Here is a 54,718-nt window from a genome sequence, read left to right as displayed (position 1 = left end):
CGAGGGAGAGTCCGATCCGGACTCTCGGTGTGGCCTTCGCCCGTGGGTGACGGAAGGACGCCACGGATGGCCTCCACGGAAGACCTGTTCAACCCCGACTCCGCGTCGCAGGACGCTCCCGCCGAGAGCGCCGCTGGCGCCGACACCGCCGGGGATGCCACGAGCGCTCCGCCGCCGGCCCGCAAGCGCGCCCGTCGGGCCACCACGAAGGCCTCCGCGCCGGTGGCACCCGCCGAGGGCGAGGCCGACCAGCCGGCCACCACCGAGTCCACTACCGCTGAGTCCGCTACCGCTGACTCCGCGGCACCGGCCGAGGGCGACGCACCGGCTCCGAAGACGGCCAAGAAGGCCGCTGCCAAGAAGACCGCCGCCAAGAAGGCGACGGCGAAGAAGACCACCGCGAAGAAGGCCACCGCCAAGAAGGCGGGCAAGGCCGCCCCCGCGGACGAGCCCGCGGCCGAGCCGACCGCCGAGGACGCTGCCGCAGCCCTGCTCGCGGCCCCGACCGCCGCCGCCGCCGGCGATGCCGCCGCCATCGAGCCCATCCCGAGCGAGGACGAGGACGAGGACGAGCTGGACGCCGACGGGCAGCCCACTGCGGCCACCGTCCCCAGCTTCGGCGTGCTGTTCCAGGCGCCCGACCCGGCCGCCGCCCGGCCGACCCGCCGTCGCGCCGCGACCAAGGCCGCCGGCCCGCCGCAGGTCGCCGCGCCCGCCTCCGACACCGCGGACTCCGCCGAGACCGCTGAGGCGTCCGGCGCGGACGCCGCCACCGACCTGCCGGCCGCCGAGGACAAGGCCCCGGCGCCCCGGCGTCGTCGTGGCCGAGGCCGCGGCGCCCAGGCTGACGCGCAGGCCGCCGAGGCCGACGACACCGCCGCCGAGCAGGCCGACCAGGACGACCAGGACGACGCGAGCCAGCACCGCGACGACGAGACCGACGGTGGCGGCGAGGGCGGTCGCCGTCGTCGTCGCCGCGGTGGCAAGGGTCGCGGCCGTGGTCGCGGTCAGGGCGAGTCCGACGCCGCCGCGTTCTCTGACGAGGACGAGGAGGCCGGCTCCGACGTCCAGGACGCCGAGGCACCGGACGACCAGGGCCTCGAGGGTGACGGCTCGTCGAGCCGTCGTCGCCGTCGTCGTCGCCGCAGCGGTTCCTCTGCCGAGGGCGACGACCCGCCCGGCACCGTGACCCGGGTGCGTGAGTCGCGGCGCGACGAGCCGCAGAGCGTCAAGGGCTCGACCCGCCTGGAGGCCAAGAAGCAGCGGCGCCGTGAGGGCCGCGAGGCCGGTCGTCGCCGCACGATCATCACCGAGGCCGAGTTCCTGGCCCGTCGCGAGAGCGTCGAGCGGGTGATGGTCGTCCGTGAGCGCGAGGGCCGCACCCAGATCGGCGTCCTCGAGGACAACGTCCTGGTCGAGCACTACGTCTCGCGCGAGACCAACGCGTCGATGGCCGGCAACGTCTACCTCGGTCGGGTCCAGAACGTGCTCCCGTCGATGGAGGCCGCCTTCGTCGACATCGGCAAGGGCCGCAACGCCGTGCTCTACGCCGGTGAGGTCAACTGGGACGCCGCGGGCCTGGAGAACAACCAGCCGAAGCGGATCGAGAACGCCCTGAAGTCGGGTGACACCGTCCTCGTGCAGGTCACCAAGGACCCGATCGGCCACAAGGGCGCCCGCCTGACCAGCCAGATCTCGCTCCCGGGCCGTTACCTGGTCTACGTGCCCGAGGGCTCGATGACCGGCATCTCCCGCAAGCTCCCCGACACCGAGCGCAGCCGCCTCAAGGGCATCCTCAAGGAGGTCGTCCCGGACAGCGCCGGCGTGATCGTGCGCACTGCCGCCGAAGGGGCCAGCGAGGAGGAGCTGCGCGCCGACGTCGAGCGGCTCACCAAGACCTGGGACAAGATCAAGGCCAAGGCCGACTCCAAGAGCAAGGGCAAGGGCGGCGCGCCGTCCCTGGTCCACGGTGAGCCCGACCTGACCGTGCGGGTCATCCGCGACGTGTTCAACGAGGACTTCACCTCGCTCGTGGTGGCCGGCGACCAGGCCTGGGGAGAGGTCAGCGAGTACCTCGGCGACGTCGCCCCCGACCTCGCCGAGCGGCTGAAGAAATGGACCTCCGAGGAGGACCTGTTCACCCACTACCGCGTGGACGAGCAGATCGCCAAGGCCATGGACCGCAAGGTCTGGCTGCCCTCCGGTGGCTCCCTGGTCATCGACCGCACCGAGGCCATGACCGTGGTCGACGTCAACACCGGCAAGTTCGTCGGGTCGGGTGGCAACCTCGAGGAGACGGTCACCAAGAACAACATCGAGGCCGCCGAGGAGATCGTCCGCCAGCTCCGGCTGCGTGACATCGGCGGGATCATCGTCATCGACTTCATCGACATGGTGCTCGAGAGCAACCGTGACCTCGTCGTGCGACGCCTCCTCGAGTGCCTCGGCCGCGACCGCACCAAGCACCAGGTCGCCGAGGTCACCTCGCTCGGCCTGGTCCAGATGACCCGCAAGCGGGTCGGGTCCGGCCTCATCGAGGTCTTCTCCGAGAACTGCGAGCACTGCGGCGGACGCGGGATCATCGTGCACGCCGACCCGGTCGAGAAGCCGTCCGGCGGTGGCGACGGTGGCCGCGACAGCGGTCGCGACAACGGTGCCAACGGCGGCGGTGCCGGCGCCGGTGGCCAGGCCGCCCGTAGCGGTCGCGGCCGTCGTGGTCGCGCCGGTGCGGCCGGCACGACGCCCGAGCCGGCCCCCCAGCCGGTGCACTCCGGGCCGACGCCGGCGCAGATCGCCGCAGCCGCGCACGCCGCGGCCCTGAAGTCCGCCGACCACCACCACGACGACGACCTGCACGGCGACCACGACCTCGACGACGCCCAGGACGCTCCGGTCCTCGAGGTGCACGAAGACGTGGACCTGCAGCCCGAGCCGGTCCTCGAGATCGACTCCGAGCCCGAGCCCGAGCCCGAGCCCGAGCCGGAGCCCGAGCCGGAGCCCGAGCCCGAGCCCGAGCCGACCCGCGAGCCGGAGCCCACGCCCGAGCCCGTCGCGGCCGCCCCCAAGCGGCGTCGGCGCGGCCGGGTCGTGGCACCCGCCGGACCGCCTCGTGCGGTCGCGGGCGACGACGCCGGCTCAGGCGGCGCGGAGGCGCCCGCCGAGCACTTCTGAGCCGTGCGGCATACCGGTGGGTTGACTGCTGGTGTGCCGCACGACCGCCGGTTTGGTCGGCACGCCCTCCACCCGGTAATCTTGTGCCTCGGTGCGCCCACCGTCCGGCGTCCGCGTCTGTGTCCACTCACTTCGGTGTTCGTTCGCAGCGTGGGTAGCTGCCGGCCGGTCCAGACAGAGAGCGCGTGCCACCCGAAGTAGGAAAGAGAGTTCCACGTGTACGCGATTGTTCGCGCTGGTGGTCGCCAGGAGAAGGTTTCCGTCGGCGATGTCCTCATCATCGACAAGGTCAGCGGCAAGGCTGGCGACAGCATCGACCTGACCCCCCTTCTCGTGGTCGACGGCTCGACCGTGACCAGCGATGCCGACAAGCTCGCCAAGGTCACCGTCAAGGCTGAGGTGGTCAAGGCCGCCAAGGGCCCCAAGATCACGATCATGAAGTACAAGAACAAGACCGGCTACCGCAAGCGTCAGGGCCACCGTCAGCACCTGACCCAGGTCAAGATCACCTCGATCGACGCCTGAGTTTCGGACCAGAGACCCAGAGAAGGCAGGTACTGACATGGCACACAAGAAGGGTGCGTCCTCGACCCGCAACGGTCGCGACTCGAACGCACAGTTCCTCGGCGTAAAGCGCTTCGGCGGCCAGCTCGTCAACGCGGGCGAGATCCTCGTCCGTCAGCGCGGCACGCACTTCCACCCCGGTGACGGCGTCGGCCGTGGCGGCGACGACACGCTGTTCGCGCTCGTCAAGGGCAACGTCCAGTTCGGCACGAAGCGTCGGCGCAAGGTCGTCAACATCGTCCCGCTGGAGACCTCGGACGCCAGCTGAACTTCCGGGCGAAGCAGGAGATCAAGAACTTTCGGTATGCCGCGTGGCCTGACCACGTGACGCACCGCACCGGAGGGGGCGGGCCCGACACGGGCCCGCCCCCTCCGCACGTCTTTCCCATGATCGTCTTTACTTGAGTACGTCCTCACCGACCAGAAATGAGAGCCCCATGACCACGTTCGTCGACCGCGTCGTGCTGCACGTCGCCGCCGGCGATGGCGGACACGGCGTGGCCTCGGTCAAGCGCGAGAAGTTCAAGCCGCTCGGCGGTCCCGACGGGGGCAACGGCGGGCGGGGTGGCAACGTCATCCTGCGGGTCGACCCGAACGTCACCACGCTCCTCGACTACCACCACCACCCCCACCGCAAGGCGACCAACGGCAAGCCCGGCGCCGGTGACGAGCGCAACGGCGCCGACGGCGGCGACCTCGTGCTGACCGTGCCCGAGGGCACCGTGGTCAAGGACGGCTCCGGGGACGTGCTGATGGACCTCGTCGGGCTCGACGGGGAGTTCGTCGTCGCCAAGGGTGGTCGCGGTGGCCTGGGCAACAAGGCCCTCTCGTCGGCCCGTCGCAAGGCGCCCGGCTTCGCCCTGCTCGGGGAGCCCGGCGACGCCCTCGACATCGTGCTCGAGCTCAAGTCCCTGGCCGACGTCGCCCTGATCGGCTTCCCGTCCGCGGGCAAGTCCTCGCTCGTGTCGGTGCTGTCGGCCGCCCGGCCGAAGATCGCCGACTACCCGTTCACCACCCTGGTCCCGAACCTCGGTGTGGTGCAGGCCGGCGAGAGCCGGTTCACCATCGCCGACGTGCCGGGCCTGATCCCCGGCGCCAGCGAGGGCAAGGGCCTGGGCCTGGAGTTCCTGCGCCACGTCGAGCGGTGCTCGGTGCTGGTGCACGTCATCGACTGCGCGACGCTCGAGCCCGGTCGCGACCCGATGACCGACCTCGACGTCATCGAGCGCGAGCTCGCCCAGTACGTCCCGGACGCGACGCTGGGTGGTCGCCCGCTGGCCGAGCGCACCCGCATCGTCGTGCTCAACAAGTCCGACGTCCCCGACGCGCTCGAGCTGGCCGAGATGGTCAAGCCCGACCTCGAGGCGCGCGGCATCGAGGTCTTCGTCGTGTCCGCCGTGGCCCACACCGGGCTGCGTGAGCTGACCTTCGCGATGGCCCGGCACGTCGCCGAGGCCCGCGCCGAGATCGAGGCGGTCGCCGCGGCCACGCCGCAGCGCATCGTCATCCGGCCCAAGGCCGTCGACGACTCGGGCTTCAAGGTGATCCGCGAGAACACCGCCGACGGCGAGGTCTTCCGCATCGAGGGGGAGCGCCCCACCCGCTGGGTCCGCCAGACCGACTTCTCCAACGACGAGGCCGTCGGCTACCTCGCCGACCGGCTCGGCCGGGCCGGCATCGAGGAGGCCCTGTTCAAGGCCGGTGCGGTGGCCGGGGCGACCGTGCTCATCGGGCCGAAGGACAACGCGGTGGTCTTCGACTGGGAGCCCACCCTCGTGGCCGGGGCCGAGCTGCTCGGCGCCCGTGGCACCGACCTGCGGCTCGACGAGGCCACCCGCCCCACCCGAGACGACAAGCGGGCCGACTACGCCGAGCGCCGGGTCGCCCGGACCGTCGCCCGCGACGAGCTGGCCGCCGAGCGGCGGGCCGGCCACTGGGCCACTGCGAAGGACGAGGACACCGAGGAATGAGCGCGGTCGACCGCCGGGGCGACGTGGCGCGCGCCCGGCGCCTGGTGGTCAAGATCGGCTCCTCCAGCCTGACCGACGTCGGCGGAGGGGCGCTCGACGAGCAGCGGCTGATCGCCCTCGTGGACGTGCTCGCGAAGCGCCGCAACGCCGGCCACCAGGTCGTGCTGGTGTCCTCGGGTGCCATCGCCGCGGGCATCGCACCCCTGGGGCTGACCAAGCGGCCGTGGGACCTCGCCACGCAGCAGGCGGCAGCCAGCGTGGGTCAGGGAGCCCTCGTCGCGGCATACCAACGTGCCTTCGGCGCCCACGGGCTGACGGTGGGGCAGGTGCTGCTCACCGCCGACGACGTGACCCGGCGCTCGCACTACACGAACGCCCGCCGCACCCTCGACCGGCTGCTCGAGCTCGGGATCGTGCCGATCGTCAACGAGAACGACACGGTGGCCACCCACGAGATCCGGTTCGGCGACAACGACCGGCTGGCGTCGCTGGTGGCCCACCTCGTGCACGCCGACGGCCTCGTGCTGCTCACCGACGTCGACGCCCTGTACGACGGGCCCCCGACCAGGGCGGGCAGCAAGCGCGTCCCCACGGTCATCGGGGGCGCGGGGCTCGACGACGTCGTCATCGGCGGCACCGGGTCGAGCGTCGGCAGCGGCGGCATGGTGACCAAGGTCGAGGCGGCGTCGATCGCCAACGCCGCCGGCATCACGACGGTGCTGACCAGCGCCGAGCAGGTCGAGCGGGCGCTGGCAGGGGAGGACGTCGGCACGGTCTTCGTCCCGACCGGCTCGAAGCGCACCTCCCGCAAGCTCTGGCTGGCCCACGCCACCACCCCGATGGGGCGCCTGCTGCTCGACCCCGGAGCCGTGCGCGCGGTGACCGAGCGTCGGACCTCCCTGCTGCCAGCCGGGATCACCGGCGTCGAGGGCACCTTCTCCGACGGCGACCCGGTCGACCTCTGTGCGCCCGAGGGCCGCGTGATCGGCCGTGGCCTCGTCAACTACACCTCGGCCGAGCTGCCGGGGATGCTGGGTCGCTCGACCCGCGAGCTGGCCAAGGAGCTGGGTCCGGAGTACGAGCGTGAGGTCGTGCACCGCGACGACCTCGTCATCCTCTAGCCCGCACCCTGAGGTATGCCGCGTGGCCGGGTCAGCGCAGGGGCGGCCCGATCGTGCGGGCCGAGCCCTGCACGACCTGCTGTCCGTCGGCGAGGCTGAGCACGGTGCGGTCGCCGAGCTCGCGGTGGAGGGTCACGTCGACCATCCGCACGGCGCCGATCGCCGCGCAGGCGATGTCCTGACCGCTGGGCTCGCGCGGGACCTGGACCACCGCGACGACGACGGCCTGGTCCGACTCGAAGGCCTCGCCGCGGTAGTCGGCGCCGCACGCCCCCGGCTCGTCGGGCGCGCCGGTGAAGACCAGGGTCATCGTCCGGCCGCCCGGGGCGAGGTCGAAGGACTCCGGGCGCAGGCCGTCGCCGGGCGCGGGCGTCCAGTCCACGGGGGTGCGGACGAGAGCCGACGCGGGGACCGCCACCCGGAGCAGGGTCACGGCGGTGCCGTCCAACGAGAACCGCCAGCCGGGCACGGTGACCACCCCTGCCGAGGTCCGCACGTCCATCGTGGTCAGCACCGCTCCGGTGACCCGCAGGTCGGTGCACCCGTCGCAGTTGCTGCGCCGCGAGGTCATCGCCGCGAGGGCGTCGTCGGCGGAGACGACGGTCGTCGTGACGCCGCCCACCGTCCCGTCGAGCACCCGACCCGGCCCGGGGGCGTCGGGCAGCGGGGCGACTGCCACGAGGTGACCGGTGAGCCAGGCCAGCTTGTTGTTCTCGCCGACCGCGGGCTCCCAGTCGCCCTCCTGCTGCTCGAGCTGGTCGCCGAGGTCGAGGGCGGGGGAGTCGCTGGTCTTGCGGGCGTCGGCATACCGGTCGAGCAGCTGGGCCGCTCGCTGCGCCCGGTCCCGGTCGTCCATGGTCGGCGAGGCGGAGCCGCCACCTCCCGCGCCACCGCCCACCGATCCGCAGGCAGCCAGCAGCGTGGCGGCCAGGACAGCGGCGAGGGCGGGGGAGAGCCTGCTCATACCGGTGGGACGTCCACGCCCGGAGAAAGGTTGCGTGCGCGACCCGGTGGCCTCACGGCAGCCGGGTGACCTCGAACTGCATCTGCGGTTCGGCGATGGTGGCCTGCGACTGAACCAGCTGGAGCTCGCGCTCGCCCGACTCCAGGGTGTTGGCCAACAGGTCGAAGACGCTGCTGGCCGTGCGGGCCAGGGCGACCGCGGGGTCGCCGGTCGCGAGCAGGTGGGCCGTGAACAAGGCCGCGGTGACGTCACCGGAGCCGTTGGCCTTCATCGGCAGCCGTGGGGTCTGCACGATCCATGCGCCGTCGTCGGTGACGGCCATCATCTCGATGGTGTCCGCCGGTGCGTCCGGACGTTCGACGCTGGTCACCAGGACGATGGAGGGCCCCATCGCCCGGGCCAGCTCGACGGACGCGAGGGTCTCCTCGACGGTGTGCGGCTCGGTGCCGGTGAGGAAGCCGAGCTCGAACTGGTTCGGCGTGATGAGGTCGGCGGCCGGCACGACCCGCTCCCGCAGCAGGACCGGGATCGCCGGGTGCACGAAGCAGCCGCTCTTCGCGTTGCCCATCACCGGGTCACAGGCGTAGATGGCGGCGGGGTTGGCAGCCTTCACCTTCGCGACGGCGTCGAGGATGACGTCGCCGATGTCCTCGCCGCCCTGGTAGCCCGACAGCACCGCGTCCACGCCGGGGAACGCCCCGCGCTCCTCGACCCCCCGGATCACGGCGCGCACGTCATCGGCGGGCAGCAGCGGGCCGCGCCACTCGCCGTAGCCGGTGTGGTTCGAGAAGTGCACCGTGTGCACTGGCCACACCTCGACCCCGAGGCGCTGGAGGGGGAAGACGGCGGCGCTGTTGCCGACGTGGCCGTACGCGACCGAGGACTGGATCGACAGGATGCTCACCCCAGCATTCAACCAGCGAGCCGTCCGGGGCAGGGTGGGCAGGCCATGCACTGCCCCAGACGGGGGGGCAGCGCATGGCCTGGCGAAAGGGCACCCACCCGGCTGCTGGACCGGCGGGTGGCGGGGTGGCCACGCGGCATACCCTTGGAGTATGGCTGAGATCGACCCCGCCGCCGTCGAGCAGGTGGCCACCGCGGCGCGCGCCGCACGGGTGGCCTCGCGCCGCCTGGCGCTGCTGTCCCGCGCCGACAAGGACGCCGCGCTGCTCGCGCTCGCCGACGCCCTCGACGCCGCCACCGACCGCATCGTCTCCGCCAACGGCGACGACCTCGAGCGCGGACGCGCATCGGGTATGCCGCAGGGTCTGCTCGACCGGTTGGCGCTCGACCCGCAGCGGGTCGCCGACGTGGCCCAGGCGCTGCGCGCCGTCGCGGCGCTGCCTGACCCGGTGGGGGAGGTGGTCCGCGGCTCGACGCTCGCGAACGGCCTCCAGATCCGTCAGGTCAGGGTGCCGATGGGTGTGGTGGGCATGGTCTACGAGGCCCGCCCGAACGTCACCGTCGACGCGGCCGGCCTCGGCCTGAAGTCCGGCAACGCCGTCATCCTGCGCGGCGGCTCGGCCGCCGAGTCGACCAACCGGGCGCTGGTCGAGGTGCTGCGCACCGGTCTGGAGGCGCAGGGTCTGCCCGCCGACTCCGTCACGCTGCTCGAGGGTGGCCGCGACGCGGTGCGCGCTCTCCTCACCGCCCGCGGGCTGGTCGACCTGATCATCCCCAGGGGCGGGGCCGGGCTGATCCAGACCGTCGTCACCGAGTCGACCGTGCCGGTGATCGAGACCGGCATCGGCATCGTGCACGTCTACGTCGACGCCGCCGCCGACCTCGACAAGGCGCTCGCGATCACGGTCAACGCCAAGACCCATCGTCCGAGCGTCTGCAACGCCGCCGAGTCCCTGCTCGTCCACGAGGCCGTGGCGGCGGACTTCCTCCCCAAGGTGCTCGCCGAGCTGTCCGGGGCGGGGGTGGCGCTCCACACCGACGACGCCTCCGGTGCCGCCGCCGAATCGGCCGGTGTGCCGCACCAGGCCGCCACCGAGCAGGACTACGGCACCGAGTACCTCGCGCTCGAGATGAGCGTCCGGGTGGTCCCCGACCTCGACACCGCGCTCGAGCACATCCGCACCTACAGCTCGGGGCACACCGAGGCGATCGTGACCGAGGACCGGGCGGCCGCCCGGCGGTTCACGAACGAGGTCGACTCCGCGGCCGTGATGGTCAACGCGTCCACCCGGTTCACCGACGGTGGCGAGTTCGGGTTCGGCGCGGAGATCGGCATCTCCACCCAGAAGCTGCACGCCCGCGGCCCGATGGCGCTGCCTGAGCTGACCACGACCAAGTGGATCGTCGAGGGCGACGGACAGGTGCGCGCCTGACCGGCCGCGCGGCATACCGGGGGCCGGTCACGCGGGTCCACGCGAACTGGCAGGATGAGCGCCCGTGGAAGGCACTGACTAGTTTGGAAGACACCGAGTCCTTTGGAAGGCACTGAGTAGCTTGGAAGGCACGGAGGTCCGCAAGCTGGCCGCGCTCGAGGACGCGCACTGGTGGTACCGCGAGCGGCGCCACCTGTTGGGCCGGATGATCGGCGGGCTGCGTCCCGGCACCGCGCTCGACATCGGCGCGGCCGGTGGCGGCAACACGCGCGTGCTGCGCCGGGCCGGCTGGTCGGTCAGCGCCCTCGAGTACGGCGCCGACGGGGCCGAGGTGGCCGCCGAGCGCGGTCTCTCCGTGGTGCGCGGTGACGCCACCGCGCTGCCGGTGAGCGACGACAGCCTCGACCTGGTCGTGGCCTTCGACGTGCTCGAGCACATCGTCGACCACGACACCGCCGTGTCCGAGGTGCGCCGGGCCCTGCGCCCGGGTGGGATGTTCCTCATCGCCGTGCCCGCCGACCCCAGGCTGTGGTCGGACCACGACGTGGCGGTCGACCACGTGCGCCGCTACACCCGCGACACGCTGCGTGCGGTCCTGGAGCGGAACGGTTTCGAGATCGCCTCGATGACGTCCTGGAACGTGCTGCTGCGTCCGGTCGTCGCCCTGCGGCGGCGCAAGGCGAGCGGCTCCGACCTCGAGACGGTGCGCCCCGTCGTGAACTTGGTCCTGCGCGCGGTCGTGACGGCCGAGCGCTACCTGCCGGTGAAGGCTATGCCCGGGGTGACGCTGATGGTGCGGGCTCGTCCGCGGCGGTGACCGGCCCCGTGAGCGAGTCGTAGGCGACGAAGTAGGTCGGTCGGGCCTGCAGGTGCGCGTACATCCGTCCGACGTACTCGCCGAGGATCCCGACGCACAGCAGCTGGACCGCCCCCACGCCGGCAACCGCCACGACCGTGGACGTCCAGCCCGGGAGGGTGTGGCCCAGGGACGCGGCGACCAGCGCGTAGGCCAGCAGGCCCAGCGCCGCGAGGCCGCCGAGCAGGCCCAGCCAGGTGGCGGCGCGCAGGGGAGCGGTGGAGAAGCCCGTCACGCTGTCGAGTGACAGCCGGATCATCTTGGACAGCGGGTACTTCGAGCTGCCCGCCGCCCGCTCGTCCCGCCGGTAGGTGACCGACGTCGACGGGAAGCCCAGGGCCGGGACCACGAAGCGCAGCACCCGGTGGTGCTCGGGCAGCGAGTTGATGGCGTTGACGGTCGCCCGCGACATGAGCCGGTAGTCGCCGGCGTCGACCTGGGCGTGGGTGCCCGACAGCACGCGGATCACCCGGTAGAAGGCCTTGGCGCTGAGCCGCTTGAAGGCCGAGTCGCTGGAGCGGTCGGACCGCACGCCGTAGACGACGTCGACCCGCTGGGCGCGCGCCTGGGCGAGCATCTCGGGGATCACCTCGGGCGGGTCCTGCAGGTCGGCGTCGAGCGTGACGACGTAGTCGCCCCGGGCGCTCGCGAGCCCGGCCGAGATGGCGGCCTGGTGACCGGCGTTGGCCCGCAGCCGGACGATCCGCAGCTGCGGCCAGTCACGCATCAGCCGCTGGAGGACCGCGGGGGACAGGTCGTCGCTGCCGTCGTCGACGGTGATCACCTCGTAGGTGGCGCCGAGCCCGTCCGCCACGGGTCGCAGCCGCGCGGCGAGCAGGGGCAGCACGTCTTCCTCGTTGTACACGGGGATGACGATGCTGAGCTCGGGGGCCATGTACCAAGGTTACGGGGACAGGCTGCCTCGACACGCAAAGGCCTCTAGAAGCAAAGGTCTCCAGACGCAAAGGTGAGGGCCCCTCGAAGTATGAGTTCGAGGGGCCCTCGGGTGGAGATCCTCCCGGCCGCTGGCAGAACCAGCTGCTGGGTGGATCGCCGGGTGCGGAGTCCGGCGCCACCGAGGTGGTGCCCTGTCCGCAGCGGGACACCCGACCGCCGAAGCGGCCTGGTCTCCCACGTGTGGTGTCGGTGTCACCCCGCCGAAGCGGGTGCGGTGTCAGCCACGGGTGCGGGTCCTGTCGTCACCGAGGTGACGGCACTTCCCACGGTGCGGGTCCTGTCGTCACCGAAGTGACGGCACTTCCCACGTGCGGGTCCTGTCGTCACCGAGGTGACGGCACTTCCCACGGTGCGGGGTCGCTCGCCACCGAAGTGGTTCACGGCTCCCACGTGTGGTGTCGGTTTCCCCACCGGAGTGGGTCTGTTGTCGGCCACGGGGTGCGGGCTGCCCGGTCACCGAAGCGACCCGACGTCCCACCAGCAGGCTTCGTCCTCACCGAGGTGACGGCGAAACCCACTGTTGGTGCAGCTCCCTGGGCCGGCGAACCGCCCCACGATGCTGCCCCGTTCGACCGCCCACGCCCCCCGGCGAACCGGGTGTTGTGGCCACTGCGACGGTGGCGCCTGGTCGCTCCGGCGAACCGGTGCAGCCAAGGCGATGCGATCTGGCCAACGGGCCCGGCGTTCCTCCGCGGCGTCGCCCGCGAACCTGTCTGCCCGAAGGCTTCGAGGACCTCGTCCGAGCGAACCCGGTCGAGGCGGTCGTCCGTTATCCGGTTGACCTGTGCTCCTGCCTCGTGGCCGTCCGAGTCTCCTCGTCTCGACCCTCCGACTGGAGCGCGTGAGAGATTTCTAGTGGCCCGATCCGTTGTGCCGCAATAGGTTTCGCGCACCTTTTTCTGTCCACGGGTTTCCCACACGGTTGTCCACACCCGGGTGTGCGCAACGCACAGGTTGTGCACACCCCTGTGCACAACATCCGTGGACAGCGGGGGCTTGCGCAGCCCGACGGTGATGGTCGCGGGGAGGGGGTCGGCGGCAGGTACGCTGTGGGGCATGTCGTCGTCTGCCTTCACCCTGGTCGCTGCCGCCGAGGAGCACACCCGCGAGCTGCCGATGTCCCCCTACGCGTTCGGGGCCATCGCCATGGTCGCGTTCCTGGCCCTCCTGGGCGTGCTGTGGTTCTTCCGCGGCGTGGCGACCAAGGTCGCGACCGGCGGAGCCCACGGCACCCATGCGCCGGCCGGCCACCACGACGCCCATGCCGACCACCAGGGCAGTCACCACTGACCATGCGCCTCGGAGTGATGGGCGGGACGTTCGACCCGATCCACCACGGCCACCTCGTGGCCGCCTCCGAAGTCCAGACCCGGTTCGGGCTCGATGAGGTCGTCTTCGTGCCCACAGGCCAGCCGTGGCAGAAGGACGCGCGCGAGGTCAGCCCGGCCGAGCACCGTTACCTGATGACCGTGGTCGCGACGGCCTCCAACCCCCGCTTCACGGTGAGCCGGGTCGACATCGACCGCCCCGGCCCCACCTACACGATCGACACCCTGCGCGACCTGCACACCGAACGGCCCGATGCCGAGCTGTTCTTCATCACCGGCGCCGACGCGCTGGCCCAGATCCTGTCGTGGAAGGACGCCGACGAGCTGTTCCGGCTGGCGCACTTCATCGGGGTGACCCGTCCGGGCTACGTCCTGTCGGAGTCGGGCCTCCCGGCCGACCGGGTCACCTTGCAGGAGGTGCCCGCGATGGCGATCAGCTCCACCGACTGCCGGGCGCGCGTCGAGCGCGCCGAACCCGTCTGGTACCTCGTGCCCGACGGCGTCGTCCAGTACGTCAACAAATACCGCCTGTATGCCGCCGGCTCACCCGCCGGCGCACCGGCACGAACGTAGGAGAGCAGTGCCCGCCACCGAACGATCCCTTGACCTGGCCATGACGGCCGCCAAAGCAGCAGACGACAAGCTCGCCACCACCGTGGCCGGCATCGACGTGAGCGAGCAGCTCGCCCTGACCGATGTCTTCGTGATCGTGTCGGCGAGCACCGACCGACAGGTCGGCGCCATCGTCGACGAGGTCGAGGACCAGCTCCGCGAGAAGGGCGCCAAGCCGATCCGCCGTGAGGGCGAGCGGGACGGCCGCTGGGTGCTGCTCGACTTCGGCGACATCGTGGTCCACGTCCAGCACGACGAGGAGCGCGAGTTCTACGAGCTCGAGCGGCTCTGGAAGGACTGTCCCGAGATCGACCTCGGCGTGCCCAAGCGCCGGGACGCATGACCGCTGCGCGACGCGTCCTGCTGGTCCGGCACGGCGAGACCGACCACAACGCCGGTGGCGTCTGGCAGGGGCAGCTCGACACCCCCTTGTCCGACCTCGGCGTGCAGCAGGCCCGTGCCGCGGGCCGGGCCATCGCGGCATACCGGCCCTCGAGGGTGATCTCCTCCGACCTGGCACGGGCGGCCGTCACGGCCCAGCACGTGGCCGAGGCGGCCGGGGTGCCGGTGACCCTCGACCCCCGCTGGCGCGAGATCCACGTGGGGCAGTGGCAGGGGCTGCACACCAGCGAGGTGCGGGCCCGGTATGCCGAGCTGCTCGTGGAGATGGACCGCGCCGACATCCGCCGCGGCGTCGACGGCGAGACGCTGGCCGAGGTCGGGAGTCGTGCGGGGGAGTCCCTGCGCGAGATCCTGGACGACCTCGGCGACGACGAGTGCGTCGTCATCGTGGCGCACGGGGTCTCGAGCCGGGCCGCCATCGCCCACCTGCTCGGGATCGACCAGCACCTGGCCACCCATGCGCTGGCGACCATGGGCAACTGCCACTGGGCGGAGCTCAGGCAGAGCCGGATCGGGTGGCAGCTGAGCGCGTGGAACGCGCACGCCTGACGCGGTGGACCCCGGCCCGCCCGCCGATTTGGAGATTGGGTGGGGGTACTGGGTAAACTTCCGCAGTCCCCTCCGGGGGGCATCCCCCTCGGAGGATCCGGGGCTGTGGCGCAGTTGGTAGCGCACTTCCATGGCATGGAAGGGGTCAGGGGTTCGAATCCCCTCAGCTCCACCGGACACGAGATGGCCCCTGGCCAGCGGAAACGCTGGTGAGGGGCCATCTCGCTTGGCGCCGCTCATGAGATCGGACAAGAGCACGCGCAAGGCGAGCGATTCGGTGCTGACTGCCGACGCATCACGCGCGTAGCAGGACGCGGACCTGGTCTCGTATCTCGTGCACGAGGTCGTCGGCGGGGTTGGCGATGTTGATGGTGGCGGCCATGCTGACGAACATGATCGCGGAGACGATGTGCGCGAGAGTGGCGGCCTCGTCGGAGTGGATGCGATCGTCCCGTTGCAGCACGTCGGCGATCGCCATTTCGGTCTGCACGGTCAGGTTGAGCGCGTCGCGGTGGTGGGGTTCCTCGGGGTCGCCGAAGACGATCTCCCGGAGGTAGGTCCGTCCGTTGTCGACCTGTTTGCGGTTGCACTCCACGACCGGGCGGACGATCGCCATCACCGCGTCGAGCAGGTCGGGGATGGTCTCGGCCGCCGTCCTGCCCTGCGTCAGCGCATCGGCGTAGGCCGAGTTCTGCACGAGGAGCAGGAGCTCGCCCTTGTTCTTGGCGTAGAGGAACAACGTGCCCGCACCGATGTCGGCCTTGTCGGCGATCTCCTGGGCGGTGACCTCGTCGACTCCGCGCTCGGCGAAGAGTTCCCGTGCGGCGGCGGTGATGCGTTCGAGCTTCTGCTGTTTGTTCCGCTCACGCCGTCCGACGGGTTGGGAGGTGAGTGGCATGGCTGCCGCCCTTCTCTGCGGTGTGGGCTCCTGGGGGTGGGCTCGAAGGTGCCGGCGCTCATTCTTCCACGGCGGTCGAGGAGCCCTCATGTCGCGGAGCTCCGGGAAGAGCGCGCCGACCGGTCCGGCAAGCTTGGTCGCCCGGATGGTCAGCGGGCGAGGAACTCGAGGGCGACCGGGACGAATCTGTCGTGGAACTGGAAGATGCCGCCGTGGCCGGAGTCGGGGTAGATGACCAGGTCGGAGCCCTTGATGCGCCGGTGCAGGTCTTCGGAGAGCACCGAGGGCACCATCCGGTCGTGGTCCCCGTTGGCGATCAGGGTGGGCTGGCTGATCTTCGACAGGTCGGCGGCGGGCGAGCGTCCCCACTTCTTGATCGCCTTGAGCTGGGTTTGGAACGCCTTGACCGCGACCGGCTTGTCACGGTCAGTGGTGCGCTCCTTGAGGCGCTGCACGAACGCGCGGGCGGCGGGCTTGCCCGTGGCGTTGCGGTTGAAGAAGAGGAACTCCTTCGGGTCCGACCGGGTCACGGCGGCCCGGAGGATGTCGTAGTAGGTGACGCTGGCGACCTTGTCCATGTCCTTGCCGCCAGCGGGACCGGTGCCGGTGAGGATGAGCTTGCGGACGAGGCCGGGGTGCTTCACCACCAGGGCCTGGGCGACCATGCCGCCGAGGGAGAAGGAGAAGATGTCGACCTGGTCGAAGCCGAGCGCCTTGATGAACGTCACGGCGTCGTCGGCCATCGCCTCGATGCTGTCGGGAACGGTGCCGGTCGAGGCTCCGACGCCGCGGTTGTCGAAGGTGATGACGTGGTGCTGGGCGGCGATCGGGTCGATGATCCGGGGGTCCCAGTTGTCGAGGTTCGCGGCGAGGTGGACGAAGAAGACGACCGGGATCCCGCCCTTCGGCCCCAGCTCGCGGTAGGCGTAGGTCACGCCGCCGGCGTGGATGGTCTGGGCGGGCGCGTCCTTGTAGGCGGTGATGACGTCGTCCTGTGCGTGGTTGTTCGTGCTCATGATGTTCTCCGGTGTCGTGGTGGGTGATGAGATGGCTTTGTCAGGCCCTGCTGATGACGGCCTTGCCGCGGATGCCGCCCTTGTCGAGCGACTGAACTGCCTGCACGGTCTGGTCGAAGTCGAAGACCCGTCCGACGACGGGCCGCAGCGCGCCGGCATCGACGAGGTCGGTGATGTGGCGAAGCTGGTCGCCGCTGGCGCGCATGAAGAGGAACTCGTACGTGACGCCCAGGCGCCTCGCCTGGCGGCGGATGCGGCTGCTGAGGGCCGCCGTCACCAGCCGGAGGATCGGGTTCGCGCCGAGCTCGCGGGCGAAGGCCGTGTCGGGTGGGCCAGCGATCCCGATCGCCTTGCCGCCGGGACGCAGCACGCGGAGCGACTTCTCGAGGTTCTTCCCGCCGAGGCTGTCCAGCACGAGGTCGTACCCGTCGAGAAGCTGTTCGAAGTCCTGGCTGCGGTAGTCGACGACCACGTCCGCCCCGAGCGCGCGCACGAAGTCGACGTTGCCGGTGCTGACCGTGGTGGCGACCGTGGCACCGAGGTGCTTGGCGAGCTGGATCGCGATCGTCCCCACTCCGCCGGCGCCGCCGTGGATGAGGACCCGTTGCCCCGGTTGCAGGTTGCCTCGCTCGACGAGGGACTGCCAAGCAGTCAAGGCGACCAGCGGTAGCGAGGCCGCTTCCTCGAAGCTGAGGGACGCCGGCTTGAGCGCCAGATCGGCCTGGGCCACCGCGATGCGTTCCGCGAAGGCTCCGATGCGGTCCTTGTCGGGGCGGGCGTACACCTCGTCGCCGAGCCTGAAGCCCTGCACCTTCGCGCCGACGCCGATCACCGTTCCCGCGACGTCGTTGCCGAGGATCTGCGGCAGCTGGTACGGGAGGATCTGCTTGAACTCGCCCGTCCGGATCTTCTCGTCGAGCATGTTGAGCCCGGCAGCCCGGACCTGGACGAGCACGTCGTGCTCTCCGACCACGGGCTCGGGGACATCCGCCTCCTGCAACGGACCCTGGTACTGCGTGATGACGAACGCTCGCATGCTGACTCCTGGACAACGATAATATGAGTAGCCTCAATAATGAACGCACTCAGGTTTGTTGTCAAGCGCAGGTCGTCCAGGTTGCTCTGACCGGGGGATGAGCTCGGAATTCGCCCATCGCCTCACTGGCCACTCGAAGGTATCCTCCGAAACGGAGGCTCATCCCAGACCCCGATGAGCAGGTTTGGCAACCCACCTCCGCTCGGTGTCCACCGAGGCAGCGCCTGCTCGTCACGGCAGTTCAATGACGGTTGGAGGCGACATGGACAGCTGGCCCCCCGAGAACCTGGTCAACCACCGTTCGTGGTCATCCGTGTGGCGTGCCGAGCATGCGATACCCGTGTTGGACTCGATCATCGACGTGGCGAGAGAACTGGTGCCGGGGACCCACGTCGGCATCTGCATCGCCGAGAGCACCGGTGCCCTCAGCACCCTGGCCGGCACGGATCAGCTCGTGTTCGAGCTCGATGACCTGCAGTACGCCATGGACGAAGGTCCGTCCCTCACCACGGTCAGGGACGGCCACACGGTCATCATCGACGACGCCGAGAGCGAGCATCGGTGGCCCAGGTTCATCCCGCACGCTGTCAACCTGGGCCTCCGGTCGCAGCTGAGTGTGCCCATCGAGGTCGAGGAGCAGACCGTCGGCGGGCTGACCTTCTACTCGACGACGCACACCCACCTCGACACCGACCGCTTGGCGCACGCGAGACTGTTTGCTGCGCAGGCCTCCCTGGCCGTGACCCAGACCCGACGCGAGAGCCACCTTGCAGCGGCCCTCCAGTCGAGCCGGACGATCGGCAAGGCCACCGGGCTGATCATGGAGCGGTTCGATCTCGACGACGAGGACGCCTTTGAGCGCCTGTCCCGTCTCTCGCAGATGTCCAACGTCAAGCTCCGTGACCTCGCGGCTCATCTCGTCAAGCAGTCCAACGACCTGCGACACGTGGCCGACGCGAGCACGGGCCACGTTCACCAACCCTCGGCCGGCCACGCAACTCGGGACCAGGATGAAGCCACCGACCTCGTGGTCCGTCTGTAGGTTCCGGCTTTTCCTGGCCTGTCGCCCGTGACGCCTTGAGGGTGCGTTCATGACGCGAGCCGGTGGCCAGCGGCTACCCGCCTCCCGCACACCGTGGGGTCCTCCTGAGCGTGATGCAGGCCCCGCATGTCCCTTTTCTCCTGTCACGTCGGCCGTGGATGGGTGTCTTCAGTAGTGCCACGGACCGGCGACAGCACCTGCACGTGAAGTGAGCTGGCGAGCCGGACCGAGGTCGACATCGCAGGTCCATCAGCGGGCACCCCACAGGGCGCCCCGGAAGGAGAACTCGACATGTTGCACGCGAAGTCAGCAGGACACGGTGACGGCACGCCAGGCACGCTGCGCAAGACACTCAAGGCACGGGTCGTGGCCGTCGTCGCGGTAGCCACCGTCGCCACCACCGGTCCACTCCTCGTCGGCTCCGCGCAGGCCGCGTCGCCGCACAGTGGTGCGGCGAAGGCAGTCCACTCGTCCTCGAGCGCAGGCAAGGCCTGGAGCTACCAGGGGACGTGGACCGACAAGAAGGGCCGCACCGGCGCCGCCACGGTGGACATCGTGCCGCAGAAGTTCTGGAGCTCCGGCGACAAGCTGATGATGCGCAGCGCGGTCACCACCACCATGCAGGGCGCACGCGGCTCCGTGCCGCACACGAAGATGATGGACCTGCAGGTGAAGCAGGCGACCACCGGCGCCGTGGGCGCTGGGGTGACGGCCGCCAGCTGCGACATCCTCAACCTCGTGCTCGGGCCGCTGGACCTGAACCTGCTGGGACTCGAGGTCCACCTGAACCAGGTCGTGCTCGACATCATCGCCACGACCGGGGCGGGCAACCTCCTGGGCAACCTCCTCTGCGCGGTCGCCGGCCTGCTCGACGGCGGCGGTCCGCTCGGCCAGATCGCCGGCCTGCTGAACCAGATCCTCGCCATCCTCAACGGACTGGGGGTCTGAGCTCCCCAGCCTCGGACCACCGCTGACAGTGGCGCCGACGCGCGCGCCGCACGGCGCCACTGTCAGGCGGGGCGAGACCCGGAGGACCGGCGGGGGCCACACTTCCTCCGGGTTTCGCCCGGCCTGAGAGCGGGCAAGTACCTCACGGCGGTAGACCCCGTCCCAGGACCGGCCCGGAGCACTGGTGCACACAGCACCCATCCGGAGCCAAGCGGTCCTGACCAAGCCCTCACCAAGGAGGCACACATGAGCACCACACACGAACCGGGACGCCCCGAGCACGACGAACGACGCGTCACCGACCGGGACCTGGACGCCAGCGATCGGCGTGGGGACAGGCCCGGCGAGCCGCTGGGTGACCACACTCGCGCTGACCGAACAGCTGGCGATCGGAGCGACTACCGGGACCGGGCTGACGATGGCGAGCGAGTCGACTACCGGGACCGGGCTGACGATGGCGAGCGCGCGGCATACCGGGACCGGGCTGACGATGGCGAGCGCGCGGCATACCGGGACCGCACGGAGGTGGTGGAGCGCGACCGTGTCGTCGACGGCGACCGGTTGGCCGCCGTCCAGGCGGACCGGTTCGGTGGGATGAAGCTCGGCTCGGCCTTCTTCGGGTGGCTCAGCGCCATGGGGATGGCCGTCGTCCTCATCGCGGTGCTGGCAGCCGCCGGGACGGCCGTGGGGCTGGGCACCGGGACGGACGCGGACGAGGCAGTGGATGCCGCGTCCGACAAGGCCGCCACCGTGGGTGTCGTGGGCGGCGTCGCCCTGGCGGTCATCCTCTTCGTCAGCTACTTCTGCGGCGGCTACGTCGCGGGTCGGATGGCCCGGTTCAACGGCCCCAAGCAGGGTTTCGCCGTGTGGCTGTGGGCCCTGGTCGTCGCGGTGGTGGTGGCGGTCGTCGGAGCCGTGGCGGGTAGCAAGTACGACGTCCTCGGCCAGCTGAACAGCTTCCCGCGCCTGCCGGTCAAGACGTCCGACTTGGACACCGCTGGTGTGGTGGCCCTGGTCCTGGCCGCCGTGACCAGCCTGCTCGGCGCGATCGCCGGCGGCGCCGCCGGCATGCGGTTCCACCGCCGGGTCGACCGGGTCGACCCCGTCGACGTCGCGGACTAGGCGAGCGACACTGCCACGTCGAGGTCTCTGACGACCAAGGAGATCTCGGCGTGGCAGTGCGCCGTCACTCGGATGAGGTCCGAAGCCGTCGGTGGGCCATGTCGAAGGTCGCGAGCACCTCGAGGAGGAAGTCGCCGGCGGCCGCGGTGATCCGACCCACGTCCTCGCGGGGAGTGTCCGCCAGCACCTCGCCCAGGACGACGTGGTGCACGTGCACCAGGTCGAGCATGCTGACCCCTCGGACGATGGCACGGCGGCCGAGGTCGTAGCCGTCGGTGAGGGCGGCTTCGCTGCGCCGCGGGAGGTAGCGCTGGAACGCGACGCGGTAGTCGAGGGTGACGTCCTCCAGGTCACCCACGGCGTCCGCCTGCCGCGCGGCCGTTGACCCGCGCCAGGTAGGCCAGCCCCTCTTCGAGGTCCAACGACGTCGGCACGTCGCCCATATCCATACCCAGGCGCACCATCGAGAAGGCGACCTCCGGTTGGATCCCCACGATGACCGTCACGGCTCCCCGCAGGCGCGCGATGTCGGCGATCGACCGGAGGGTGCGCGACGCGAAGCTGTCGATCACGTCGAGGGCAGCCACGTCGATGATCACCCCACGGGCACGGTGCTCACCGATCCGGCTGACGAGGTCGTTCTGGAACCGGACCATCTCGGAGTCGTCCAGGGCAGTGTGGACCGACGCGACGAGGGTGTCACCCTGACGCAGGATGGAGACGAGAGCCGGTCCTGAGTTCACGAGCCGTCCGTCACCGCCTTGCGGGTGACGGTGAAGCCGAGCAGTCGTTCGGCCTCCTCGAGGCCGCCCTGCAGGTCGCCGATGGTGTTCATCTTGCTGAGGTCGACGCCGATGGTGACCAGGGTCTGGGCGATCGTGGGGGACAGGCCGGTGATGATCACGCTGGCGCCCATCAGCCGGGACGCGTCCACGGTCTGGACCAGGTGGTTGGCGACCGTCTCGTCGACCTCCGGCGCGCCCGTGATGTCGATGACGACGACCTTGGCCCGGTGGGTGCGGATGCCGCTCAGGAGCTGTTCGGTGAGCTGTCGGGCCCGCTCGCCGTCCAGGACCCCGATGATCGGCAGGATGAGGAGCCGTTCGCGCACCGGGAGCACGGGCGTGGACAGCTCGCGGATGGCGTCCTGCTGCTGCCTGATGACGCGTTCGCGCTCGTCCACGAAGCTGACCGCGACGGTGTTGGCGATCCGGTTGGCAGCCGGCTCGTAGGCGTCGAGGATGCGGTTGAGGAGACCGAAGTCGCGCTGGTACTTCTCGAACAGCGAACGGGCCAGGACGTCGCGCAGGAGCAGCACGATGCCGACGACCTCGTGCGTCTCGACACCCCGCGGGATGATGCGTTCAGACAGGTCCCGTGCATAGTGCTGCAACGCCTCGACGCTGCCTGTCTCGAGCACCTCGACGTAGTTGTCGTAGACCGACGTGGTCTCAGCGGACATCTCCTGCGGGGTCATCGCCTCCAACAGGTGGGCATCGCGGATGCGGGAAGCCCACTCGTCGCGCAGCTTCGCGCGGTGTTCCCGCAGGTGTGCCACCAGCTGGGGCAGCAGCTGGTCGCCGCTCGACGACGCCTCGACCTGCCCCGAGCTGTCCTGCGTCTCGTCGTCCTGGCTCATGCTGTTCCCTTCTTGTCGAACCACTTGGTCATCGTCACGGTGGTGCCGTGTCCCGGCTCGGACACGATGTTGAACTCGTCCATGAGGCGTCGGGCTCCGGGCAGCCCGAGACCCAGCCCGTCGTACGTGCTGAAACCGTCCTTCAGGGCGACCTCGACGTCATCGATGCCGGGGCCGGTATCGCGTGCCACCACGTGGATCCCGGCCCGCGGCCCGTCCAGGAGCTCGATGGTCACCTCGCCGCTCCTCGCGAACCGGACGATGTTCCGCGCCACCTCCGAGACTGCCGTCGCGAGCATGGTCAGGTCTGCACCTGAGAAGCCCGCGCGGATCGCCAGCTCCCGTGCCGCCTGGCGGGCGGCGACGATGTCTGGGTCTGCGCTGATCGCCACGTGGATCTCGTTGTCGCGCAGCGGTCCTCGGCCGAGAAGGGGCTGGCTGAGCTTGGCGCAGAGGCCGCACTCGAGCAGGTGCCTCCCCGCATCCACCTCGCGCTGGCGGCGCCGGTCGGCGCTCGACAGCGCCAGCAGCACCGGGCGGCACTCTTCGGTCGGTGGCTCGGTGTGCTCGAGGGCCAGGAGGTACTCCACCCGCAGGCGGGCCCGGGTCCGTTTCAGCTGGGCGGCGACTGCGCCGGCGGTGCTGCCCGAGTCGTCGGCCAGGCTCTGGGTCGCCTGCCCACTGATCTCGTGGGCCAGCAGGACCTCCCGCTCCCGGTCGGTCAGCCGGCGCAGGGCCTCGTTGATGGCCGACTGCTCCTCGGACGCGACGACCACGTCCTCGGCCTCGTCCGGCACGCTGGGATCGAGGGCGCGGTGGCGGTTGCGTGACTCACTGTCCTTGCGGCGCCACATGGTCGCCATGACGTTGCGGGCGGTGGCGATCGCGTACGGCTCGATCATCCCCGGCTCGATGCGGTCCTCGGCCTCGAGCACGCGCACGAGGGTCTCCTGCACCAGGTCCTCGGCGGCAGGGTGCTCGCCGACCCGCGCGGCCACGATCCGCCGCAGCATGGGGATCAGGGCTGCGACGTCGACCGCCCCACCCGGCTGCGCCGACTCGTCGGGTACCCGCGCCGTGCTCACGAGTGCGACACTACGCCCAGAACGCCGCTGGCACGTCCCTGACCTGCACTGATGTATGCCGCCGCGGCGCCTTGGCCGCGTCCGAGCGCCACGGCCGGAGCCCGCGGCACCGCGCGGCGCCGAGAGAGGTACCTCGTATCCCAGCGCCGCGCGGCCGCCCCACACACCCCCGTCAGGTCGACGTGTGAGGCCGCTCTCCAGCCGGTCCAGCGGGCTCGGCTCGCGCGGGTGCGCCGGGATCGCGGGCGCTGCCCTGGTCGACCCGGACCTCCTCGAGGACCCCTTCCAGCACTGGGCTCTCGTCGAGGGGGTCGACATAGCCGGGCGGTGGCGGCGGATCGCGGGGGATGGGTCCCGGGATCGCGTCCCCACCGGTGGGGACTGTGGGTTCACCCATGGTGCGATGCTTCCCCCTCCACGCGGCGCCTTGGCACCTCTGTTTGACGTATCGGCGCGACTGCCCCGGCCTCGCGGGGGCCGACCGCCTGGCGCCGCCTCACGGTGCGCTGGCTGGTGTCCGTGGCCCAGACCTCCATGCGCTGGAGGACATGCATCAGGGCGAGCACGACCACCGGCACCGCCAGGGCAACGCCCCTCATCGGAGGTCCCCGCCGCGTGCGCGCCCGGCCTCGGGACGAACACTCCGCCGCGCAGCACGGTGGGGTGAGGGAAAGACCTTCCCGGGCTCGATCGCGAAGGAGTGGACGTGCACCACCAGCCCCATGAGGTCCAGCTCGAGTGGCCGGACCACGGGATGCAGGCCCAGCTCATCTCGGACCAGGTCCGCCGGGGCCGTCGTCCGCCTCGACTCCCGGCCGACGACCGTCCCATCGGGCTCCCGGAGCTCACCGGTGAACACACCCGTGACAAAGGCTCCCCGGGGGGCCAGGACCAGTCGTTGCAGCCGGAGGTGGCCGGTCATCACCCCTTCGTCCCCTCGAGGGGAGCGAAACGTGCCGGTGAGCGGTATGCCGTCGCCCTCCGAGGATGGCGCCTCAGGGTTGCGACGGGGTCGGAAGGCGATCACGGTCATCGGGGGCTCCAGTCGTGGGATTCGGCCGATCCAGGTGGGCCGGCAGTGGCGCTCCACGGGTGAGGGGAACGGGAGGGCGCCACTGCCGGGGTCTGAGGGTGATCGGCCCTTCACCAGTGAAGACCCCTTCGAGCGTTCACGTGACGCGGCGCCCACGGCGCAACGGGGCTCCAGAGCGGCGTGGCGCGCCTCTGGGACCCCAACCGTCACACGCTCCTCGCGTCATGTCCTGGACCTCAAGGCGTCAGAAGCGCCGGGCCCGCCCGCAGGGCTCTCCGCAGGGGCCCCGCAATGGCGCGCCGCTGGTCACTGCCACGGACCAGCTGAAGAGTCAGTCCTGCTGCGCCGCGGCGCTCGCACCGGGCTCGGCAGCCCTCAGCCCGAGCGCCGCATCGATCTCCGCCTGGCTCAGCGCAGGTCCGGCCGCGGTGGCCGCGGCGATCACCTCGCCGAGCAGCGCGATCTCGTCGGCGAGGGCCGTGTCGACCAGCGGTTCGTCGGGATCGGTGGGGACCATCAGCATGGTCCTCTCCCAAGGCTTGGCAACCGGGACCGAAGTCCCGGTGACGCGTCCCCGCTCCACGTCCGTGGTTCGGTGCCACCGCCACCTGCGGGCCACAGGTGGCCGGTCGGCTTCGGGTGGGTGGCTTCCCGCCCTCACCTTCGATGGTGAGGTACCCCGTCGCCACACGCCATAGCCCATCCGTGTCATCTGTCGTCGACGAGCGCGTCGACTAGAGCCAGGCGTGGATGCGCACCGTGGTGCCGACCTTGCCGGACCGGACCTGCACCAGGTCGCAGAGCTGGTTGGCCATCCACAGTCCGTGGCCGAGCTCGTCCGCCGACGCGGGTGGGAGCCTTCCCTCCATCGGGTTGACGATGCGGCCGACTCCGCGCACCTCGCAAACCAGCGCGTGGTGCTCCTCCCAGATCCGGAGTTCGCTGGCCCCGCGACCGTGCCGCACGCTGTTGACGGCCACCTCGTGGACGCCGAGGACGAGGTCGTCGGTCCGCTCGGTGTCCAAACCCACGGACGACGCGTGGGCCCGGACGTCGGCGCGGACGTCCGCGTAGTCGTCAGCGCCGAACGAGCGGTGCGAGACCACCACCTGCACCTGGGTTCGCGGCAGCTCGGCCTTGAACATCTTCCGCAGGTGGTGCACCCCGCCGTAGGTGGTGCTGCCCCGGTGGGTCTCGACGTCGACCACCACGGGGTGGGACCGGTGGGCCTCCTCCAGCACGTCCTCCGGCAGGGTGGCGGTGTCGTAGGGGCACAGCAGCCACAACGGGGTGTCCGTGTCCACAGCCATGTTGAGCAGTGCCTCGTGCATCTGGCACTCGGCGAGCTCAGCCATCCGCCGGCCGTGCCAGATCGGCTCGCCGATGCCGCGCACGGGGCGACCGGGGTGCTGGTCGGTGAAGGCGCGCCACGCCGGGATGATCCGCGCCGGGTTCGCGCCCAGGCGCTCCATGTCGACGAACCTGACCGCGTCCGCTTCGCCGTCCAGCGCGTCGCGCAGCACGTCGATCCGGCCCGGGGTGACCGCCACCATCACTGCCTGACCGGCCTCGAGACCTTCCCGGATGAACGGCACGGTCCCGGCGACGAACTGGTCGTCCCCCTCCCAGAAGAACGCCTCGTGGCGATAGCCGTCGTGAGTGCGGTACCTGCCCGCGCCGGCCCCACCCGGCCCAGCAGTAGAGTCCCGCGCCCAAGCTGGAGCGGTGCCACCATTGGCTCTCTGGTGTGACGTGGGCGCCCCCCTTCGGAGAAGGTCACCGCGGCAGTGCGGTGAACCGGCGTGCCAGACGTCCTCACCCGAGGCTACGCCTGAAATGCGAGGTTGAACCCACCTGATCTCACGGAAAACTGCAGGTCACAGCCGAGAACTGCGATGAGCGCCCGCATCGGTCCCCGGGCGTCAGCGCTGCGGTTGCGGCCCGCGCAGCCCTGCCACACGACACACGGCGGCCAAGCCCTCCGGGGTGCCGCGCCAGTGCCGCTCGAGGGCGCCCATCCCCGCGTGACGGACCACGGCGCGCAGCCCGGCCGCGACGATCACGACGTCGTCTGCGTACCCGATCACCGGGATGAAGTCGGGCACCAGGTCGAACGGCATCGCCAGGTACGCCAGCAGGAGCCAGAGCCGCAGCCGGACCCCACGAGGCAGGGTCGAGTCGGTGGCGAGCCGCCGGAGCAGGTGGATCACGTCGGGCAGGAGTCGCAGCGCGTCTCGCACGCCGAGGTCGTCGGGTCGGCCGACCCACAGGGCGACCAGCAGTCCGGCCCACAGCAGGAGCAGCCCCCCGGCGAGGCCCACCGCCATCGACCACCACGACCAGTCCATGCGCGTCATCCTCGCATCCACGGCAGGCGGATGGCTGGGCGACGGGAGCCGTCCCATCGGTGCCGGGGTCGTCGTGCGACGATGCTGCGATGAGCGTGGGGTTCGACGAGGAGGTCAGGTCGTGACCGCGGGAGCATCCCCCGCGTCAGGGGTGGACGTCGCGGCCTATCTCGCCCGGGTGGGCGCGCAGGTGGAGTCTCCCGACCTGGCCGGGCTGCAGCGACTGCACGAGGCACACGTCCGCACCTTCACGTTCGACAACATCGACGTCCTGCTCGACCAGCACCCGGGCGTCGAGCTGCCTGACGTGCAGGCCAAGTTCGTGGGCCGTGGGCGCGGTGGCTACTGCTTCGAGCACGCCACCCTGTTCGCCGCCGTGCTCGACGCGCTGGGCTACGAGGTGGTGCGCATGCTCGCCCGGGTGGGTGACGTGACGGCGTCAGCCCGGACGCACTGCGTGGTGGCGGTGCGGCTCGACGGCACGCGGTGGCTGTCCGACCCGGGGTTCGGGCTGAGCCTGATGCACCCGATCCGGCTGGAGGACGGCGCGCGGGAGGACCACCGCGGGTGGGCCTACCGCATGGTCCGGGTCGACGGTGGCGCGAGCGGCCCCACCTGGGAGCTGCAGCGCCAGCGGGACGGCGCGTGGGAGCTGATGCACACCACCGACGAGCTGCCCGTGCAGCAGGCGGACGTGCGGTCCGGCCACCACTTCACAAGCACCTACCCCACCTCCCACTTCCGGCACGGCCTGATGCTGACCCGCCACCTGCCCGACCGACACGTGGCAGTCACGCACGAGACGCTGACCGTGCGGCGACCGGGAGAGCCCACCGAGCACCGTGACCTGGCCGAGGGTGAGCTGGAGTCGCTCCTCGACGAGCTCCGGGTCGGCCTGACCTCCGACGAGACCGAACGCCTGCTCGCCGTCGTGGGACAGCTGCGAACCGGCCGGGACGCTCAGTCGCCGTAGGTCGCGCGCACCGTCGAGTCCCAGCGCCAGTGCCCTTCGCGGTTGTCCTCGGTGCGGTGGGTGGCGGCGAGGAAGTCGTGCCAGCCGTCGTCCGTGCGCGTGGCGCCGGGAAAGAGCCGGTTGAGGACGCGGTGGCAGAGGTCGCCGTCGATGCGGAACTCGAGGTCGTGCGCGGTCAGCACGTCCCAGGCGTGCGCGGCCCCCTCGACGATGCCCATGGCGGCGAAACCGGAGGCATCGGCGTTCCCGCACCCGTGGTAGCCGACGTGGCCCGGGGGAGCGGTGGCCGTGACCGCGACGAGGAGACCTCCGGCCGCGTCGACGCAGCGGACGATGGCCGCGGTCCCCTTGGCCGGGTCCGGCCACACCAGGTTCGGCGGAGTCGTGGGCTGCCACTGCGGCGGGTCGACGAACGGGGTGTAGCCGTCCACGTAGACCTCGCGCCCTGACAGGTTCATCGCGTAGGCGGCGAAGTCGTCGATGAGGTGCGCGGCCGTGTCGCGACAGTCCCAGGTGAGGCCGTGGGCCGGGCGCGTCCACCCGTCGTCGGGCACCTGGGCGAAGCCGGCCATGACGGCGTCGACCACGGTCCGGAGGTCCTCGGGGGTCGAGACGGGTGCGCTCATGCCGGCGAGCCTAGGCGGCAGCCCCGACACCGGCGGTCCGCGCCTCAGGAAAGCGGCCAACTGCCCGGTTCCACGCGGCATACCCGCTCGCACGCACGGGAAAGCGGGCGATTGGCCGGTTCTTCCGGGCGACCACCTCAGCGGGCGACGGAATATACCCCGAGGGGGTACGGGTTGGCCCCGTCATGAGCACTCACCCGCACGGCCACCTGACCGAGTCCCTGTGGCGCCAGGCGATCAGCGCCACCCTCCACTGCCTCACCGGCTGCGCCATCGGCGAGGTGCTCGGCATGGTGATCGGCTCCGCGCTGGGGTGGGGCTCGGTCGCCACGGTGGTCCTGTCGGTCGCGCTCGCCTTCGTCTTCGGCTACTCCCTGACGATGCGCCCCGTCCTGCGGGCCGGACTGCCCCTGGCCGCGGCCCTCGGCGTGGCGTTCGCGTCCGACACCGTGTCGATCTCGGTGATGGAGGTGGTCGACAACGCGTTCGTCGTGGCCGTCCCCGGCGCGATGGAGGCCGGGCTGGCGAGCGGGCTGTTCTGGGGCACGCTGGCCGCGTCGCTGGCCATCGCGTTCGTCGTCACCGTGCCGGTGAACCGGTGGCTGATCGCCCGTGGTCGGGGTCACGCCGTGATGCACGACTACCACCACTGACCGTCTGTCACGCTGGGGGCGTGTCCGCCGCCGCCCTCACCAGCCTCGCCGCCGTGGCGCTGGTCGCGCCGCTGAACTGGTGGTCCGTCGCCATCCGTGGCCGTCGCCGCGAGTGGGTGTCCAAGCCGCTCGTCCTGGTCCTCCTGGTCATCACCGCGTGGGTGGGCGGAGCGACCGACTCGGCCGCCGGCTGGTGGCTGCTCGTGGCGCTGGGCCTGAGCCTGGCCGGTGACGTCGCCCTGCTGTCGGAGAGCCAGTCCAGGTTCGTGGTCGGGCTCGCCAGCTTCCTGCTGGCCCACGTCGCCTTCGTGGTCGCCTTCGCCCACCTCGGTATGCCGCGTGCCTCCCTCGCGCTCGTCGGGCTCGCCCTGGTCGTGGGGCTGGCTGCCGTGGTGGGACGTCGCGTCGTCCCGGCCGCCTGGCGCGAAGGGGGACCGGCGCTGGGAGGCGCCGTCACGGCATACATGGGCGTCATCGGGGTGATGGTGGTCTCGGCCTGGGCGACCGGGCACCTCCTGGTGGCGCTCGGGGCCACGGTCTTCATGGTCAGCGACGCGATCCTGGCGATGGACCGGTTCGTGCGGGGGCGGCGGTTCGGGGCGCTCGCGGTGATGGTGACCTACCACCTCGCCCAGGTGCTGCTGGTGGTCGGCGTCCTGCAGGCACTCGGGACCCTGACCTGACGGGCGAGGGGGTCGGACGGCGCCCGTCGTCGGTCGGTGACAGAGTGGTGACACCGCCCGGACCTGCAGCGAAAGGACCGAACGCCCGTGAGCAGTGTGGACGCCGTCGTCATAGGTGCAGGGCCCAACGGCCTGGTCGCCGCCAACGCCCTGGCCGATGCCGGCTGGGACGTCGTGCTCGTCGAGCGCAACGACGAGGTCGGCGGTGCCGTGCGCAGCGCCGAGGTGACGGCACCCGGCTACGTCTCCGACCTGTTCAGTGCCTTCTACCCCCTGGCCGCCGCGAGCCCGATCATCCGCGACCTGCACCTCGAGGACCACGGCCTGGTCTGGCGCCGGGCCCCGCACGTGCTCGCCCACACGCTCGACGACGGCAGCGCCGCGCTGCTCTGCTCGCGCGCGGAGGACACGGCGGCCGGGCTCGAGGCCGAGGCGCCCGGTGACGGTGACGCCTGGCTGGAGCTGGTGCGCGGCTGGGACCGGATCCGCGACCCCCTGCTCGACGCGTTGTTCACCCCGTTCCCGCCGGTCGCGTCCGCGACCCGCATGGTGCGGCGGCTCGGTCTCGCCGACACCCTCGACTTCGCCAGGCTGGCCGTGACGCCGGTGCGTCGCCTGGCGCAGGAGCGGTTCCGGGGTCAGGGCGCCGGCCTGCTCCTCACCGGCAACGCCCTGCACAGCGACATCCCGCCCGACGCAGCGGGGAGCGGGATGTTCGGCTGGCTGCTGTGCATGCTGGGCCAGGACGTCGGTTTCCCGGTGCCCGAGGGCGGTGCCGGTGAGCTGGCGCAGGCGCTGCGTCGACGGGCCGAGAGCCGTGGCGTGCGCGTGCTGACCGGGACCCCTGTCACGGCGGTGACGACCGGCGGGGGACGCGCCACCGGCGTCCGGCTGGCCGACGGCACCCTCCTGCGAGCGACCAGGGCCGTCCTCGCGGACGTGCCCGCCACGACGCTGTACCGGGACCTGCTCGCCGACCACCCGCTGCCGGCTCGGCTGCAGCGCGACCTCGACCGGTTCCAGTGGGACAACGGCACCATCAAGGTGAACTGGGCGCTCGACCGACCCGTGCCGTGGACGGCCGACGCCGCCCGTGGCGCGGGGACGGTGCACCTCGGCGTCGACCAGGACGGCTTCGTCGACTTCGCCGCCGACCTGTCCGTAGGGCGCACGCCGGAGCGGCCGTTCCTGCTCTTCGGGCAGATGACGACGTCCGACCCGACCCGCTCTCCCGAGGGGACCGAGTCGGTCTGGGCCTACACCCACGTGCCGCACGACGAGTGGTCGGAGGATCAGCTCGCCGAGCACGTGGAGCGGATGGAGGTGGCGGTCGAGCGGGTGGCCCCGGGCTTCCGCGACAGCCAGGTCGCCCGGCACGTGCAGTCCCCGAGCGACCTCGAGTCGGAGAACCCCAACCTGGTCGGTGGAGCGATCAACGCCGGCACGGCAGGCCTGCACCAGCAGCTGGTGTTCCGACCCACCCCGGGCCTGGGGCGGCCCGAGACGCCGGTGCCGGGTCTCTACCTCGCCGGTGCGTCGGCGCATCCCGGGGGCGGGGTCCACGGCGCCTGCGGGTGGAACGCCGCCCGCGCGGCCCTCGGCGCCAACGGTCGGCTCACCGGCGGGGCCCGCAGGGTGCTCGCCCGCACGGCGTGGGACCGGCTGCTCAGGGGGTGAGGCCCTGCCGGTGCCGGCCCTCCGCCAGGTAGGCGAGCCGGCGTAGCGCCTCGACGTTCCGCGGGCCGATGGCGAGCTGTCGCAGCGGTTGGGGCATGAGCGTGCCGGGGCCGGTGACCGCATCCTCCGCCATCGCGACGGTGCACGTGTCGTCGCCCGCCGGGGTGACCGTGATGACGACCTCGGCCTCGCCCGCGGGCCAGCCCTTGGCCCTCAGCACGAGCTCGGTCGGCGGGATGCTGCGGAGCACATGGGTGGTGTCGCTGACGACGGCGGGCCACACCCCGAACGAGTGGTGGATCCGGGTGCCCTCGGCAGGCCAGCCCTCGTCGACGCCTCGGACCCGGGACGCGCCGACGACCCACGTGGCGTAGAACCAGCCGTCGGAGAGCACGTCCCACACCGCTTGGGCTGGGGCCTTGAACTCACGGGTGACGGTGACGACGCCCTTGTCGAGCTGCTCCATGTCAGGTCCTCTTCCGTAGGGAGTGGGTGGCTGCGGCGGCCGCGGCGCCGACGCCGACCACGGCTGCGGGCCCCATCCAGTGTCGACCCCAGCGCCTGCGGGCCGCGTCGCCGGTCAGTGCCTTCATCCGTATTTCCCCTGTGTGCCTACAGCTGCAGAGACGGCGAGGGGTGGGCTCCTGCACCCACCCCTCGCCGAGCCGGGTGGGCCGGAGCTACTGCGTGGCGCGGACCGTGTCGGCGGAGTCCTGCGCCTGGGACTTGACGTCCTCGGCGGTGCTCTGGCTCTCCTGGACGACGGTGTCCTTGGCGTCGGTCGCGGTCTCCTTGATGCTCTGGGCCGCCTGCTTGGCGGGCTCCTTGAGCTCCTGGGCGGTGTCCTGCGCCACGCTCTTGGCCTCGTCGACCAGCGGCTGCGCCTTGTCCTTCAGCGCGCTCGCCGCCTGCTTCTCCTTCTCGCTCGCGGGGAGCATGGAGCCGAGGAGCCACCCGGCGCCGAGGGCGATCAGGCCGGCGGCGAGGGGGTTCCCCCGCGTCTTGGTGCGCGCCTTCGTGGCCGCCGCACCGGGGGCGTGTCCCACGGCGGACGCCGCGTCGGAACCCGTGCCACGCAGGTCGTCGGCGGTGCCCATGACGTGGTCCTTGACCGACGTCGCGACGCCGGCCACCTTGTCCGCCTGACGCCGTGCGACGTTGGACGGGCTGACCGTCTCGGTGAGCGCGTTGACGTCGTCGCTCAGTCGGCCTCGGGTGTCCTCGATCTCACGACGGATCTCATCCGGGTTGTTCGTCATCGCTTGTCCTCGTTCCCTCTGAGCGCGTCCGGGATCTCCCGGGCCGTCTCGGTCGTCTGTGGAATTCCCTTGACCTGCTTGATCTCTCGTCGGCCGATGCTGGTCAGCACGGCTGCGATGACGGCCCAGACGAGCGCCACCACGAGGGCCGACCAGGCCCGGCCGATCTCGTTGCCGAGCCCCCACCAGAGGGTGATCGAGAGGAAGAGCAGGACGAAGTGGCCTGCCATTGCCGCGCCGCCGAGCATGCCCGCACCCTTGCCGGCCCTGGTGGCCGACTGGCGCAGCTCGGCCTTGGCCAGCTCGGTCTCCTGACGGATCAGGGTCGACAGGTCGCGGCTGATGTCGGCGAAGATGTCGCCCACATTGCTCAGCGACCGCGGCGGTGACTCGTCGAGCCGTGGGTCCTGGCTCATGCCGGGAAGGCGTCCGGGTCGGCGATGGCCGTCGGACGGGTGTCGGTGTGGGCGCTTGAAGTCCCGCCGGTGGTCCCGGTCCCGGTGGTGGTCCCGGTGGTCCCGGTCCCCGTGGTCCCCGTGGTCCCGGTGTGGGTGCCGCTGTAGGCGGCCGCGTTCGCGACGTGCTGGTCGTCCTCCGCTGCCTGGTCGTGGTGGTCGGCCACGAGACCGCGGCTCAACCGCCCGCCGACGACGCCGATGAGGGCTGCCGCGGCCAGGAACGTGCCGGGTCGCTGGCGGGCGAACTGCTTGACCTCGGTCACGAGAGAGCCGGGGTCGCGCTGGTCGAGCCAGCCTGCCACATCACCCATGCGCTGGGAGGCCTGCTGGGCGAGGTCGCTCGCGACGCCCTGCTGTTCGCTGCTGGTGGCCATGCCGGAGAGCTCCCGGCTCAGGGACCGCAGTCCCTCCGCCACCCGCGTCTGCTGCTGTGCGCTCTGGTCGAGGAGCTCGCTGCGCGTCTGCTGCCACAGCTGCTTGGCCTGCTGGCCGGTCTCCTGCACCACCTTCTTGGCTTCGTCCTTGCCGACCTCGGCGACGTGCTGCGCGCCGTCCTTGGCCTGCTGGCCCGTGGCAAGAGCCTCGTCCTTGGCGACCTGCTTCGTGTCGCTGTTGCTCAGGTCGCTGTTGCTCAGGTCGCTGGTGCTCGTGGGGCTGGAGCCGATGGGGCTGTCGGTGCCGTGGCTGTCGGTGCCATAGCTGTCGGTGCCCGACGCGGGGGAGACATCCACCGTGCCGAGCTCGCGGGTGGCGTCCTCAGGCGTACTTGTCGTTCCGTAGATGTCGCTCATGTCCATTCCTGTTCTGTCAACGAGTGCTGGACAGGCGGTCCTTCGCGACCGCCGGTAGAAGGGGGATGCCCGGTCCTGACCTGCGCAAACGTCGAAACGCCCGATTTATCGGATGGTCTCGGAATCGGCCTGCAGGAGGCCGAGCAGCGCCTTGGCGTCATGCGGGGCGTGCCCGCGCGCGTCGTTGTCGAAGTAGACGTGGACGTCGAGTCCCTGATCGGCCCACGCACGGGTCCTGCTCGCCCAGGCCTCCAGCGAGGCCGGCGAGTAGCCGCTGCGATAGAGCTCGGTGTCTCCGTGGAGGCGCACGTAGACCAGGTCGGAGGTGACGACGTCGAACTGCGGCCAGGTGCCGGCGCTGTCTGACAGCACCATGGCGATACCGTTGCGCTGCAACAGTTCTCGTGCTGGTGACGAGTGGAAGCTCTCGTGCCTGGGCTCGAGCGCGTGACGGATCGGAGCGTCGACGAGGGGAGCGGTCAGGGTGCGCGCCTCGTCGAGCTTGGCGTCGTGCGTCCTGGCGAGCGCACCCGCGTCGTCGGTGGTTCGGGGGAGCAGCCGGAAGAAGTCGCTGAGGAGCTGCTCGTCGAAGGGCAGGCTCGCGGGCAGCTGCCACAGCACCGGGCCCAGCTTGGCGCCGAGGGCGAGCACGCCGGAGGCGAAGAAGTTGGCCAGGGCCGGCTGCACGTCGACGAGGCGGCGCATGTGGGTGATGAACCGGCCACCCTTGACCGCGAAGACGAAGTCGTCCGGCACCTGCTCGGCCCAGGCGGCGTAGCTGGTCGGTCGCTGCAGCGAGTAGAAGGAGCCGTTGATCTCGACCGCGTTGAGCTGGCTGGCCAGGTGGGCGAGCTCGTCACGTTGGCGCAGCCCCACCGGGTAGAAGTCACCGCGCCACGAGGGGTAGCGCCAGCCGGACGTGCCGATGCGGATCTCTCCGCGCCGTGACGCCTGCACGGCGGGAGCCCGATCGCCCTGCGGCCGAGCCACTGGTTCAGGAGAGGGGTTCGATGCTGCCCAGCGACGGACCGTGCCCGGACGCCTCCAGGTGTCCGACGAGGTCCTCGAGCGACTGGAAGTCCCGGGTCCTGGGAGCGACTGAGAGGCGCCACCAGAGGTGGCTGGGTGCATGTCGCTCGATCAGCGTGGCGGCCAGCCGGTCGTGCGTGGCGGGGAAGCATCCCGGACCCAGGTAGGTGGCCAGCTCGTCGGACCAGCTCGAGTCGGGGTGGGTGATGGAACCGGTCGCGGTGGTCATGCGCGTCTCCTCGGGTGGCGTCGCACCCGGCCTGCCCCATGGTGCTTCCTCCACCGTTACCCGACCCGCCCGGATCCAAACGCGCACCACAGGTCGACGCGCCACCCGACCCGCGCTGTTGGAGCCGAGTGGCGCGCCTCAGGCAGCCCCTACCCCCGGGACGGCCGGGGAAACGGAGACGCGGCGGTGGGCGAGGTGGATCCGGCCGGCCCGGCTCCTCCCTCCCCCCGGCGACCGCGCTGGTTTGTCGGGGAGCCGACCGGGTAGCAGGCAGGAAGCAGGCACATCCACCGGACACGGGAGCGGCCCACGCGGCGCTCGCGAGGAGGGAGAGCTTCGTGCTCGACATGCAGCGACTCGGACCGGCCAGCCTGGTCCTGGTCCGTCACGCCGAGAGCATCGGCAACCTGGCGGACCGCGCGGCCCGGCAGGCCGGGTCCGCGCGGCTCGACCTGCAGGACCGTGACGCGGACGTCCCCCTCTCGGACACGGGGCGCGAGCAGGCGGACGCCCTGGGCCGGCACCTCAGGGACCTGGACGCGACCGCGAGGCCCACTGCGGTCGTGAGCTCGCCGTACCGACGGAGTGCGGACACCGCAGAGCTGGCGCTCGCCAAGGCTGGGCTCGCCACCTCGGTGATGCGGGACGAACGGCTGCGCGAGCGCGAGCTGGGGCTGTTCGACGGTCTCACCGGCACCGGGATCCGTGCCGAGTACGGCGACGAGGCGCGCCGGCGCGAACACCTCGGGAAGTTCTACTACCGTCCGCCCGGCGGTGAGAGCTGGTGTGACGTCGCCCTGCGGGTGCGGTCGTTCCTGAGCGACGTCGGCACCCGGCCGGCCACCGACCGGCTGTGGATCTTCACCCACCAGGCCGTGATCACCTGTTTCCGCTACGTGCTGGAGGGGATGGACGAGACCGCGGTGCTGGAGCTCGACCGCACGGTGGACGTCCCCAACGCCTCGACCACCACGTACCGACGCGGGCCGGCGGGCGTCCCAGAGCTCGTCGAGTACGCGTCGTCCGCGGTGGTGCAGGCGCGAGGCGCGACGCCGACGAAGGAACCGGAGCACGCAGGGCGGGGCAGCGCGTCGTGAGCCGCACCGTCCGTGACCTCGACGCAGCGCAGCTCCGTGCGTGGCCGCTTCCGGAACCGGAGGGGGGCAAGGAGGGCCGCGGTCGGGTGGTCGTCGTGGGAGGTAGCCGGCGCACCCCCGGGGCGGTGCTCCTGGCGGCTGAGGCGGCGATGCGAGCCGGGGCGGGCAAGCCCCAGGTCGCCACCGCGGAGAGCGTGGCCGTCGCCGTGAGCGTCGCCCTCCCCGAGGCGCTGGTGACCGCCCTTCCGGAGAGGGGGGACGGTGAGATCGCCGCTACGTCGGTCGACCAGGTCGTCGACCTGGCCGCCGGGTGCGACGCCCTGTTGCTGGGGCCCGGGCTCCTGTCGCCGGACGCGGCCAACGAGCTGCTTGAGGCGCTGGTGCCGCGACTGGACTGCCCGGTGGTGCTGGACGCGTTGGCCATGTCCTACCTGACCGAACACCCCGACGGGGTGGCCCACCTCCACGGGAGAGTCGTCCTGACACCCAACGACTCCGAGCTCGCCGAGACCCTTGGACTGGACGAGGCCGAGGTCGCGGACAGGGCAGCGGAGTGCTGCGCCGAGCTCGCGGACCGGTCCGGTGCCACGGTCGTCGCGGGTGGTGAGACCACCTACGTTGCAGCACCGCGGTCAGAGGTCGTCTGGCGCCACCCGGGAGTGCCCGGACTGGGGGTGGCCGGGTCGGGCGACGTGAAGGCCGGCGTGGTCGCCGGCCTCCTCGCCCGTGGCGTCCCGGCCGAGGGTGCTGCTGCCTGGGGCGCGGCGCTCCACCTCAAGGCTGGCAGGGCGGTCAGCGAGCACGAGGCGCCCCTGGGCTTCCTCGCGCGGGACGTGCTGCCCTGGATCCCGCACCTGATGGCGCAGCTGTCGTCGCCCGCGCACTGACGCACTCGTGCCGGGCGGCAACCGGTGGCGTCAGGTCTTGACGCGCCAGTGACCGGTGGCCGGGTCCAGCTCGGCGAGGTGGCGCGCCTCGAACTCGGCCAGCCAGCCCTCCATCGGGAACCAGCCCCAACGGTCCCGGAACACGTTGGCGTTGCGCACGATCGAGTGCAGGTGACGGACCGGAGGCACCTCACTGCCGTGGTGTTGGTGGTATGCCGCGGCGCCGCCGACCCAGAGCAGCTCACCGTGGGCGGCCGCGAGCCGCTGGCCGAAGTCGGTGTCCTCCGCCCCGTAGCCGGAGTAGGCCTCGTCGAAACCACCCAACGCCTCCCAGTCCGGCGTTGTCACGGCGAACGACAGCGACCAGAACAACCTGACGTCCGCTCCCGCCAGGACGGCGTCACGCACCGGTGCGGGACGGCTCGGGTGCGGCTCGGCACGCTCGGCCAGCCCGGGGAGGCGGTAGTCGCGCGGGTGCGCCACCGCTGGCAGGTAGCGCACCTCGCCGCAGGCCACCACAGGCGCTGACGCGAGGTCGGAAGCCAGCACGGCGGCATACCGCTCCACCGTCGTCGGCTCGGGGATGCAGTCGACGTCGAGGAAGACCAGCACCTCCGCCCCCGCCGCGACGGCGGCCTCGGCGCCGGCGTTGCGGGCGCGGGCCAGGGGCAGGTCGGCGGGGTCCGCCGGCAGCTCGACCACGAGGGCGTCCGGGTGCTGCTCGTGTGCCACGTCGGCGATGTCGGGGTCGCCCATGGCGACGACGACGTAGTCATCGGGTTGCTGGGTCTGCTGGAGCAGACCCCAGCCCTGTCCACGCAGGTGCTCGTGGCGACCGTGCGCGATGGTCACCACCGCGGTGCGTGGGCGGCTCATCCGCGCACCGGGACGGGGAGGCCGACGGTGCTCAGCCGGGTGGCCGCGTCTGCGGCGCCGTGGCCGGTCGACCACCGCGCCCACCCCGCTCCGCCCCGCGACAGCGCGAGCCGCAGCAGCCCCGGCCAGGCGTCGGCGGGCGGCCAGGCGTCACAGCCCACCGCGATCCCTTGTGCCTCGACCTGGCGGGCGGTGGCGCCCTGCTCGTCGAAGGGCCGTGGCTGCGCGACGACGACCGCCGGACGCCGGGCGGCGGCCACCTCCGCCACGGCGTTCTGACCGGCGTGCGTGACGACCACGTCCGCCTGCTGGAGCTGCTCCCAGAGGGGCGTGTCGGAGGGGACGCCGGGGGAGCGCTCGACCCAGGTCCAGGACGGCGTCGCCGCCCTGGCTGCCTCGAGGTCTGCGGCCGTGGTCGTCCGACCGCCGGCGCCCCAGAGCACCAGCACCGTGCCCCCATCGACGGGAGCGAGTGGGGGAGGCGGTGACGGCCGGAGGTGGTCGAACCGAGAGATGCCGCCGACGAACCACGCCTTCATGGCCCACTCGCTCGGCCACGAGGTGTCATGAGTCCCCTTGGGCCAGGGGGCGAGCAGCGCGTCGGCGGTGTCGTAGGCGAGGCGGTGGGCGCGGTCGCGGCGTTCGCCCGGCATGGCGACGACGACCGTCGGCACGCCACAGAGCCGCACGAGCAGCGCGACCTCGACGGAGACGTCCACGACGACTGCCCGGGGCTGGTGCTCGACGACCCAGGCCGTGATCTGGGCCGAGCGCCGCGCCAGCCCGGCATCTCCGCGGGGCACCCAGTGGAGGACCCCGTGCGCGCTCGGGTCGCCGTGCCGGGCAACGACGTCCGGGTCCTGGTCGTCGTCACGCGCGAGCTGGGTCCAGCCCGAGCTCCAGCCCTCTGGTGCCGGCGCGGAGCTGAGACCCCAGACCGGTTCGTCCAGCGCGGCGGCGACGCACTGCAGACGGGTCAGGTGGCCCACGCCCTGGTGGTGGGCGTAGTAGCCGATCACGCCGCCCGGCCGATGGTCGAGGTCAGCCGCACGTAGTGGGCGAGGTAGGCGTCGACCATGGCGTCCAGGGAACAGTCGCTCTCGGCGTGCTCCCGGCAGCGCTGCCGGTCCAGGGTGCAGACCCCGTCGACAGCCGCCGCGGCCGCGTCCACGTCGCCCGGCTCGACCAGCACCCCGCAGTGCGGAGCGACGAACTCGGGCAGCCCGCCCCGCCGGTAGCCCACCACGGGCGTCCCGCAGGCCAGCGACTCAGCGGCGACCAGCCCGTACGGCTCGTCCCATTCCGGCGTGACGACGAGGGCAGCGCTGGAGCCGACCAGGTCTCGCAGCGCCGGCACGTCCAGGTGCCCCAGGTAGTCGACCGTCGGTCCGAGCAGCGGCTCGACCTTCGACTGGAAGTAGTCAGCGTCGCCGACCGGGCCGGCGAGGCGCAGGTGGCGGCCACTGGCCAGCGCGATGCGGATCGCCTCGTGCGGCGCCTTCTCGGGCACGATGCGGCCGACCCAGACGAGCGCGTCGCCGCCGGGTCCGGGAGCCCAGACCGACGTGTCGACACCGTTGTGCACGACGGCGGCCGAGGTCACGTGCGCCCACTGCCGTGCGGTGTGGTGGCTCACGGCCACGAAGCGGCTGCGGCCCTGGTCCATCAGGCCGATGGTGGGCTCCAGCCAGGGCGTCGGGGGCGTGTGCAGCGTCGTGAGCATCGGGGCCGCGCAGGACTGGGCCAGGGCGAGGGGCAGGAAGTGCAGGCTGTTGTTGTGGATCACGTCGACGTCCGAGCGGTCGCGCAGCTCGAGCATCACCTGGAGGTAGGCGTGGTGTTCGCGCAGCCACGCTTCGGGAGGCATCGACACGTCGGAGCGGGCGAGCTCGCTGAGCTCGAGCGGACGCACGGTGAGCTCGCGGGCCCCAAGGGCCGGGTCGCTCCCCGGGCCGGCGAAGAGCGTCACGTCGACACCTCGCTCGCGCAGGCCCCGGACGAGCGCCCAGGTGAGCGACTCGAGCCCGCCGGCGAACGGCTGGCGGAGCGGGTGCCTCGCGGCGGCCAGGATCACGACGTGCATGCGAGCCTCCGAGCCAGTGCGGCCGCATAGACCTGCTCGTGCGCGCGGGCGACGTGGCGGCGTTCGGTGTGCCGCGTGGCCACCGACGCGCGCGGTGCGGTCCCGCCGGCCAGCCAGTTGGAGTGGGCCGTGCGCACGGCTGTGACGAGGGAGGTGGTGCGCTCGGGGCCGTCTGCGGCATAGCTCAGGCAGGGACGCTGCTCGGCGTAGAAGCCGCAGTCCGGAGCGGCGACCCAGGTGCCCAGGTCGTGTCCCGCCTCCAGCCAGCCCGAGTGGGTGCCGAACTGGTAGGGGAGCACGGAGACGTCGAGGCCCTGGAGGTAGCCCCAGAGCTCGTCGTCGCTGAAGTAGTCGTGCACCTTCAGCTCCAGCGCGCCACGCTCGGCCAGAGCGGTGAGCCGCGAAGCGAAGACCGGCTCGTGGCGCGGGAAACCGGCTGTCATGACGTCGGTGTGGGCGTCCACGCGGAGGCGGGCACCCGGCATACCCGGCATCGCCTGGACCAGCGCCTCGACGAGGGGCAGGGGGTCCATGTTGGCGCGCAGGCTCTTGGCGTGGAGCCCGACCACGAACGCCTCGCGCGGCGCGCGCGGACGGCGGAGCCACTCGTCAGGCACGACCTGGGGGTGGGGGAGGACGGTCGCGTCGCGACCCCACCGGGCCCGGATCGTCGCAGCCGCCCCGGGGGTGAGCGTGATCAGGGCGTCGGCTGCCGCCACGAGCACCCCCAGCTGCGCGTCGTGGAGCTCCGCAGCCTCGTGGTGGGGGTTGCGCAGGTCGTGCACAGTGAGGACGAGCGGCTTGTCGTGGCGGTGCAGGGCGTCGACGACGTCGCGCAGGTCGTCCGGCGACAGCGCGTCGAAGCCGAAGTGGACGTGCATCAGGTCGAAGTCGGCCGCGTGCTCGTCGACCCAGGCGCTCGTGAGCATGCGCGGCGGCCACCACGGCGAGTCGGGGGAGCTGTCTGCGGGCGGGTCGGGCAGACGCACCACGCGGGTGCGGTCGGGTGCGGGCGGCGACAGGTGCCGCACGTAGACGTGACCTGAGGGGACAGAGGCGACGACGAGGCTCAAGGCTGACCTTCGGAAAGGGGCGTCGAGCGCCATGGGCGACCCGACTGGGGCAGCAGGCGCATGGCTTGACCGGCTCTGGACTTCTCAGGTCAACGTAACCCGTCACGCCGACAATGGCGACCCCCTGTCGCCCCGGGTCGCTCAGGACAAGGTGGCGCGGTGGCTCTCGTTGATCTTCTCGGCCAGGGCAGCGAGCTTGGTGTTCGTGCGGCTCGAGGCGCTCCGGAGGATCTCGAAGGCCTCGGTGTCGCTGACCTGGTGGGCTGCCATCAGCAGACCGATCGCCTTTCCGATCTCGCGGTTGCTCTCAAGGCCCTTGCGGAGGTTCTCCGCAGTGGTCTGCCGCTCGGACGCCGCGAGCGACACGGAGGTGAAGGCGGCGAGGACGGCCCCGACGTCGACCGACTCCTTGGTGAGGGCGCCGGGGGTGTCGGAGAAGACGTTGAACGCGGCCCGGCTGCCGAGTCCGTCCATGAGCTGGTAGCCGATCATGCCGCGGACCGGGGTGCGCGCCAGGGTCAGCTCGGCCAGCCGCGGCCACTTCGAACCGGAGCTGATGTCGGAGTCGTGCTGGACGGAGTCCTCCACGATCGCATCCACACACGGTCCCTCATGTGCCTCGGACTCCAGTCGGTCCATCTGCCGTGCCACGTCGTCGGAGGCGGCGCGGGTCCGCAGCTGCTCGTTGGCGTCGAGGGTCGAGATGCACGCGTGGTCGGCCCCGGGGATGACGTCCACGGCCGTCTGGCAGATCGCTGTCAGGATCTCGTCAGAGCCTGACCCCGCGTACACGAGCTCGGCGAGGGCGGCGAAGGCCTCAGTGGCCTCGTGGGGGATGCGTGTCTCCATGGGGTCAGTATCACCCGAACCGCGCCCACCGGGTACAGCGTCCTCCACCAACCCCACCTGCGGCGTGGGCAGGTCGCCGGTCATGCGCCGGCCTGCGCTGACGCTGGGGCTGCCCCGACCCCCGTCTCGCGCTCCCGCGTCAGGGAGAACTCGATGGGCTTGCACACGCCCCCGTTGGACTTCTCGGCAGAGCAGGCCGTCAGCCCGACGTGCAGATCCATCTCGGCGCGCACCACGAACCGGTCTCCCGCGACGGACGTAGGAGGGTCGATGTGCAGCTCACCACCCGGCTCGGGCCACACGTTCATGAAGATGTTGAGGGTCGTCCCGATCTCGTCCGGTCGGACCCCGAAGGGCGCCAGTCCCGTCGACAGGTTCTCCAGGCAGCTCGGGTGGTAGGCGCCGTCGAACTCCGGGTAGAGCAGGTCGAAGGTGTCCTGGCTGCACGGTGTGAGCAGGAAGTCGTGCCGGCCGCAGGTGTCCTCGACCACCGTCAGCATCGGGCGGCTCCGGTTGCTGTAGAGGGTGTGACCCGTCGTGAGGAAGATCGTGTTGGCGTAGTCGATCGTCCGGCCGCTCGACAGCTTCTCGTCGTGGTCGTCTGCGGCGAAGCAGAACAGGTCGCTGACCTGTCCGCCCTGCGGATCGACGACAGTCAGCAGCTCGCCCGCCCGGAGCAGGAAACCGGTGCCGGTCTGCGGTGCCAAGGTCGTCGTCTCACTCACGGGGTCTCCTCGTCATCGAAGCTGGCCGGCGCCGCCCAGTCCTCGGGCACGGACCGCCCGGAGTACTGCCTGGCCTCGGAGCTCCGTCCGTGGTCGGCGACCATCGGGTTCAGAGACCCTTGGAGCTCTGCGTCGCGGCGCCTGATGGTGTCACGCATCCGCCCGAACCGGTCCGAGGCGCGAAGCTCCTCGAACTGCTCGTGCAGGTTGAAGACCAGGGTGGGCAACGGCGTGCGTCGGGCGATGCGGGACGACTGCGGGTGCAGACCGACGACGAAGAAGGCCGTTCCTCCGACGCTGAAGGCGAAGTGGGGGTTGTCGGGGTCGTCGGAGACCCGCGGGTCCCACGGCTGGCTGTCGGCTTCGTACAGCAGCTCCAGCTGTCGCCACAGGAGCGCCTCGAACTCGGGCTCGCCCGAGACCTCGGACGCCCGGAACACGGCGACGAGCGACGCGAAGCCGGCCGCGCGGTCGGTCTCCCGACCGAAGTCCGTCAGGGCGCGGAGCAGGGTCTGCGTGCTGGCCTCGGTGGCCAGCCGCTCGAGGACGACGACGGTGGCCCGGTCCCGGTTGAAGACCGAACGGGCGCCGAGGCACGGGTAGTCGGGGTGGAGCACCATCGACTCCAACGCCTCCGCGATCTCCTCGGGAGGGCTGGCGGCGTCGTGCGCGAGGGCAAGCTGGTCGAGCAGGTCCGGGAGATCCGGACCCGGGTGGGCGGGTTGGGCCACGTCTCAGGACACCACCGCGTCGACGGCCTTCGCGAGCGCGCTGGGCTGGGCGGGGGAACGAGGTGCCTTGCGCTTCGCCTCGAGCAGCTGGGCGCCGAGGTCACGGAGCTGGTTGCGCCCCAGTCCGTCGCGGACCTTCGGGAACCAGTCCTGCTCCTCCTCGTCCATGTGGTGCCGGACGTTCTCGATGAGCACGGTGGTCTTCGCCTCGAACCGCTCGTCGCCGGGCTTGAGAGCCGCGAGCTCCATCACGAGGACATCGGCGACGTGGTGCTCCTCGTACGACTCGAGCACGTCGTCCTCGAGCTGGGGCAGCAGGCGGCGCACCTCGGGGTACATCACCTCGTTCTCGATGTACGTGTGGACGGTCAGCAGCTCGATGACCTTCTTGACGATGGTCCCCTTGCGGGCCTTCGTGGTCGTGGACTTCTCGAACTCGCGGAAGAGGGCGCGGACCTCTTTGTGGTCGTCCTTGAGGATGACGATGGCGTCGCTGGACATGGGGACTCCTGAAGTGAATGGGGGCGGGACGCAAGGCGGTTCGCGTCCCGAGCCTGTGCCCTACCCCGCGACCCCGCCGCCCAAACCTCACCGGGGTCAGGCGCCTCCGACGTGGCGGGGCTCCCCGAGGTGACCGTCCGGGTCGTGCTCCAGGAGGAGCAGGTCGACCAACGCGGCTGCGACACCGACCAGCGCGGCACCCATCACGGCCTTGGACACCAGGCCCAGGTCGGCGTGGCTGCGGTCGAAGCCGGACGAGTAGTAGACCGTCCAGAGGAGCGCGAGGCCGCTGGCCGCCAGGAGCGCCCCCGGCGCACGGGGATGGACCTTCGAGCGGGCGATGGAGATCCCGAGGAGGACGAATCCGAAGCACACGGCAGGGGGCGAGTACAGCAGACCCTGGAGCAACACCGTGAAGCCCGCCCAGCCGACCCAGGAGCCGGTGTCGAGTCCCTCGGCCAGCAGGTAGCCGAGCACGGCGGTGCCGAGGAGCAGGAAGGTCGCCACATCGAGCAGTGCGCCGGCGAGGGGTGGGAGGGTGACCTCGCGGGCCCGCACGGACCAGTAACCGAAGAAGACCAGACCGCCCACGGCCCCCGACACCGGTGCGACGCGTCGCAGCCAGGCCGCCGGGCCACGGGTGCTGTCCATGGCCCGAACGTACGACCTCGCATCGTCCACGGCATCGTCCGATCTGCGTAGCCTGAAGAGGAGTCGCTCGGCCTCCTCGCGGGCAGTGGGCACGTGGCTGCTCCCGCGCCCGCTGCGGTAGCCTGAGCGCATGGCACGGTCGCTGCTTCTTCCCGAGCCGCGTTGACGCTTCGGACCACAGGTCCACGTCACCGCGGCCAACCCCTCCTGCGTGAGGGGTTGTTCTGTGTCGGGGGTCAGGTGGGCACCCGACACGACAGGGGAAAGCGACCAACAGACGTGAGGATGAGATGAGCGAGACGCCGCACCGCTACACCGCCGAGCTGGCCCAGCAGATCGAGCTGGCCTGGCAGGACCGCTGGCAGGAGGAGGGCACCTTCCACGCGCCCAACCCCGCCGGCCCGTGGGCCGAGCCGGAGAAGGTCGCCGGCCGCGAGAAGCTGCTCGTCCTCGACATGTTCCCCTACCCCAGCGGCGCGGGGCTGCACGTCGGCCACCCGCTGGGCTACATCGCGACCGACGTCTTCGCGCGCTACCACCGGATGACCGGCAAGAACGTCCTGCACTGCCTGGGCTACGACGCCTTCGGCCTGCCGGCCGAGCAGTATGCCGTGCAGACGGGTCAGCACCCTCGCAAGACGACCGAGGACAACATGGTCGTGATGAAGCGCCAGCTGCGCAGGCTGGGGCTGGGTCATGACGACCGGCGCTCCATCGCGACGATCGACCCCGGCTACTACAAGTGGACGCAGTGGATCTTCACCCAGATCTACGACGCGTGGTACGACCCCGAGGCCGTGCGGCCCGACGGCGGCACGGGGCGGGCCCGCCCGATCACCGAGCTGGTCGAGCAGTTCGAGTCCGGTGACCGCCCGACCCCGGGTGGTCAGCGCTGGTCCGAGCTGTCACCGGCTGAGCGGTCCGAGATCCTCGACGACTTCCGGCTGGCCTACACCTCACAGGCACCGGTCAACTGGGCCCCCGGCCTGGGCACCGTGCTGTCCAACGAGGAGGTCACCAACGACGGGCGCTCCGAGCGGGGCAACTTCCCGGTCTTCAAGACCAACCTGCGCCAGTGGATGATGCGGATCACCTCGTATGCCGACCGGCTGGCCGACGACCTCGACCGCGTCGACTGGCCGGACAAGGTCAAGGCCATGCAGCGCAACTGGATCGGGCGCAGCCAGGGCGCGCGCGTCGCCTTCCCCGTCGTGGGCCGCGATGCCTCGATCGAGGTCTTCACCACCCGACCCGACACGCTGTTCGGGGCCACCTTCATGGTGCTGGCGCCGGAGCACCCGCTGGTCGACGAGATCGTCCCGCAGGGCGAGTGGGCGGACGGCACCAACCCGGCGTGGACCGGTGGCGAGACGACGCCGGAAGCCGCCGTCGCGGCATACCGGCTGGCTGCCTCGCGCAAGAGCGAGGTGGAGCGGCAGACCGAGGGCAAGGACAAGACCGGTGTCTTCACCGGAGCCTTCGCGACGAATCCCGTGAACGGACAACAGATTCCCGTCTTCATGGCCGACTACGTGCTGATGGGCTACGGCACGGGAGCGATCATGGCGGTGCCCGGTCAGGACCACCGCGACTGGGAGTTCGCCGAGCAGTTCGGGCTGCCGATCATCCGCACCGTGCAGCCGTCAGAGGGTCACCCGGACGACGAGCCGTTCACGGGTGAGGGCCCGGCGGTCAACTCGGCCAACGACGAGGTGTCGCTCGACGGGCTGGGTGTCGCCGAGGCCAAGGCCACGATCATCGAGTGGTTGGCGGCCAAGGGATTCGGGCAGCCGACGGTGAGCTACAAGCTGCGCGACTGGCTGTTCAGCCGCCAGCGCTACTGGGGCGAGCCGTTCCCGATCGTGTTCGACGAGGACGGCGTGAGCCACGCGGTCCCCGAGTGGATGCTGCCGGTCGAGCTGCCCGACGTGCCCGACTACTCGCCCAAGACCTTCGAGCCAGAGGACGCGAGCAGCCAGCCCGAGCCGCCGCTGGGACGCGTCGAGGACTGGGTCAACGTCGAGCTGGACCTGGGTGACGGCCGGGGCGTGCGCAAGTACCGACGCGAGACCAACACGATGCCCAACTGGGCCGGGTCCTGTTGGTACTACCTGCGTTACCTGGACCCCGCGAACGACGAGGCGTTCGTCGACCCCGCGAACGAGGCCTACTGGATGGGCCCGCGATCGACTCCGGTCGCGACGGCGCCCGCGGGTGTCACCGACCCCGGTGGCGTCGACCTGTACATCGGTGGCGTCGAGCACGCGGTGCTGCACCTGCTCTACGCCCGCTTCTGGCACAAGGTGCTGTACGACCTGGGCCACGTGACGAGCGACGAGCCGTTCCGCAAGTACTTCTCGCAGGGCTACATCCAGGCGGCGGCCTACCGCGACGACCGCGGCCAGCCGGTCGAGTCGTCAGAGGTGGTCGAGGCGACCGACCCGGACAGCGGCGAGGTGACGTACACGTGGAACGGCCAGTCGGTCACCCGCGAGTACGGCAAGATCGGCAAGTCGCTGAAGAACGTCGTCAGCCCGGACGAGATGTTCGAGCAGTACGGCGCCGACACCCTGCGCGTCTACGAGATGTCGATGGGTCCGCTGGAGCTGAGCAAGCCCTGGGAGACGCGTGCCGTCGTCGGGGCGCAGCGGTTCCTGCAGCGGTTGTGGCGCAACGTCATCGACGAGGAGACCGGCGAGGTGCGGGTCGTCGACGCGCCCTTGGACGACGCGACGGCCAGGGCGCTGCACCGCACCATCGACGCGGTCTCGAAGGACTTCCCGACGCTGGGCTTCAACACCGCGATCGCGCGGCTGATCGAGCTCAACAACGCGCTGACCAAGCTCGACGCGGTGCCGCGTGAGGCCGCCGAGAAGCTGGTCGTCATGGTCGCGCCGCTGGCCCCGCACATCGCCGAGGAGCTGTGGCAGCGACTGGGCCACGACGAGTCGATCACCTTCGGGACCTTCCCGGTGGCCGACCCGGCGCTGCTGGTGGAGGACACCGTCACCTGCGTGGTGCAGATCAAGGGCAAGGTGCGCGACCGCCTGGAGGTGCCCGCCGACATCACCGAGGACGCGCTGCGCGAGCAGGTGCTGGCGCTGCCCAAGGTGGTCGCCGCCACCGAGGCAGGCATCCGCACCGTCATCGTGCGGGCGCCCAAGCTGGTCAACGTCGTCCCCGCCTGACCTTCGCCCCACCTGCCCCAGCTTTATCGGGTCTAGGGACAAGGTTGACCTTCACCCCGGAACGGTTCCGGGGTGAAGGTCAACGTTCCGGGGTGAAGCCGACGTGAGGCCGGCCCTTGTGGCGAGGTGTGCGCCCGCGGTATGCCGCCGGCACCGATAGCCTGCGCAGGTGAGCGTCGCGATCGTCACTGACTCCACGGCATACCTGCCGGACTCGGTCGTCGACGCGCACTCGATCCAGGTCGTGCCGCTGCACGTCATCGTCGGCGGCACGGAGTTCAGCGAGGGCGTGGACATCACCACCGCGGAGGTCGCGGCGGCGCTGCGCTCCTTCAAGCCGGTGTCGACCTCGCGACCGTCGCCGCAGTCCTTCCTCGACGCCTACGAGAAGGCGGCGGCCGGAGGAGCGGAGGGCATCGTGTCGGTGCACATCTCCGCCGACATGTCCTCGACCGTCGAGTCCGCCCACCTCGCCGCGCAGCAGTCGCCCGTGCCGGTCACGGTCGTCGACTCCCGCTCCCTGGGCATGGCCATGGGGTATGCCGTGATGTCGGCCGCCCAGCTGGCCGAGCAGGGTGGGTCGTTGGAGGACGTTGCAGCACAGGCGCGTTCGCGCGCGGAGGCCTCGACCGTCGTGTTCTACGTCGACACGCTCGAGCACCTGCGCAGAGGTGGTCGAATCGGCTCCGCCTCAGCCTTCCTCGGGTCCGCCCTGGCTATCAAGCCCATCCTCGGACTCGTCGACGGGCACATCCGCCCGCTGGAGAAGGTGCGCACGTCGTCGCGCGCCCTGGCCCGGCTCGAGGAGCTCGCGGTGTCGGCCGTCGAGAAGTCCGAAACCGGAGTCGACATCGCGGTCCACCACCTCGACTCGCAGTCCCGGGCCGACGACCTGGCCGCGCGGCTGACCGCTCGCCTCGAGGAGCTCCCGGACGACGGAGACGTGCGGGTCGTCGAGCTCGGCGCGGTGGTCGGGGCCCACGTGGGGCCGGGCACCATCGCTGTCGCGGTGTCGCCCCGGCCTGCGCCATGACCGCAGTCGCGGACGTGTCGACGGGGGAGCTGGTCGAGGCCGTGGTGGCGTCGCTGGCGGCCTTCGTCATCGGTGCGGTCAACCCCGCGACGATCCTCGCCAAGCTCCTCGGCAAGGACCTGCGACACTCCGGGTCGGGCAACCCCGGCGCCACCAACGCGGGTCGGGTGCTCGGCGCCCGCTGGGGTGTCGTCGTGGGAGTGCTCGACGTCCTCAAGGGCCTCGTCCCCGTGCTCGTGGCGCAGCAGCTGCTCGGCACGGTCACCGCCCTCTTCGTCGGGCTGGCGGTGGTGCTCGGCCACATCTGGTCACCCTTCCTGCGGGGGCAGGGCGGCAAGGGCGTGGCGACCTCGCTCGGGGCGATCCTGGCCGTCCAGCCGTGGTTCGGGCTGGGGATGGTGGTGGTCTTCGGGCTGCTCGTCTGGCGGATGCGGTGGGTGGCCGGGGCGTCGGTGTCCGCGTGCCTGTTGCTGCTCCTGCTCGGGCTGCTGACCTGGTTCCGGTGGGTGCCGTTCGGCACGCGCGAGACCGGGGCCTGGTGCGTGCTTCTCGCGCTGGTCGTCATATACCGGCACCGCCGCAACATCGAGCTGTGGATCTCGGCGCGACGCGACGCCTCGTCCACAGGCTGAGGTTCGGCGCGTAGTCGTCCACAGGTCGCTGACGGCCCGCTGTCGCGGTGCGGCTGGGCTTCCTACCGTGCCCGTATGCCGTCCCGTCGCCGACCGTCCGAGCCGTCCGCCCGCGTCCGGGCCCTGTTGGAGTCGACCGACCGACGCGCCGTTGGGCTCGACGCCGGCCGTCCGGTGGGCGAGGTGCTGCCCTGGCTGCCCGAGCGCAGCTGGGTCGAGACACCCGCGGCGGCGAGCCGGGTCCGCTCCCCGCACCCGGTGCGACGAAATCTGCTGTCCCGCGGCTCCGGAGGGGACTGGCGTTACGGGGAGGTCGCGCGCGCTGCGGTCGAGCAACCGAGAGCCGCGCACGGCGCTGACCGCTCGGGCCGCCCGGCCCAGCCGGCCCGACCGGGCCGGCACCGACGGCCCGTTCCGCCGGGGCCGCGGTTCCTGACGATCCCCACGTCGCTGCGTGGGGCCCGCCTCAGCGGACCCCGAGCCGCGGCCGCGGGTCTGCTCCTGGTGGTGCTGGTGGCCGCGGTGGCCTTCGGGGTGCGGGTCGCCTGGGCCAAGGCGGCCAGCACTCCCCAGGTCGTGCCACCCTCGGTGTCCGGATCGGCGCTCGGTGACCAGCACCCGAGCGGGAGTGTCTTCGCGTCGTCGAGCACTGCGTCGGGAGGCGGCGGACCTCCTGCCGTCGGGACCGTGACCGTGCACGTCGTCGGACAGGTGAAGCGACCGGGGGTGTTCACGATGCCTGTCGGGTCGCGGGTCGCCGACGTCGTGGCCAAGGCCGGCGTGGGCAAGGGAGCCGACCTGGCCGCCATCAACCTCGCTCGCCCGCTGGTCGACGGAGAGCAGATCCACGTGCCCAAGCCCGGGGAGGTCCTCGCCGGCGCTGCAGGGGGAGGCGCTGGTGCGGGTTCCGGCCCGGCCGGGTCGGGTGCCGGTGGGGCTGGTGCCTCCGGCAGCGGGGGAGCCGGAGCCGGAGCCGGAGCCGCGGGTTCAGCCTCCGGGGTCGCCGGCCGGGTGAACCTCAACACTGCCTCGGCCGCCGAGCTCGAGGAGCTGCCCGGGGTCGGGCCCGTGCTGGCGCAACGGATCATCGACTGGCGCACCGAGCACGGCCGGTTCGCCTCGGTCGACGAGCTGGGCGAGGTCAGCGGCATCGGGGAGAAGATCTTCGCCGCGCTGCAGCCCAAGGTGACGGTGTGACCCGGCGTCCGGCAGCCGGTGCCGCCGAGGACCTCACGCGTGACCTGGACCTGAGGCTGCTGGTCCCCGCGCTCGCGGCGTGGGCGGTCAGCGCCGGCACTCTCGCCCTGCACCCCGCCGGCCTGGTGGGACTCGCCGCCGCGTGCCTCGTCACGGCCGCGCTCGTGCTCCGATGGGCGCGGGTGTCCCTGCCGCTCGCGGCGATCGCCCTCGTCCTGGCTTCGACCGCCGGTCATGCGGCCGCGCGAGAGGCCGGGCCGGTGCGCGAGCTGGCCCGTGAGCACGCCATGGTCGAGCTCACCGGGGTGGTGACCAAGGACCCCGTGGTCGTCGGTGGCCAGCGGTTGGACGGTGCCACCGTGCGCCTGGTCCTGCGGGTCGACGAGGTGAGCGGTCGGGGGAGGCGATCCAGCGTGGCGACTCCCGTGCTCGTCATGGGAGACGCCACCTGGCAACGGGTGCACTGGCACGAGCGGATCGCGGTCAAGGGCACCCTGCTCGAGTCCGAGCCGGGTGACGACGTCGTCGCGGCGTTGCGCCCCCGTGGTGAGCCGCGGTCGCTGTCCCGACCCGGTGCGGTCGCCAGGGTGGCGGAGCACCTGCGCGCGGGTCTGCGCGACGCAGCGGCACCCCTGCCGCCGGATGCCCGGGGTTTGCTCCCGGCCCTCGTGATCGGCGACACGAGCCACACCCCGCCCGACCTGACCGACGCCATGCTCGCCACCGGGATGACCCATCTGTCAGCCGTGTCGGGCAGCAACGTCGCGGTGATCCTGGCGTTCGCGCTGGGTGGGGCCTCCCTCGTCGGGGTGCGGCGTCCCTGGCGGCCCTGGGTCGCAGTGACGGCCCTCGCCGGCTTCGTCGTCCTCGCCCGCCCGGAGCCGAGCGTCGTGCGAGCCGCCGCGATGGGCGCCATCGGCCTGATCGGGCTGAGCCGCTCGCGGCGAACGGCCGGCCTGCCCGTCCTCTCCGCCGCGGTCGTCGTGCTGCTCCTGGTCGACCCGTGGCTGAGCCGGTCCTACGGCTTCGCGCTGTCCACCCTCGCCACGCTGGGTCTGCTGCTCTTCACCCGCACCTGGGGTGAGGCGATCGGTCGGCGACTGCCACGGCGGATCCGGTCGTGGGGGCCGGCGATCGCGATTCCCGTTGCGGCACAGGCGATGTGCGCCCCCGTCGTCGTGCTCCTGCAGGGCTCGGTGTCGGTCGTAGGAGTCCTGGCCAACCTGCTCGCCGCGCCACTCGTGGCACCCGCCACCATCGCCGGCGTGGCCGCGGCGGCCATGGCGCCACTCTGGCCGTTCGGCGCCCGGCTGCTCTGTTGGGTCGGGGCCCTGCCCACGCTCGGCATCGCCAAGGTGGCCCGCACCTGCGCGACCATTCCGGGCGGCACCCTGCCGTGGCCGGACGGTGCGGCCGGTGCGCTGCTGCTGACCGGGGTCACCCTTCTCCTGCTCCTCAGCGGCCGTTGGTGGGCGCACCGCGCCAGGGGCCACCCGGTGCTCGCCGCCGGCGTGATCGTCCTCGTCCTGGCCGGAGCTGCTCCCACCTCCGCCGTCACCTGGCCGCCGGAGGGCTGGCGTTTCGTGGCCTGCGACGTGGGGCAGGGCGATGCCTTGGTGCTGGCGACGACGCCGGGCCATGCCGTGCTGGTCGACGCCGGCCCCGACCCGACGACGGTCAACGCCTGCCTGCGGCGGCTGCACGTGCGAGTGCTCGACTCAGTGGTGCTCAGTCACTTCCATGCCGACCACGTCGATGGCCTGCCGGGCGCCCTGGCCGGACGCGAGGTGCGCGAGATCCTGGCCACCCCCGTCCGCGAACCTGCCTACCAGTGGTCGCAGGTGCAGGCCCTGGCCCGGTCCCGCGGCATACCCATCCGCGACGTCGTCGCCGGTGACCACCTGAGCTGGGCCGGGGTGACGGGCGACGCCTGGTGGCCCGCCCGGCGGATCGCCGCCGGCTCGGTGCCGAACAACGCGAGCGTCGTGCTGGCGGTGCACTCGGGCCCGGTCGACCTGCTTCTCCTCGGCGACGTCGAACGCGAGGCGGCCCACGCCCTTCTGCTCCAGCTGCGTCGTGACCCGGCGATGACGGCCGAGGCGGCCGGCTTCGACGTGGTCAAGGTGGCGCACCACGGCTCGGGGAACCTCGACGAGGGCCTGATGGCGGAGGTGCGCGCGCCGCTCGCGGTGGTCAGCGTGGGCAAGGACAACGACTACGGGCATCCCTCACCCAAGGCGCTGGAGGTGTTGCGCCGCAACGGGTATGCCGTCCTGCGCACCGACCAGCGCGGCGACGTGGCCGTCGTCACCGTCGGTGACGACGTCGGAGTCACGTGGCGTCGCCGCTAGGCGAGAGGTGGCTCGGTCAGGTGCTGGCGAGGACGCGGGGCTTGGCCTTCGCGGCCTCGACGAGCGCGTCGATGGTGGCCTGGACGGCCGGCACGCGCTGGAGGTCAGCGGTGGTGACGACGCTGACGGACCGTCGCGATGCGGGGTTGATCGGCAGCGTGACGACGTCGTGGTGGTGGGCGGTCCGGAGGATGAGGTCGGGGATGAGGGCGACGCCCAGGCCTTCGGCGACCAGGCCCAGCACGGCCACGTAGTCCTCGGTCTCGAACCCGACGTGGGGGGAGAAGCCGGCGTTCGCGCACATCTGCAGGAGGTGGCCCCGGCACCGCGGACACCCGGCGATCCAGTTCTCCTGCGCCAGCGCGGACAGCTCGACCATGTCCGCGGTCGCCAGCGGGTGGGAGCGGGGGAGGGCGAGGCGCACCTCGTCGTCGAGCAGCTTGTGGGTGACGAACAGGTCCATGTCCTCTTCCCCGCGACCCACGTCGGTGCCCTCGTAGGCGAACGCGACGGCCAGGTCGCACTCGCCCGCCTTGAGCGCGGCGAGCGACTCCGGGGGCTCGGCCTCGGTGAAGGTGACCTGCACGTCGGGGAAGCGCTGCTTGACCAGGGCCAGGGCTCGCGGGACGAGGGTGGCCGAGCTCGACGGGAACGCCATCAGCCGCACCCGTCCGGCGCGCAGGCCGGCGATCGCCGCGACCTCCTCCTCGGCGGCGTCCAGGGCGGACAGCACGGCGACGGCGTGCCGCGCCAGCACCTGCCCGGCCTCGGTGAGGCGGACGTTGCGACCGATCCGCTCGACGAGCACGGTGCCGGTGCGCTGCTCGAGGCGCCGGACCATCTGCGAGATCGCGGGCTGGGAGTAGCCCAGCGCGAGGGCGGCACCGGTGAAGCTGCCCTCGTCGGAGATGGCCTTCATGACACGGAGACCTGCGGCGTCGATCATGGAGGAAGCATAACTGCTCGTTATCCAGATGGTTAGTTGTTGAGTGCGTCGTGATGGATCCGGCCTCGACCCGGGCGGTCAGGCGCCCGCTCCGCCGACGGGCAGGTGTCACCCGCCTCTGCTTTCATCGGGAGCACGATGAAGCCCGAGCCGACCTCCACCACCCACGCCACCGAGGGCGACACCCTTGGCCCCGACGACCTTGCGGCTGACGACCTTGCCGCTGATGACCACGGTCACCACGCCTCGGCGACGAGTCGGCACGGGACCGCCCTGTGCCTCTCCGGTGGGGGCTACCGGGCCGCCCTGTTCCACCTCGGAGCCCTGCGACGGCTCAACGAGCTCGGCGTGCTGGCCCGGCTCGCGACCGTGAGCGGGGTCTCCGGAGGGTCGATCGTGGCCAACCTCCTGGCCGACCCCAGGCTCGAGTTCCCCCTGGGCGGCGGGGTCGTGGGTGGGTTCGAGGACTTCGTCGCCGAGCCGCTGGCCAGGCTGACCTCGCGCAACATCCGCACGCCGGCCC

Annotated in this window: 57 protein-coding genes and 1 tRNA gene (1 of these 58 running past the window's edge); 27 read left to right on the top strand and 31 right to left on the bottom strand. The window is 71.5% G+C overall.

Annotated features, from left to right (window positions below; translation table 11 throughout):
• The first annotated feature begins 66 nt into the window (after positions 1–66).
• The 5 genes from ASG95_RS13715 to proB all read left to right on the top strand — a co-directional run bounded on the left by ASG95_RS13715 (position 67) and on the right by proB (position 6,826).
• A complete protein-coding gene (locus ASG95_RS13715) occupies positions 67–3,171 on the top strand; it encodes an Rne/Rng family ribonuclease (protein ID WP_082592623.1) in 3,105 nt (1,034 codons plus the stop codon).
• Between the two features lie 216 nt (positions 3,172–3,387).
• Positions 3,388–3,696 (top strand): 50S ribosomal protein L21, encoded by a 309-nt coding sequence (rplU, locus tag ASG95_RS13710; protein ID WP_057377831.1) that lies wholly within the window; start codon positions 3,388–3,390, stop codon positions 3,694–3,696.
• 37 nt (positions 3,697–3,733) lie between these two features.
• Positions 3,734–4,003, top strand: a complete 270-nt coding sequence (rpmA, locus tag ASG95_RS13705) for a 50S ribosomal protein L27 (RefSeq protein ID WP_056922632.1) — start codon at positions 3,734–3,736, stop codon at positions 4,001–4,003.
• A 169-nt stretch (positions 4,004–4,172) separates the two neighbouring features.
• Positions 4,173–5,705, top strand: a complete 1,533-nt coding sequence (obgE, locus tag ASG95_RS13700; protein ID WP_056922633.1) for a GTPase ObgE — start codon at positions 4,173–4,175, stop codon at positions 5,703–5,705.
• Positions 5,702–6,826: a glutamate 5-kinase gene (gene proB, locus ASG95_RS13695; RefSeq protein WP_057377830.1), complete on the top strand. Its 1,125-nt coding sequence runs from the start codon at positions 5,702–5,704 to the stop codon at positions 6,824–6,826. Before obgE ends, proB begins: the two co-directional genes overlap by 4 nt.
• Positions 6,827–6,857: 31 nt before the next feature.
• Here proB and ASG95_RS13690 read toward each other — a convergent pair whose 3' ends face one another.
• Together ASG95_RS13690 and pdxY are read right to left on the bottom strand one after the other, a co-directional pair.
• Complete coding sequence (locus tag ASG95_RS13690; RefSeq protein ID WP_057377829.1) at positions 6,858–7,790, bottom strand: hypothetical protein; 933 nt, start codon at positions 7,788–7,790, stop codon at positions 6,858–6,860.
• Between the two features lie 52 nt (positions 7,791–7,842).
• Positions 7,843–8,694: a pyridoxal kinase PdxY gene (gene pdxY / locus ASG95_RS13685; RefSeq protein WP_056922636.1), complete on the bottom strand. Its 852-nt coding sequence runs from the start codon at positions 8,692–8,694 to the stop codon at positions 7,843–7,845.
• A gap of 151 nt (positions 8,695–8,845) precedes the next feature.
• On the opposite strand from pdxY, the gene ASG95_RS13680 reads away from it, so the two are divergent.
• Entirely contained in the window at positions 8,846–10,126 is a 1,281-nt protein-coding gene (locus tag ASG95_RS13680; RefSeq protein ID WP_057377828.1) for a glutamate-5-semialdehyde dehydrogenase, read from the top strand.
• Positions 10,127–10,247: 121 nt separating this feature from the next.
• A complete protein-coding gene (locus ASG95_RS13675) occupies positions 10,248–10,943 on the top strand; it encodes a bifunctional 2-polyprenyl-6-hydroxyphenol methylase/3-demethylubiquinol 3-O-methyltransferase UbiG (RefSeq protein WP_057377827.1) in 696 nt (231 codons plus the stop codon).
• Here ASG95_RS13675 and ASG95_RS13670 read toward each other — a convergent pair.
• Positions 10,897–11,877, bottom strand: coding sequence for a glycosyltransferase family 2 protein (locus ASG95_RS13670; protein ID WP_057377826.1), 981 nt, complete (start codon positions 11,875–11,877; stop codon positions 10,897–10,899). The genes ASG95_RS13675 and ASG95_RS13670 overlap by 47 nt on opposite strands.
• A gap of 1,118 nt (positions 11,878–12,995) precedes the next feature.
• Here ASG95_RS13670 and ASG95_RS13665 point away from each other — a divergent pair.
• From ASG95_RS13665 to ASG95_RS13645, 5 genes are all read left to right on the top strand, one after another.
• The gene (locus ASG95_RS13665) at positions 12,996–13,229 is read left to right on the top strand and encodes a hypothetical protein (protein WP_057377825.1); all 234 of its coding nucleotides are present in this window, start codon (positions 12,996–12,998) and stop codon (positions 13,227–13,229) included.
• Positions 13,230–13,231: 2 nt separating this feature from the next.
• Complete coding sequence (gene nadD / locus ASG95_RS13660) at positions 13,232–13,840, top strand: nicotinate-nucleotide adenylyltransferase (protein WP_255358330.1); 609 nt, start codon at positions 13,232–13,234, stop codon at positions 13,838–13,840.
• A gap of 7 nt (positions 13,841–13,847) precedes the next feature.
• Positions 13,848–14,222: a ribosome silencing factor gene (gene rsfS, locus ASG95_RS13655; RefSeq protein WP_082592622.1), complete on the top strand. Its 375-nt coding sequence runs from the start codon at positions 13,848–13,850 to the stop codon at positions 14,220–14,222.
• Complete coding sequence (locus tag ASG95_RS13650) at positions 14,219–14,830, top strand: histidine phosphatase family protein (RefSeq protein WP_057377824.1); 612 nt, start codon at positions 14,219–14,221, stop codon at positions 14,828–14,830. Before rsfS ends, ASG95_RS13650 begins: the two co-directional genes overlap by 4 nt.
• A gap of 99 nt (positions 14,831–14,929) precedes the next feature.
• A tRNA-Ala gene (locus ASG95_RS13645) sits at positions 14,930–15,002 on the top strand.
• A gap of 123 nt (positions 15,003–15,125) precedes the next feature.
• Here the strand turns inward: ASG95_RS13645 and ASG95_RS13640 are convergent.
• The 3 genes from ASG95_RS13640 to ASG95_RS13630 form a co-directional block, all read right to left on the bottom strand.
• A complete protein-coding gene (locus ASG95_RS13640; RefSeq protein WP_057377823.1) occupies positions 15,126–15,728 on the bottom strand; it encodes a TetR/AcrR family transcriptional regulator in 603 nt (200 codons plus the stop codon).
• Positions 15,729–15,877: 149 nt separating this feature from the next.
• Entirely contained in the window at positions 15,878–16,744 is an 867-nt protein-coding gene (locus tag ASG95_RS13635; RefSeq protein WP_057377822.1) for an alpha/beta fold hydrolase, read from the bottom strand.
• 40 nt (positions 16,745–16,784) lie between these two features.
• The gene (locus ASG95_RS13630) at positions 16,785–17,780 is read right to left on the bottom strand and encodes an NADP-dependent oxidoreductase (protein WP_057377821.1); all 996 of its coding nucleotides are present in this window, start codon (positions 17,778–17,780) and stop codon (positions 16,785–16,787) included.
• 340 nt (positions 17,781–18,120) lie between these two features.
• Between ASG95_RS13630 and ASG95_RS13625 the strand changes: the two genes are divergently transcribed.
• From ASG95_RS13625 to ASG95_RS13615, 3 genes are all read left to right on the top strand, one after another.
• Entirely contained in the window at positions 18,121–18,822 is a 702-nt protein-coding gene (locus ASG95_RS13625) for a GAF and ANTAR domain-containing protein (protein WP_162259407.1), read from the top strand.
• A gap of 291 nt (positions 18,823–19,113) precedes the next feature.
• A complete protein-coding gene (locus ASG95_RS13620) occupies positions 19,114–19,770 on the top strand; it encodes a hypothetical protein (RefSeq protein WP_056922650.1) in 657 nt (218 codons plus the stop codon).
• A gap of 246 nt (positions 19,771–20,016) precedes the next feature.
• A complete protein-coding gene (locus tag ASG95_RS13615; protein ID WP_157582085.1) occupies positions 20,017–20,892 on the top strand; it encodes a hypothetical protein in 876 nt (291 codons plus the stop codon).
• Positions 20,893–20,956: 64 nt separating this feature from the next.
• Here the strand turns inward: ASG95_RS13615 and ASG95_RS13610 are convergent, their stop codons facing one another.
• The 8 genes from ASG95_RS13610 to ASG95_RS13570 form a co-directional block, all read right to left on the bottom strand.
• Complete coding sequence (locus ASG95_RS13610; protein ID WP_056922652.1) at positions 20,957–21,250, bottom strand: phosphatase RsbU N-terminal domain-containing protein; 294 nt, start codon at positions 21,248–21,250, stop codon at positions 20,957–20,959.
• Entirely contained in the window at positions 21,243–21,635 is a 393-nt protein-coding gene (locus tag ASG95_RS13605; RefSeq protein WP_056922653.1) for an STAS domain-containing protein, read from the bottom strand. The genes ASG95_RS13610 and ASG95_RS13605 overlap by 8 nt, the downstream gene beginning before the upstream one ends.
• On the bottom strand, positions 21,632–22,531 hold the full coding sequence (locus ASG95_RS13600; RefSeq protein WP_057377820.1) for an STAS domain-containing protein: 900 nt from the start codon (positions 22,529–22,531) through the stop codon (positions 21,632–21,634). The genes ASG95_RS13605 and ASG95_RS13600 overlap by 4 nt, the downstream gene beginning before the upstream one ends.
• Positions 22,528–23,616 (bottom strand): sigma-70 family RNA polymerase sigma factor, encoded by a 1,089-nt coding sequence (locus ASG95_RS20950; protein ID WP_235543872.1) that lies wholly within the window; start codon positions 23,614–23,616, stop codon positions 22,528–22,530. Before ASG95_RS20950 ends, ASG95_RS13600 begins: the two co-directional genes overlap by 4 nt.
• 172 nt (positions 23,617–23,788) lie before the next feature.
• Entirely contained in the window at positions 23,789–24,013 is a 225-nt protein-coding gene (locus tag ASG95_RS21400) for a hypothetical protein (RefSeq protein ID WP_157582082.1), read from the bottom strand.
• Between the two features lie 967 nt (positions 24,014–24,980).
• Positions 24,981–25,172: a hypothetical protein gene (locus ASG95_RS13580; RefSeq protein WP_056922657.1), complete on the bottom strand. Its 192-nt coding sequence runs from the start codon at positions 25,170–25,172 to the stop codon at positions 24,981–24,983.
• Between the two features lie 211 nt (positions 25,173–25,383).
• Positions 25,384–26,487, bottom strand: a complete 1,104-nt coding sequence (locus ASG95_RS13575; RefSeq protein ID WP_255358351.1) for a sensor histidine kinase — start codon at positions 26,485–26,487, stop codon at positions 25,384–25,386.
• Positions 26,488–26,571: 84 nt separating this feature from the next.
• A complete protein-coding gene (locus ASG95_RS13570; protein ID WP_369820382.1) occupies positions 26,572–27,006 on the bottom strand; it encodes a YkvA family protein in 435 nt (144 codons plus the stop codon).
• Between the two features lie 112 nt (positions 27,007–27,118).
• Between ASG95_RS13570 and ASG95_RS13565 the strand changes: the two genes are divergently transcribed.
• A complete protein-coding gene (locus ASG95_RS13565; protein WP_057377816.1) occupies positions 27,119–27,970 on the top strand; it encodes an arylamine N-acetyltransferase in 852 nt (283 codons plus the stop codon).
• Here ASG95_RS13565 and ASG95_RS13560 read toward each other — a convergent pair.
• Complete coding sequence (locus ASG95_RS13560; protein ID WP_057377815.1) at positions 27,958–28,596, bottom strand: maleylpyruvate isomerase N-terminal domain-containing protein; 639 nt, start codon at positions 28,594–28,596, stop codon at positions 27,958–27,960. The two genes, ASG95_RS13565 and ASG95_RS13560, sit on opposite strands and share 13 nt — an antisense overlap.
• 185 nt (positions 28,597–28,781) lie before the next feature.
• Here ASG95_RS13560 and ASG95_RS13555 point away from each other — a divergent pair, with 185 nt between their 5' ends.
• From ASG95_RS13555 to ASG95_RS13545, 3 genes are all read left to right on the top strand, one after another.
• Positions 28,782–29,249 carry a DUF4396 domain-containing protein gene (locus ASG95_RS13555; RefSeq protein WP_057377814.1) on the top strand — a complete coding sequence of 156 codons (468 nt, stop codon included), beginning with the start codon at positions 28,782–28,784 and terminating at the stop codon, positions 29,247–29,249.
• A gap of 20 nt (positions 29,250–29,269) precedes the next feature.
• A complete protein-coding gene (locus ASG95_RS13550; protein ID WP_057377813.1) occupies positions 29,270–29,932 on the top strand; it encodes a lysoplasmalogenase in 663 nt (220 codons plus the stop codon).
• An 87-nt stretch (positions 29,933–30,019) separates the two neighbouring features.
• The gene (locus ASG95_RS13545) at positions 30,020–31,609 is read left to right on the top strand and encodes an NAD(P)/FAD-dependent oxidoreductase (RefSeq protein ID WP_057377812.1); all 1,590 of its coding nucleotides are present in this window, start codon (positions 30,020–30,022) and stop codon (positions 31,607–31,609) included.
• On the opposite strand, the gene ASG95_RS13540 is transcribed toward ASG95_RS13545, so the two are convergent.
• The 6 genes from ASG95_RS13540 to ASG95_RS22095 form a co-directional block, all read right to left on the bottom strand.
• Complete coding sequence (locus tag ASG95_RS13540; protein ID WP_057377811.1) at positions 31,599–32,075, bottom strand: SRPBCC family protein; 477 nt, start codon at positions 32,073–32,075, stop codon at positions 31,599–31,601. The genes ASG95_RS13545 and ASG95_RS13540 overlap by 11 nt on opposite strands.
• A gap of 214 nt (positions 32,076–32,289) precedes the next feature.
• Positions 32,290–32,868, bottom strand: a complete 579-nt coding sequence (locus ASG95_RS13535) for a DUF3618 domain-containing protein (RefSeq protein ID WP_057377810.1) — start codon at positions 32,866–32,868, stop codon at positions 32,290–32,292.
• Entirely contained in the window at positions 32,865–33,284 is a 420-nt protein-coding gene (locus ASG95_RS13530) for a phage holin family protein (RefSeq protein WP_057377809.1), read from the bottom strand. Before ASG95_RS13530 ends, ASG95_RS13535 begins: the two co-directional genes overlap by 4 nt.
• Positions 33,281–34,117 (bottom strand): hypothetical protein, encoded by an 837-nt coding sequence (locus ASG95_RS13525; protein WP_157582077.1) that lies wholly within the window; start codon positions 34,115–34,117, stop codon positions 33,281–33,283. The genes ASG95_RS13530 and ASG95_RS13525 overlap by 4 nt, the downstream gene beginning before the upstream one ends.
• A gap of 105 nt (positions 34,118–34,222) precedes the next feature.
• Positions 34,223–35,107: a DUF72 domain-containing protein gene (locus ASG95_RS13520; protein WP_235543870.1), complete on the bottom strand. Its 885-nt coding sequence runs from the start codon at positions 35,105–35,107 to the stop codon at positions 34,223–34,225.
• A gap of 4 nt (positions 35,108–35,111) precedes the next feature.
• Positions 35,112–35,375, bottom strand: a complete 264-nt coding sequence (locus ASG95_RS22095) for a hypothetical protein (protein ID WP_057377806.1) — start codon at positions 35,373–35,375, stop codon at positions 35,112–35,114.
• 347 nt (positions 35,376–35,722) lie between these two features.
• Here ASG95_RS22095 and ASG95_RS13510 point away from each other — a divergent pair, with 347 nt between their 5' ends.
• Both ASG95_RS13510 and ASG95_RS13505 read left to right on the top strand, forming a co-directional pair.
• Positions 35,723–36,472, top strand: a complete 750-nt coding sequence (locus ASG95_RS13510; protein ID WP_056922748.1) for a histidine phosphatase family protein — start codon at positions 35,723–35,725, stop codon at positions 36,470–36,472.
• The gene (locus ASG95_RS13505; protein WP_057377805.1) at positions 36,469–37,359 is read left to right on the top strand and encodes an NAD(P)H-hydrate dehydratase; all 891 of its coding nucleotides are present in this window, start codon (positions 36,469–36,471) and stop codon (positions 37,357–37,359) included. The genes ASG95_RS13510 and ASG95_RS13505 overlap by 4 nt, the downstream gene beginning before the upstream one ends.
• Before the next feature lie 30 nt (positions 37,360–37,389).
• On the opposite strand, the gene ASG95_RS13500 is transcribed toward ASG95_RS13505, so the two are convergent.
• The 9 genes from ASG95_RS13500 to ASG95_RS13460 form a co-directional block, all read right to left on the bottom strand.
• A complete protein-coding gene (locus ASG95_RS13500) occupies positions 37,390–38,235 on the bottom strand; it encodes a glycosyltransferase family 2 protein (RefSeq protein ID WP_057377804.1) in 846 nt (281 codons plus the stop codon).
• Complete coding sequence (locus ASG95_RS13495) at positions 38,232–39,254, bottom strand: glycosyltransferase (protein WP_057377803.1); 1,023 nt, start codon at positions 39,252–39,254, stop codon at positions 38,232–38,234. Before ASG95_RS13495 ends, ASG95_RS13500 begins: the two co-directional genes overlap by 4 nt.
• Complete coding sequence (locus ASG95_RS13490; protein ID WP_057377802.1) at positions 39,251–40,318, bottom strand: glycosyltransferase family 4 protein; 1,068 nt, start codon at positions 40,316–40,318, stop codon at positions 39,251–39,253. The genes ASG95_RS13495 and ASG95_RS13490 overlap by 4 nt, the downstream gene beginning before the upstream one ends.
• Entirely contained in the window at positions 40,306–41,391 is a 1,086-nt protein-coding gene (locus ASG95_RS13485; protein ID WP_200961917.1) for a glycosyltransferase, read from the bottom strand. The genes ASG95_RS13490 and ASG95_RS13485 overlap by 13 nt, the downstream gene beginning before the upstream one ends.
• A 141-nt stretch (positions 41,392–41,532) precedes the next feature.
• Entirely contained in the window at positions 41,533–42,240 is a 708-nt protein-coding gene (locus ASG95_RS13480; RefSeq protein WP_056922675.1) for a GAF and ANTAR domain-containing protein, read from the bottom strand.
• An 80-nt stretch (positions 42,241–42,320) separates the two neighbouring features.
• Positions 42,321–42,965: a DUF1989 domain-containing protein gene (locus ASG95_RS13475; protein ID WP_056922676.1), complete on the bottom strand. Its 645-nt coding sequence runs from the start codon at positions 42,963–42,965 to the stop codon at positions 42,321–42,323.
• The gene (gene gntA / locus ASG95_RS13470) at positions 42,962–43,696 is read right to left on the bottom strand and encodes a guanitoxin biosynthesis heme-dependent pre-guanitoxin N-hydroxylase GntA (RefSeq protein WP_057377800.1); all 735 of its coding nucleotides are present in this window, start codon (positions 43,694–43,696) and stop codon (positions 42,962–42,964) included. The genes ASG95_RS13475 and gntA overlap by 4 nt, the downstream gene beginning before the upstream one ends.
• Positions 43,697–43,699: 3 nt before the next feature.
• On the bottom strand, positions 43,700–44,197 hold the full coding sequence (locus tag ASG95_RS13465) for a hemerythrin domain-containing protein (protein ID WP_056922678.1): 498 nt from the start codon (positions 44,195–44,197) through the stop codon (positions 43,700–43,702).
• A gap of 96 nt (positions 44,198–44,293) precedes the next feature.
• Positions 44,294–44,848, bottom strand: coding sequence for a hypothetical protein (locus tag ASG95_RS13460; protein ID WP_057377799.1), 555 nt, complete (start codon positions 44,846–44,848; stop codon positions 44,294–44,296).
• 290 nt (positions 44,849–45,138) lie between these two features.
• Between ASG95_RS13460 and leuS the strand changes: the two genes are divergently transcribed.
• The 5 genes from leuS to ASG95_RS13435 all read left to right on the top strand — a co-directional run bounded on the left by leuS (position 45,139) and on the right by ASG95_RS13435 (position 53,249).
• The gene (gene leuS, locus ASG95_RS13455; protein ID WP_057377798.1) at positions 45,139–48,036 is read left to right on the top strand and encodes a leucine--tRNA ligase; all 2,898 of its coding nucleotides are present in this window, start codon (positions 45,139–45,141) and stop codon (positions 48,034–48,036) included.
• Positions 48,037–48,205: 169 nt separating this feature from the next.
• Positions 48,206–49,069 (top strand): DegV family protein, encoded by an 864-nt coding sequence (locus ASG95_RS13450; protein ID WP_056922681.1) that lies wholly within the window; start codon positions 48,206–48,208, stop codon positions 49,067–49,069.
• Entirely contained in the window at positions 49,066–49,701 is a 636-nt protein-coding gene (gene plsY / locus ASG95_RS13445; protein ID WP_057377797.1) for a glycerol-3-phosphate 1-O-acyltransferase PlsY, read from the top strand. Before ASG95_RS13450 ends, plsY begins: the two co-directional genes overlap by 4 nt.
• 75 nt (positions 49,702–49,776) lie before the next feature.
• Complete coding sequence (locus ASG95_RS21820; RefSeq protein ID WP_200961916.1) at positions 49,777–50,898, top strand: ComEA family DNA-binding protein; 1,122 nt, start codon at positions 49,777–49,779, stop codon at positions 50,896–50,898.
• The gene (locus ASG95_RS13435) at positions 50,895–53,249 is read left to right on the top strand and encodes a ComEC/Rec2 family competence protein (RefSeq protein ID WP_057377796.1); all 2,355 of its coding nucleotides are present in this window, start codon (positions 50,895–50,897) and stop codon (positions 53,247–53,249) included. The genes ASG95_RS21820 and ASG95_RS13435 overlap by 4 nt, the downstream gene beginning before the upstream one ends.
• 16 nt (positions 53,250–53,265) lie before the next feature.
• On the opposite strand, the gene ASG95_RS13430 is transcribed toward ASG95_RS13435, so the two are convergent.
• Complete coding sequence (locus ASG95_RS13430; protein WP_057377795.1) at positions 53,266–54,195, bottom strand: LysR family transcriptional regulator; 930 nt, start codon at positions 54,193–54,195, stop codon at positions 53,266–53,268.
• 138 nt (positions 54,196–54,333) lie between these two features.
• Here ASG95_RS13430 and ASG95_RS21395 point away from each other — a divergent pair, with 138 nt between their 5' ends.
• A protein-coding gene (locus tag ASG95_RS21395) for a patatin-like phospholipase family protein (protein ID WP_157582074.1) crosses the window boundary here: on the top strand, positions 54,334–54,718 show its beginning. The gene runs 908 nt beyond the window's last position; the window shows 385 of its 1,293 coding nt (coding positions 1–385); the start codon lies at positions 54,334–54,336; its stop codon lies off the right edge, out of view.

This window comes from Phycicoccus sp. Soil803 (assembly GCF_001429685.1).
GTDB lineage: Bacteria > Actinomycetota > Actinomycetes > Actinomycetales > Dermatophilaceae > Pedococcus.
Note: the sequence above shows the minus strand (reverse complement) of the source record. Positions and strands in the feature narration are given on the sequence as shown.

What these genes read in the sequence shown, in the direction of transcription:
- ASG95_RS13560 (WP_057377815.1), bottom strand. Translation starts at nt 28,596, where the DNA reads ATGAGCGCACCCGTCTCGACCCCCGAGGACCTCCGGACCGTGGTCGAC.
- ASG95_RS13490 (WP_057377802.1), bottom strand. Translation starts at nt 40,318, where the DNA reads ATGCACGTCGTGATCCTGGCCGCCGCGAGGCACCCGCTCCGCCAGCCG.
- ASG95_RS13715 (WP_082592623.1), top strand. Translation starts at nt 67, where the DNA reads ATGGCCTCCACGGAAGACCTGTTCAACCCCGACTCCGCGTCGCAGGAC.
- ASG95_RS13535 (WP_057377810.1), bottom strand. Translation starts at nt 32,868, where the DNA reads ATGACGAACAACCCGGATGAGATCCGTCGTGAGATCGAGGACACCCGA.
- ASG95_RS13665 (WP_057377825.1), top strand. Translation starts at nt 12,996, where the DNA reads ATGTCGTCGTCTGCCTTCACCCTGGTCGCTGCCGCCGAGGAGCACACC.
- ASG95_RS13620 (WP_056922650.1), top strand. Translation starts at nt 19,114, where the DNA reads ATGTTGCACGCGAAGTCAGCAGGACACGGTGACGGCACGCCAGGCACG.
- rpmA (WP_056922632.1), top strand. Translation starts at nt 3,734, where the DNA reads ATGGCACACAAGAAGGGTGCGTCCTCGACCCGCAACGGTCGCGACTCG.
- obgE (WP_056922633.1), top strand. Translation starts at nt 4,173, where the DNA reads ATGACCACGTTCGTCGACCGCGTCGTGCTGCACGTCGCCGCCGGCGAT.
- ASG95_RS13555 (WP_057377814.1), top strand. Translation starts at nt 28,782, where the DNA reads ATGAGCACTCACCCGCACGGCCACCTGACCGAGTCCCTGTGGCGCCAG.
- ASG95_RS22095 (WP_057377806.1), bottom strand. Translation starts at nt 35,375, where the DNA reads ATGACCACCGCGACCGGTTCCATCACCCACCCCGACTCGAGCTGGTCC.
- ASG95_RS13690 (WP_057377829.1), bottom strand. Translation starts at nt 7,790, where the DNA reads ATGAGCAGGCTCTCCCCCGCCCTCGCCGCTGTCCTGGCCGCCACGCTG.
- ASG95_RS13680 (WP_057377828.1), top strand. Translation starts at nt 8,846, where the DNA reads ATGGCTGAGATCGACCCCGCCGCCGTCGAGCAGGTGGCCACCGCGGCG.
- ASG95_RS13635 (WP_057377822.1), bottom strand. Translation starts at nt 16,744, where the DNA reads ATGAGCACGAACAACCACGCACAGGACGACGTCATCACCGCCTACAAG.
- ASG95_RS21820 (WP_200961916.1), top strand. Translation starts at nt 49,777, where the DNA reads ATGCCGTCCCGTCGCCGACCGTCCGAGCCGTCCGCCCGCGTCCGGGCC.
- ASG95_RS13580 (WP_056922657.1), bottom strand. Translation starts at nt 25,172, where the DNA reads ATGCTGATGGTCCCCACCGATCCCGACGAACCGCTGGTCGACACGGCC.
- ASG95_RS13540 (WP_057377811.1), bottom strand. Translation starts at nt 32,075, where the DNA reads ATGGAGCAGCTCGACAAGGGCGTCGTCACCGTCACCCGTGAGTTCAAG.
- ASG95_RS13510 (WP_056922748.1), top strand. Translation starts at nt 35,723, where the DNA reads ATGCAGCGACTCGGACCGGCCAGCCTGGTCCTGGTCCGTCACGCCGAG.
- proB (WP_057377830.1), top strand. Translation starts at nt 5,702, where the DNA reads ATGAGCGCGGTCGACCGCCGGGGCGACGTGGCGCGCGCCCGGCGCCTG.
- nadD (WP_255358330.1), top strand. Translation starts at nt 13,232, where the DNA reads ATGCGCCTCGGAGTGATGGGCGGGACGTTCGACCCGATCCACCACGGC.
- ASG95_RS13460 (WP_057377799.1), bottom strand. Translation starts at nt 44,848, where the DNA reads ATGGACAGCACCCGTGGCCCGGCGGCCTGGCTGCGACGCGTCGCACCG.
- ASG95_RS13650 (WP_057377824.1), top strand. Translation starts at nt 14,219, where the DNA reads ATGACCGCTGCGCGACGCGTCCTGCTGGTCCGGCACGGCGAGACCGAC.
- ASG95_RS13570 (WP_369820382.1), bottom strand. Translation starts at nt 27,006, where the DNA reads ATGACGCGCATGGACTGGTCGTGGTGGTCGATGGCGGTGGGCCTCGCC.
- ASG95_RS13600 (WP_057377820.1), bottom strand. Translation starts at nt 22,531, where the DNA reads ATGAGCCAGGACGACGAGACGCAGGACAGCTCGGGGCAGGTCGAGGCG.
- ASG95_RS13480 (WP_056922675.1), bottom strand. Translation starts at nt 42,240, where the DNA reads ATGGAGACACGCATCCCCCACGAGGCCACTGAGGCCTTCGCCGCCCTC.
- ASG95_RS13630 (WP_057377821.1), bottom strand. Translation starts at nt 17,780, where the DNA reads ATGCGAGCGTTCGTCATCACGCAGTACCAGGGTCCGTTGCAGGAGGCG.
- plsY (WP_057377797.1), top strand. Translation starts at nt 49,066, where the DNA reads ATGACCGCAGTCGCGGACGTGTCGACGGGGGAGCTGGTCGAGGCCGTG.
- ASG95_RS13530 (WP_057377809.1), bottom strand. Translation starts at nt 33,284, where the DNA reads ATGAGCCAGGACCCACGGCTCGACGAGTCACCGCCGCGGTCGCTGAGC.
- ASG95_RS13465 (WP_056922678.1), bottom strand. Translation starts at nt 44,197, where the DNA reads ATGTCCAGCGACGCCATCGTCATCCTCAAGGACGACCACAAAGAGGTC.
- ASG95_RS13670 (WP_057377826.1), bottom strand. Translation starts at nt 11,877, where the DNA reads ATGGCCCCCGAGCTCAGCATCGTCATCCCCGTGTACAACGAGGAAGAC.
- ASG95_RS13525 (WP_157582077.1), bottom strand. Translation starts at nt 34,117, where the DNA reads ATGAGCGACATCTACGGAACGACAAGTACGCCTGAGGACGCCACCCGC.
- ASG95_RS13500 (WP_057377804.1), bottom strand. Translation starts at nt 38,235, where the DNA reads ATGAGCCGCCCACGCACCGCGGTGGTGACCATCGCGCACGGTCGCCAC.
- leuS (WP_057377798.1), top strand. Translation starts at nt 45,139, where the DNA reads ATGAGCGAGACGCCGCACCGCTACACCGCCGAGCTGGCCCAGCAGATC.
- ASG95_RS13640 (WP_057377823.1), bottom strand. Translation starts at nt 15,728, where the DNA reads ATGCCACTCACCTCCCAACCCGTCGGACGGCGTGAGCGGAACAAACAG.
- ASG95_RS13615 (WP_157582085.1), top strand. Translation starts at nt 20,017, where the DNA reads ATGAGCACCACACACGAACCGGGACGCCCCGAGCACGACGAACGACGC.
- ASG95_RS13430 (WP_057377795.1), bottom strand. Translation starts at nt 54,195, where the DNA reads ATGATCGACGCCGCAGGTCTCCGTGTCATGAAGGCCATCTCCGACGAG.
- ASG95_RS21400 (WP_157582082.1), bottom strand. Translation starts at nt 24,013, where the DNA reads ATGGGTGAACCCACAGTCCCCACCGGTGGGGACGCGATCCCGGGACCC.